The sequence below is a fragment of the Liquorilactobacillus nagelii DSM 13675 genome, from assembly GCF_019444005.1.
Lineage (GTDB): Bacteria > Bacillota > Bacilli > Lactobacillales > Lactobacillaceae > Liquorilactobacillus > Liquorilactobacillus nagelii.
On the sequence record NZ_CP049304.1, the window covers coordinates 2,363,866 to 2,421,536 of the forward strand.

At 36.1% G+C, this 57,671-nt stretch carries 49 protein-coding genes, 1 pseudogene and 1 riboswitch (2 of these 51 only partly in view); of the genes and pseudogenes, 37 read left to right on the forward strand and 13 right to left on the reverse strand.

Translation table 11 applies throughout. The features are described 5' to 3' along the window. Together G6O73_RS11755 and gatA are read left to right on the forward strand one after the other, a co-directional pair. Nucleotides 1–174: the 3' portion of a hypothetical protein gene (locus tag G6O73_RS11755; RefSeq protein ID WP_057885279.1), read on the forward strand. It extends 96 nt beyond the left edge of the window; the window shows 174 of its 270 coding nt (coding positions 97–270); its start codon lies beyond the left edge, outside the window; the stop codon is at nt 172–174. Nucleotides 175–212: 38 nt separating this feature from the next. Beyond that, nucleotides 213–1,673: an Asp-tRNA(Asn)/Glu-tRNA(Gln) amidotransferase subunit GatA gene (gatA, locus tag G6O73_RS11760; RefSeq protein ID WP_057885280.1), complete on the forward strand. Its 1,461-nt coding sequence runs from the start codon at nt 213–215 to the stop codon at nt 1,671–1,673. 74 nt (nt 1,674–1,747) lie between these two features. On the opposite strand, the gene G6O73_RS11765 is transcribed toward gatA, so the two are convergent. The 6 genes and pseudogenes from G6O73_RS11765 to G6O73_RS11790 form a co-directional block, all read right to left on the reverse strand. After that, on the reverse strand, nt 1,748–2,593 hold the full coding sequence (locus G6O73_RS11765) for an NAD(P)H-dependent flavin oxidoreductase (RefSeq protein ID WP_057885281.1): 846 nt from the start codon (nt 2,591–2,593) through the stop codon (nt 1,748–1,750). A gap of 14 nt (nt 2,594–2,607) precedes the next feature. Beyond that, nucleotides 2,608–3,294, reverse strand: a pseudogene (locus G6O73_RS11770) (SDR family NAD(P)-dependent oxidoreductase); the annotation flags it as partial. A gap of 59 nt (nt 3,295–3,353) precedes the next feature. Beyond that, nucleotides 3,354–3,647, reverse strand: a complete 294-nt coding sequence (locus tag G6O73_RS11775; protein ID WP_057885282.1) for a hypothetical protein — start codon at nt 3,645–3,647, stop codon at nt 3,354–3,356. Next, the gene (locus G6O73_RS11780) at nt 3,644–4,825 is read right to left on the reverse strand and encodes an acetyl-CoA C-acyltransferase (RefSeq protein WP_057885283.1); all 1,182 of its coding nucleotides are present in this window, start codon (nt 4,823–4,825) and stop codon (nt 3,644–3,646) included. Before G6O73_RS11780 ends, G6O73_RS11775 begins: the two co-directional genes overlap by 4 nt. Further along, nucleotides 4,815–5,144 carry an AMP-binding enzyme gene (locus G6O73_RS11785; protein ID WP_219935184.1) on the reverse strand — a complete coding sequence of 110 codons (330 nt, stop codon included), beginning with the start codon at nt 5,142–5,144 and terminating at the stop codon, nt 4,815–4,817. Before G6O73_RS11785 ends, G6O73_RS11780 begins: the two co-directional genes overlap by 11 nt. 70 nt (nt 5,145–5,214) lie before the next feature. After that, complete coding sequence (locus G6O73_RS11790) at nt 5,215–6,072, reverse strand: AMP-binding protein (protein ID WP_057885285.1); 858 nt, start codon at nt 6,070–6,072, stop codon at nt 5,215–5,217. 231 nt (nt 6,073–6,303) lie between these two features. Here G6O73_RS11790 and G6O73_RS11795 point away from each other — a divergent pair, with 231 nt between their 5' ends. From G6O73_RS11795 to G6O73_RS11840, 10 genes are all read left to right on the forward strand, one after another. Then, nucleotides 6,304–6,585, forward strand: coding sequence for a hypothetical protein (locus tag G6O73_RS11795; protein WP_057885286.1), 282 nt, complete (start codon nt 6,304–6,306; stop codon nt 6,583–6,585). A 530-nt stretch (nt 6,586–7,115) separates the two neighbouring features. After that, nucleotides 7,116–8,312 (forward strand): MFS transporter, encoded by a 1,197-nt coding sequence (locus G6O73_RS11800; RefSeq protein WP_057885287.1) that lies wholly within the window; start codon nt 7,116–7,118, stop codon nt 8,310–8,312. A gap of 68 nt (nt 8,313–8,380) precedes the next feature. Then, nucleotides 8,381–9,709, forward strand: coding sequence for an Nramp family divalent metal transporter (locus tag G6O73_RS11805; protein WP_057885374.1), 1,329 nt, complete (start codon nt 8,381–8,383; stop codon nt 9,707–9,709). Nucleotides 9,710–9,871: 162 nt separating this feature from the next. Further along, nucleotides 9,872–10,558, forward strand: a complete 687-nt coding sequence (locus G6O73_RS11810) for a hypothetical protein (protein ID WP_057885288.1) — start codon at nt 9,872–9,874, stop codon at nt 10,556–10,558. A 9-nt stretch (nt 10,559–10,567) separates the two neighbouring features. After that, entirely contained in the window at nt 10,568–11,215 is a 648-nt protein-coding gene (locus tag G6O73_RS11815) for a histidine phosphatase family protein (protein ID WP_057885289.1), read from the forward strand. A 416-nt stretch (nt 11,216–11,631) separates the two neighbouring features. Further along, entirely contained in the window at nt 11,632–13,059 is a 1,428-nt protein-coding gene (locus G6O73_RS11820; protein ID WP_057885290.1) for an MFS transporter, read from the forward strand. 32 nt (nt 13,060–13,091) lie between these two features. Further along, a complete protein-coding gene (locus G6O73_RS11825; protein WP_057885291.1) occupies nt 13,092–15,359 on the forward strand; it encodes a glycoside hydrolase family 3 C-terminal domain-containing protein in 2,268 nt (755 codons plus the stop codon). 24 nt (nt 15,360–15,383) lie between these two features. Continuing rightward, nucleotides 15,384–18,140: an alpha-L-rhamnosidase gene (locus G6O73_RS11830; RefSeq protein WP_057885292.1), complete on the forward strand. Its 2,757-nt coding sequence runs from the start codon at nt 15,384–15,386 to the stop codon at nt 18,138–18,140. Between the two features lie 58 nt (nt 18,141–18,198). Further along, nucleotides 18,199–20,151: an alpha-L-arabinofuranosidase C-terminal domain-containing protein gene (locus G6O73_RS11835; protein WP_057885293.1), complete on the forward strand. Its 1,953-nt coding sequence runs from the start codon at nt 18,199–18,201 to the stop codon at nt 20,149–20,151. Between the two features lie 41 nt (nt 20,152–20,192). After that, the gene (locus G6O73_RS11840) at nt 20,193–20,453 is read left to right on the forward strand and encodes a hypothetical protein (RefSeq protein WP_057885294.1); all 261 of its coding nucleotides are present in this window, start codon (nt 20,193–20,195) and stop codon (nt 20,451–20,453) included. A gap of 90 nt (nt 20,454–20,543) precedes the next feature. Here G6O73_RS11840 and G6O73_RS11845 read toward each other — a convergent pair whose 3' ends face one another. Then, complete coding sequence (locus tag G6O73_RS11845) at nt 20,544–21,749, reverse strand: helix-turn-helix domain-containing protein (RefSeq protein WP_057885295.1); 1,206 nt, start codon at nt 21,747–21,749, stop codon at nt 20,544–20,546. Nucleotides 21,750–21,886: 137 nt separating this feature from the next. On the opposite strand from G6O73_RS11845, the gene G6O73_RS11850 reads away from it, so the two are divergent. The 3 genes from G6O73_RS11850 to G6O73_RS11860 are packed head-to-tail and all read left to right on the forward strand — an operon-like array spanning nt 21,887 to nt 26,896. After that, nucleotides 21,887–22,864, forward strand: coding sequence for an alpha/beta hydrolase (locus G6O73_RS11850; RefSeq protein WP_083478461.1), 978 nt, complete (start codon nt 21,887–21,889; stop codon nt 22,862–22,864). Nucleotides 22,865–22,886: 22 nt separating this feature from the next. Further along, complete coding sequence (locus tag G6O73_RS11855; RefSeq protein ID WP_057885296.1) at nt 22,887–25,376, forward strand: beta-glucosidase; 2,490 nt, start codon at nt 22,887–22,889, stop codon at nt 25,374–25,376. A 5-nt stretch (nt 25,377–25,381) separates the two neighbouring features. Next, entirely contained in the window at nt 25,382–26,896 is a 1,515-nt protein-coding gene (locus G6O73_RS11860) for an NAD-dependent epimerase/dehydratase family protein (RefSeq protein WP_057885297.1), read from the forward strand. Between the two features lie 42 nt (nt 26,897–26,938). On the opposite strand, the gene G6O73_RS11865 is transcribed toward G6O73_RS11860, so the two are convergent. Both G6O73_RS11865 and G6O73_RS11870 read right to left on the reverse strand, forming a co-directional pair. Continuing rightward, on the reverse strand, nt 26,939–27,403 hold the full coding sequence (locus tag G6O73_RS11865; protein WP_057885298.1) for a YbaK/EbsC family protein: 465 nt from the start codon (nt 27,401–27,403) through the stop codon (nt 26,939–26,941). Nucleotides 27,404–27,540: 137 nt separating this feature from the next. Continuing rightward, a complete protein-coding gene (locus G6O73_RS11870) occupies nt 27,541–29,154 on the reverse strand; it encodes a peptide ABC transporter substrate-binding protein (protein WP_057885299.1) in 1,614 nt (537 codons plus the stop codon). A gap of 455 nt (nt 29,155–29,609) precedes the next feature. Here G6O73_RS11870 and G6O73_RS11875 point away from each other — a divergent pair, with 455 nt between their 5' ends. The 15 genes from G6O73_RS11875 (at nt 29,610) to G6O73_RS11945 (ending at nt 45,449) form a co-directional block, all read left to right on the forward strand. Further along, on the forward strand, nt 29,610–30,335 hold the full coding sequence (locus G6O73_RS11875) for a gamma-glutamyl-gamma-aminobutyrate hydrolase family protein (protein WP_057885300.1): 726 nt from the start codon (nt 29,610–29,612) through the stop codon (nt 30,333–30,335). Nucleotides 30,336–30,567: 232 nt separating this feature from the next. After that, nucleotides 30,568–31,644 (forward strand): hypothetical protein, encoded by a 1,077-nt coding sequence (locus G6O73_RS11880; RefSeq protein WP_057885301.1) that lies wholly within the window; start codon nt 30,568–30,570, stop codon nt 31,642–31,644. A 2-nt stretch (nt 31,645–31,646) separates the two neighbouring features. After that, entirely contained in the window at nt 31,647–32,198 is a 552-nt protein-coding gene (locus G6O73_RS11885; RefSeq protein ID WP_057885302.1) for a phosphoribosyltransferase family protein, read from the forward strand. Nucleotides 32,199–32,372: 174 nt separating this feature from the next. Then, the gene (locus tag G6O73_RS11890) at nt 32,373–33,242 is read left to right on the forward strand and encodes an AraC family transcriptional regulator (RefSeq protein ID WP_057885303.1); all 870 of its coding nucleotides are present in this window, start codon (nt 32,373–32,375) and stop codon (nt 33,240–33,242) included. An 86-nt stretch (nt 33,243–33,328) separates the two neighbouring features. After that, nucleotides 33,329–34,219, forward strand: coding sequence for an alpha/beta hydrolase (locus G6O73_RS11895; protein WP_057885304.1), 891 nt, complete (start codon nt 33,329–33,331; stop codon nt 34,217–34,219). A 25-nt stretch (nt 34,220–34,244) separates the two neighbouring features. After that, entirely contained in the window at nt 34,245–35,441 is a 1,197-nt protein-coding gene (locus G6O73_RS11900) for an MFS transporter (protein ID WP_057885305.1), read from the forward strand. Nucleotides 35,442–35,661: 220 nt separating this feature from the next. Beyond that, entirely contained in the window at nt 35,662–36,657 is a 996-nt protein-coding gene (locus tag G6O73_RS11905) for an AraC family transcriptional regulator (protein ID WP_083478475.1), read from the forward strand. Nucleotides 36,658–36,814: 157 nt separating this feature from the next. Further along, nucleotides 36,815–37,873: an AraC family transcriptional regulator gene (locus G6O73_RS11910; protein WP_336512529.1), complete on the forward strand. Its 1,059-nt coding sequence runs from the start codon at nt 36,815–36,817 to the stop codon at nt 37,871–37,873. A 166-nt stretch (nt 37,874–38,039) separates the two neighbouring features. Continuing rightward, complete coding sequence (locus tag G6O73_RS11915) at nt 38,040–39,302, forward strand: MFS transporter (protein WP_057885307.1); 1,263 nt, start codon at nt 38,040–38,042, stop codon at nt 39,300–39,302. Between the two features lie 23 nt (nt 39,303–39,325). Continuing rightward, a complete protein-coding gene (gene rhaB, locus G6O73_RS11920) occupies nt 39,326–40,777 on the forward strand; it encodes a rhamnulokinase (protein ID WP_057885308.1) in 1,452 nt (483 codons plus the stop codon). 18 nt (nt 40,778–40,795) lie between these two features. Continuing rightward, nucleotides 40,796–41,113, forward strand: coding sequence for an L-rhamnose mutarotase (gene rhaM, locus G6O73_RS11925; RefSeq protein WP_057885309.1), 318 nt, complete (start codon nt 40,796–40,798; stop codon nt 41,111–41,113). A 14-nt stretch (nt 41,114–41,127) separates the two neighbouring features. Then, nucleotides 41,128–42,393 (forward strand): L-rhamnose isomerase, encoded by a 1,266-nt coding sequence (locus tag G6O73_RS11930; RefSeq protein ID WP_057885310.1) that lies wholly within the window; start codon nt 41,128–41,130, stop codon nt 42,391–42,393. 31 nt (nt 42,394–42,424) lie between these two features. Continuing rightward, a complete protein-coding gene (gene rhaD / locus G6O73_RS11935) occupies nt 42,425–43,240 on the forward strand; it encodes a rhamnulose-1-phosphate aldolase (protein WP_057885311.1) in 816 nt (271 codons plus the stop codon). Nucleotides 43,241–43,339: 99 nt separating this feature from the next. After that, on the forward strand, nt 43,340–44,215 hold the full coding sequence (locus tag G6O73_RS11940) for an AEC family transporter (protein ID WP_245002974.1): 876 nt from the start codon (nt 43,340–43,342) through the stop codon (nt 44,213–44,215). A 115-nt stretch (nt 44,216–44,330) separates the two neighbouring features. Further along, entirely contained in the window at nt 44,331–45,449 is a 1,119-nt protein-coding gene (locus G6O73_RS11945) for an NAD(P)-dependent alcohol dehydrogenase (protein ID WP_057885313.1), read from the forward strand. Between the two features lie 118 nt (nt 45,450–45,567). Here the strand turns inward: G6O73_RS11945 and G6O73_RS12855 are convergent, their stop codons facing one another. Continuing rightward, entirely contained in the window at nt 45,568–46,695 is a 1,128-nt protein-coding gene (locus G6O73_RS12855) for an AraC family transcriptional regulator (protein WP_235805058.1), read from the reverse strand. Between the two features lie 128 nt (nt 46,696–46,823). Here G6O73_RS12855 and G6O73_RS11955 point away from each other — a divergent pair, with 128 nt between their 5' ends. The 5 genes from G6O73_RS11955 to G6O73_RS11975 all read left to right on the forward strand — a co-directional run bounded on the left by G6O73_RS11955 (nt 46,824) and on the right by G6O73_RS11975 (nt 53,786). Next, entirely contained in the window at nt 46,824–48,041 is a 1,218-nt protein-coding gene (locus G6O73_RS11955) for an MFS transporter (RefSeq protein ID WP_083478462.1), read from the forward strand. A 25-nt stretch (nt 48,042–48,066) separates the two neighbouring features. Beyond that, nucleotides 48,067–49,653, forward strand: coding sequence for an alpha-L-rhamnosidase-related protein (locus tag G6O73_RS11960; protein ID WP_057885314.1), 1,587 nt, complete (start codon nt 48,067–48,069; stop codon nt 49,651–49,653). 30 nt (nt 49,654–49,683) lie between these two features. Next, on the forward strand, nt 49,684–50,601 hold the full coding sequence (locus tag G6O73_RS11965) for an ROK family protein (protein ID WP_057885315.1): 918 nt from the start codon (nt 49,684–49,686) through the stop codon (nt 50,599–50,601). Nucleotides 50,602–50,616: 15 nt separating this feature from the next. After that, nucleotides 50,617–52,080 (forward strand): glycoside hydrolase family 1 protein, encoded by a 1,464-nt coding sequence (locus G6O73_RS11970; RefSeq protein WP_057885316.1) that lies wholly within the window; start codon nt 50,617–50,619, stop codon nt 52,078–52,080. 182 nt (nt 52,081–52,262) lie between these two features. Continuing rightward, nucleotides 52,263–53,786 carry a ClC family H(+)/Cl(-) exchange transporter gene (locus G6O73_RS11975; RefSeq protein ID WP_057885378.1) on the forward strand — a complete coding sequence of 508 codons (1,524 nt, stop codon included), beginning with the start codon at nt 52,263–52,265 and terminating at the stop codon, nt 53,784–53,786. 71 nt (nt 53,787–53,857) lie between these two features. Here the strand turns inward: G6O73_RS11975 and G6O73_RS11980 are convergent, their stop codons facing one another. From G6O73_RS11980 to G6O73_RS11990, 3 genes are read right to left on the reverse strand one after another with little or no spacing between them, the layout of a single operon-like run. Next, complete coding sequence (locus tag G6O73_RS11980) at nt 53,858–54,538, reverse strand: energy-coupling factor transporter transmembrane component T (RefSeq protein ID WP_336512530.1); 681 nt, start codon at nt 54,536–54,538, stop codon at nt 53,858–53,860. After that, complete coding sequence (locus tag G6O73_RS11985; protein ID WP_057885317.1) at nt 54,531–55,955, reverse strand: ABC transporter ATP-binding protein; 1,425 nt, start codon at nt 55,953–55,955, stop codon at nt 54,531–54,533. The genes G6O73_RS11980 and G6O73_RS11985 overlap by 8 nt, the downstream gene beginning before the upstream one ends. After that, nucleotides 55,956–56,513, reverse strand: coding sequence for an ECF transporter S component (locus G6O73_RS11990; protein ID WP_057885318.1), 558 nt, complete (start codon nt 56,511–56,513; stop codon nt 55,956–55,958). Nucleotides 56,514–56,607: 94 nt separating this feature from the next. Beyond that, nucleotides 56,608–56,695, reverse strand: a riboswitch (TPP riboswitch). A gap of 297 nt (nt 56,696–56,992) precedes the next feature. Between G6O73_RS11990 and G6O73_RS11995 the strand changes: the two genes are divergently transcribed. After that, on the forward strand, nt 56,993–57,244 hold the full coding sequence (locus G6O73_RS11995; RefSeq protein ID WP_057885319.1) for a hypothetical protein: 252 nt from the start codon (nt 56,993–56,995) through the stop codon (nt 57,242–57,244). A gap of 24 nt (nt 57,245–57,268) precedes the next feature. After that, nucleotides 57,269–57,671, forward strand: partial view of a TrkH family potassium uptake protein gene (locus G6O73_RS12000; RefSeq protein WP_083478464.1) — the beginning only. Its footprint extends 980 nt past the window's final position; 403 of the gene's 1,383 nt are visible here — the first part of the coding sequence; its start codon is at nt 57,269–57,271; its stop codon lies beyond the right edge, outside the window.

Genomic DNA, 57,671 nt, shown 5'->3' on the forward strand with positions numbered 1-57,671 from the left:
AAGCTTTTGGAAGTTAAGCGTAATTATTATGATGAGCTGGAAGTTATTTCTTTTGAAGCAGCTGTAGCTAATTTGATTACCGGATTAGCAAGGTGGGGGAAAAAACTACCGGCGCATCGACAACCCTTTAGATATCTTAATCTGCAGGAATATGCTCAAACTTGTCTTAGTTAACTGTAAAAAGCAAAATTATTTTTGAAATGAGGCATTTTATGAATTACTTTAATCAAGACTTAACTCAGATTCACGCTGATTTAGTGGACAGAAAATATAGTGTTCAAGAATTAATTAAGGCAACTTATCAAAATATTGAACTTACTGACAAAAAAATTCATGCCTTTTTAACGCTAAATAAACAAAAGGCAATGTTTCAAGCTCAAAAGGTTGATCAATCAGGAGCAGTTTTACAAAACTTATTGGCAGGAATTCCAATTGCGATTAAAGATAATATTGTGACTAAGTCATTAAAGACAACAGCGGCTTCGAAAATGCTAGCCAATTTTGTGCCAATTTATGATGCAACCGTGGTTGAAAGATTGGCTGCTGAACAAATGATTAATATTGGCAAAACAAATTTGGATGAGTTTGCGATGGGCGGTTCTACTGAAAATTCGGCTTTTCAAACAACTAGAAATCCTTGGAATCTAGCTTATGTTCCTGGCGGTTCATCGGGTGGCTCAGCAGCAGCAATTGCTTCAGGCCAGATTCCCGTTGCTTTAGGTTCTGATACTGGCGGATCTATTCGCCAGCCAGCTGCTTTCAATGGTATTGTCGGTATGAAGCCGACTTATGGTCGAGTTTCACGTTGGGGCTTAATTGCATTCAGTTCAAGCTTAGATGAGATTGGGGTTTTGTCAAAAACGGTCAAAGATAACGCAGTGATTTTATCAGTAATTGCGGGAAAAGATCAACGTGATGCGACATCTGTCAACCGAAATGTTCCAGATTTTACTAAGGAGTTAACATCTTTGGCTGACATTCATGGTTTAAAAATTGGAATTCCAAAAGAGTTTATTGGACCGGGGATCGATGACTGTATTAAGCAGACGGTTAACGAGACAGCAAAGAGGTTTGAAGAATTAGGTGCTAAAGTGCGGGAAATTTCTTTACCACACAATAAATACTGCGTGGCTGCCTATTATATTATTTCTTCATCGGAAGCATCTTCTAATCTGCAACGCTTTGATGGAGTGCGTTATGGCTACCATGCCGAAAATACTAAAAATTTGGATGAACTGTATGTTAAATCAAGGGCAGAAGGCTTTGGTGATGAAGTAAAGCGGCGGATTATGTTGGGGACGTTTTCTTTATCAGCTGGATATTATGATGCTTATTACAAGAAAGCAGCCCAAGTTAGGACATTAATTATTAGAGATTTTCGAAAGGCTTTTGAACAAGTTGATTTGATTTTAGGACCAGTAGCGCCAACGACGGCCTATAAAATTGGTCAAAATGTTACCGATCCTTTAAAAATGTATCTAAGTGATATTTTAACGATTCCGGTTAATATGGCAGGGCTTCCTGGGATGACGTTTCCTGCTGGTTTTAGCCAGGGGTTACCAATTGGTTTACAATTAATTGGCAAGTGGTTTGATGAACAGACAATTTATCGAGCTGGATATGTTTTTGAACGAAATACAGACTTTCATCGACGGCATCCAATGTTGAAATAAGTCCGACTAAAATTTTGATATCAAAAAGACTGTCACTAAAATTAACTTGAGCAGCTAACTTTAGTGAACAGCCTTTATTTATTTATTATTCGCTGAATGATCTTTTCGGCGGGTTCGATGTGGGTAATTCGATCAGCTACTTGACCAGCCATAAAAGCACCATTTTTTAAATCACCATCCTGAACGGCTGCTTTTAATGAGGCATTGGTCGAGGATTGACCGGGATGTTTGAGAACGCGTGCCCAATAACCACTGGAGGTTTTCGCCAACATCGTGCCAGGGTTACTACTTTGACACAACAAATTCCGATATTCGGAAGCTATTTGGCATTCCTCTGCGGCTAAAAAAGCTGTTCCAGCCTGGACACCAGCTGCACCGAGAATTTTCACGGCTTGGAAGTCAGGGTAATCATATATTCCTCCGGCAGCCAAAACAGGTAGATCGCTAATAGCAGTAACTTGAGGGATTAAAGTAAAGGTTGTTTCAGTTCCAACATGACCGCCAGCTTCAATTCCCTCAGCAATTAATCCATTGATTGGAAGCTGTAGCATCTTTTGTGCAATTTTTATATTAGGAATTACTGGAAAAACCTTAATTCCAGCCAGATTTAATTGTGAGAGATATTTAGCTGGGTTACCAGCACCGGTTGTAACAATAGCAATCTTTTCTTGACAAACGATTTTGACTAACTCTTGAATATTCGGTTCCAATAACATCAAATTAACGCCAAATGGTTGCTGCGTTAGTTGACGAGTTTTTTGAATCATGTCTTGAAGTTGTTGAGCTGATCGACCACCACTACCAATAATTCCTAAAGCACCAGCATTTGATACCGCGGCGACTAGTTCCGGATTACTTGCCCAAGCCATACCACCTTGAAATAACGGATATTTTAAGCCAAGCGCTTGATACCATTCCATTAGTTACATCCCCTTTAAATTAATTCATGAAAAATTGGTTCTTCCCAATACCCTAGTTTATCCCCATTAACAGAATAAATCATGCCAGTTTTTTTTGTTTTTAATAAACGATTAATTATAAATTCGGCGACTTGTTTACTTGAACCGAGTTCCCATTCAGCAGGCAACTTTCCAGTAAAATGCTTTTTTATTTTTTCAATAGCCGGTAAAGTCATATTCGTTTTAGCTGCTGGGGCCACACAGTTGACCCTTAAATCAAAACGCTTTAACTCTAAAGCAAGTGTTTTGGTCAAACCGATAATTCCAGCTTTTGCAGCCGAATAATTGGCCTGACCCGGATTACCAAATAAAGCCGATTTTGAAGTTAACATCACAATTTGACCACTAGGATTTATTTGATTAGTAAAATAATGGGTAACGTTAAACGTCCCAGTGAGGTTAGTAGTTATGACTTGATCCCAATTTTGGGTTGACAATTTAATCCACCAATTATCGGCAATGTTTCCTGCATTATTAATTAAAAAATCAATTTTCCCGCTAGTTAGCGCAGCCTGTCTAACAGCCAAACGATCGCAAACATCAAAAACGGCAATTTGAACAGTAGCCGTAGGAAAGTAATTCAAAAGTTCGTTTCTTCTAGTCTGTAGTTTAGTTGAATCACGGCCGGCTAAAATTAGCTTATAATTTTGTTTTGCAGCTTGTTGTGCTAATGCTCAACCAATACCTCGGGTTGCTCCGGTAATTAAAATTGTTTGCTTGTTCATTTTGCCCAACTTCCTTTAGCAATTACTGATTGCTGAATATTTTTGATTTGGAAAAAGTTGATTGAGGTTTCAAATAATAGATAGTCATTAAGATAGGCCGGATGACAAAATTTGATGGTGGCGTTGGTGGGGATTTTTTTGAAATATTGTTGATATTTGCTTTCGAGAGTGAGCAATAATAAATTTCCAGGAATCACGATCAATTTTTGCTGATGAAGTGGATTTTCATCTTGGGTTAGTCGTAAAAAAGAAGTTACTTCTTGGTGGCTAAACTTTTTAAAAAAATTCATTCCATGATTCCTCCGCTAATAAAATTAATTGCATTTTTCCACCACTTATTTCCAATTAAAAGACTAATTCCCATTCCACCGGCGACACATAAAGTAGCAATTCCTAAGCAGGGGCGATTAATTAAGTTCAGGCGATTTAATAATCTGGCAATTAAGATTTCCCCAGTTGCACCGTAAGGGTGACCAAAGGCTAATGCACCTCCAAAAGCGTTTAGTTTGGCGTCAGTTAAATTAAAATGGTTTTTAAAAAGAAGCGCTTGAACCGCAAAAGCTTCGTTCAATTCAATTGCAGTTATTTCTGATACTTGAAGTGAGAATTTTTTTAAAAGCTTTTCAGTTGCCTTAATCGGGCCGAATAAAAATGCTTCTGGATCAAGGGCTACAGTAATTTGGCCGAGATAAAGCCCTTGAAATTCAAGCGGTAAAGTTGGCTGAGCAAGAATCACTGATGCAGCTCCATCGTTAATTGGACAGCTATTACCAGCTGTGGCCGTTCCATTGGCTGAAAACGCTGGTTTTAATTTTGCTAGTTTTTCAAGTGAAGTATCAAAACGGACAGTTTGATCTAAACAAATATTTTTAGTTGTTGATTGATAAGGAATGATTTCTGGTTGTAATTTACCAGAAATAATTGCTTGCATAGCCTTCCGATGACTGCTTAGCGCGTATTGATTCTGAGCTAAGCGAGAGATTTTCTTTTTCTTGGCAGTTAAATCGGCAATTATTCCCATATCTAAATCACTAAAGCCGTCAGGTGTCATTCTAAATCTTTTAATGGGTCGCTTTGAATTAGCATCAAGTACAATGTTGGCTGTTGAAGTACTCTCAACACCGCCAGTACAGATCAAGCTGGCATCTTTTACTTTAATTAGATTAGCGGCAGTAATGATAGCTGCTAGACTGGAACCGCATTGACAATCAATCGTTTGTGCGGGTATAGTACTTACAAATCCAGCTTGTAAGGCACAGCGACGTGCTAAATTGCCCCCTTGATTAGTGACATTTCCCAAAATAACTTGATTTATTTCAGCTTGTTTAATTTGAGGAATCGCTGCAAATTGTTGGATGATCAAGTTTTGATAGAGCTGTTCTGGCATAATTTCTTGATAAACGCCATTAATTTTACCAATTGGTAAACGTGTTGCGGCAACAATGCCAACTGGAGAGTTAAATTTCATCGTATTCACCATTCCTATAAGCCTGAGCTAATTGAGATCTTGAAATTTTTAGATTGCTCGTTAGTGGAATTTCATTAGTTACTAAATAAATATTGGGACATTTGAATTTTTCCAATCGCTGGGCTAATTTTTTTTGGAGCTGCTTTTTAGTAATTGGCTTGATCATTAAAAGAGCAATTTTTTGCCCATAAACTTGGTACTCTACTCCAAAAGCAAAGCACTTCTGGCAAAGATCACTGGCGGCAGTTTCAATTTCCAGTGGGTCAACTTTATTTCCGCCATGATCAATCAAATCAGCTTTTCTTCCTAGTAAAAACAAGTGATTTTTTTTCAAAAAGCCTAAATCATCTGTAACCCAATTTTTTGGAGGAGTTTGAGCTAAATAACCGCTAAATTAGGTAAGGGCTGGTAACGATAATTTCTTGCTGTAAGCCAATTGAAACTTGAGTATTTGGAAATAATTGACCTGCGGAAGATTTAAATTTTCCATTAGTTATATCTTGCCAACTAATAAAGCTTGTCTCAGAACTACCATAAAATTCAAATAACTTCACTTGGGGAAATTGCTGTTTAATTTTTTTAATGCCTTGAGATGTCAAAGTTCCACCACCTAAGAAGATAGTTCTTAAATTGTTAGGCGGAATGTTATGGTTGTTTGAGCTCTGTAATAAAAAAGTTGGTACTGAAAATAAACAGGCATCTCCGCTTAAGCTGTTTAACTGGTGAATGTTATCAATTAAATAGAACTTTTTTCCTAAGTAAATAGCTAACATTAATGTATGTAAACCGAGAGAAGTTGTTAGTGGACTGCTGGTGGCGATACTTTGAACAGCGTCTAGGTTAAACAATTTGCGACAGCAATCAAAGCCCTTCTTCCATGAGAGCCAATTGCGCCGATAAACTTTAGGTTGACCGGTCGTGCCAGAAGTCAGTCCGAAGAAGAAAGGTTCCGTTGCTAAATCCTTAATTTTTAAATCGAATTGGTCAGTTACAAAAGATCCTATCAGAGGATAATTTCCTGTCTGGACAATGGCTAAAAAATCCGTAATAAACTTAAGCGGATCATTTTCGGTTAATTTGATGATTTTCTCTGAGTTGTTGTCAAAACGTTTAGTTGCCTTTTGAACTAGTTTGAATAATTGCCAGTAAGTATAATCTTTTCCGGCTGAGCTAATCACTGGTTGTGAACCGAATTTGGTTAGTAAATCTTTTAGTGGAAATTGATTTTTAGATTCCGTTTTTATCAAGTCCTTATAGCATAAATTAGAATCATTTTACGAAAATTCGCTAGTTTTGTAAACCTATTTATAAAATTAAGTTTACCGTAAATGGATGTGATTAAAAAGTTTTCCTGACGATTTTTTGAGAAAGACAAATTTTTAACAGCTTCTTAACAGTAGCAGCCGAATCTTAACACTGTTTTAACAACTAAGAGAGTAGGATACGAATAGTAGTAAATAAAGCTGGAGGTGAAAGTTATGCTAGAAGAATATGTATTTAATGATATCTTAGAGAGGTTGAATCGCCAAAGAACAGTTGAAGAGTTAAAAACAAAAATTAAACAAAAAGAAGCTGGAGTGATCCAAAGTGTCTCAGGCGATTTAATTTTGCCAGATATTGAACTTGTATATTATTTTGATCAACAACACCTTTTGCAGATTGATTATTCTTTTTCAGATAACGTTTCGAGTGAAACCCGAAAGTTTTGGGAGTCAATAATAGTAGCTTTGATCAAAAGTAATAAAAATTTAAATGAATGAGTTTGTAAGTAAAAAATAGCAGAGTTAATTTAAATTAAGCTGATTTGGTTGACATTTTTTCTTGAAGTGAGATAATTAATTTCCTCATGAGGCAATGAAACTGCCCATGAGCAGAATCAACAAAGTAGATTATTTAATAAAAGTTAAGGCAAAATTTCCTAATTTTAGTTAGGTAGTGAATGCCCCAAATTTTTTACACGCTACTTTGACAAGCTTTACCAAAAACTAAGATCTGGTTGTGGAGCAGTATAGCTTCGCTGTAAAGATTTAATTCGTGGGCAACATTACGACTTTAAAGGCTTTGGTAATTAGCATGTAAGACCTGCTTGCAGGCAATCGCGTTGTGGTTGCGCTGTTAGGTACAGTTTTCACAAACTTCTGGCTTTAGTTGGAAGTGGTTAACAAGCGATGACGTTCGCCAAATATTAATGACGTCTGAAAAACTCTTTTTTCTGAAAAGTTAAAAGATTGTTTTTCAGACGTCTTTTTTTGTGTCAACGATGGCGATGTGGTAAAAGGGGGATGATTAAATGGAACATCAGCGAAAAAAGCGCGAAATAATTATTGGTTTTGTATTATTTATGGGTTTAGTTAATTTTTTTGCGGACATGACTCATGAAGGAGCAAGGAGTATTTACGGATCTTATTTGGGATTATTAGGCATGAATGCTGCCAAAATTGGCTTTATTACTGGCTTTGGCGAATTTGTTGGCTATGCTTTACGTTTTTGGTCAGGAAGATATACTGATCGGTCAAAAAAGTATTGGTTGATAGCATTGGTTGGTTTTTCAATTAATATGGCAGCGATTCCAGCACTGGTATTGGTCAATAAAAATGGTTGGTTATTAGCTAGTTTTTTCATCGTAGCTGAGCGAATGGGACGAGCTTTACGTTTGCCGGCCAACAATACAATGCTGTCTTTTGCCGGGATGGAGGTTGGTGAAGGAAAGGCCTTTGCGATTGAGGAGTTTCTCGATTCAGTTGGCGCGTTTATCGGACCGGTTTATCTATATTTAATTATGTTATTCAAGCCGGTAGTGTCAGTCAATGATTATCGGTTATTGTTTGGAGCATTGGCTTTGCCAGCAATAATTACTTTGATTGTTTTAGGCAAAGCTTATAAAAAGTTTCCGCAACCAGAGAAGTTTGCAAGTAAACCACAATTTAAATCTTTGAATCAGCCAAACAAAGCACTTTTGGTCTATGCATTTGGAATTTCGATGTTTGCCCTGGGCTTTATTGATTTTCCAATAATCACAATGCATATTGCTCAACTAGGATTAGTTAGTACTGCTGATTTGCCGTTACTCTATGCCTATTCAATGCTGATTGGCGCCTTTTCAACCTTAATTTTTGGCTATCTGTATGATTGGTTAGGATTAAAGACACTTGTTATCCCGGCACTATTGTCTGCGGGTTTTAGCTATTTCGTATTCGGTAACCGAAGTTTGGGGTTGATTATGCTTGGAATTACACTTTGGGGAATTGGGATGGGAGCTCAGGAGTCATTGATGGAATCGGTTATTGGGACAATAGTTCCTTCAGAAAATCGAGCTTTTGGTTTCGGAATATTTGACATGATTTTTGGAATTTCTTGGTTCTTAGGTAGCTGGATTTCAGGAATTTTGTATGATCATTCGACTACTTTAATGATTGTTTTTTCTATTGGAACACAGTTGTTAGCAATACCATGCTATTTATTTGTCGCTTGGAAAAATAAAATTTAATAAACAAAACTATTTTTAGGCAATTGGAGATGAGAATTTTGAAACAAGAAAAAGTATTAACAAAAGGGATGAAATTTAAAAAGATTTCAACTGCTAAAAGTTTGAGTGAAGTAAATGGAACAATTCGGGTTCCACGAAATGCTAGTTTTTTCAAGACACTATTAGCGTATACAGGACCTGGGATCTTGATTGCGGTCGGATATATGGATCCAGGAAACTGGATTACTTCTATTTCTAGTGGTTCACAGTACAAATATCGTCTGCTATCGGTGATCTTAATTTCAAGTTTGATTGCGATGTTGCTGCAAGAAATGTGTGCTCGCTTGGGAATTGTAACCGGAAAAGATTTAGCTCAACTGACACGAGAACATACTTCTAAATGGGGGGGATTTTTTCTTTGGATTATCGCTGAACTGGCAATTATGGCAACCGATATTGCTGAAGTAATCGGCTCCGGAATTGCGCTTAAGCTACTATTTAAAATACCATTAATTGCAGGTATTTTAATTACAACAGCGGATGTTTTACTGTTGCTATTCTTATTGAAACTTGGTTTTCGTAAAATTGAAGCAATTATTGCTGCTTTGGTCATTACGATTTTAGGTGTTTTTTCCTATGAAGTGTTGTTGGCTGGACCAAATGTGGCTGAAATTTTTAAGGGCTATGTTCCAAGCAAACAAATTGTTCTTAATAACTCAATGCTTTATTTAACTTTAGGAATTGTGGGGGCCACTGTCATGCCACATGATTTGTACTTAGGCTCATCGATTTCACAAACACGATCAGTTGATCGGCATGATCCACAAATGGTAGCGAAAGCTTTACGTTTTAGTAAGTTGGATTCAAATATTCAATTAATAGTCGCTTTTGTTGTTAATAGTTTATTGTTGATTCTTGGCGCTGCTTTATTTTATGGGACAACTAGTAAAACGGGACAATTTGCTGATTTGTTTTATTCACTTGATAATTCAAAAATTATCGGGGGGATTGCTAGTCCTTTATTAAGCATTTTGTTTGCCGTTGCTTTACTAGCCTCGGGTCAAAGTTCAACTATTACAGGGACTTTGGCTGGACAAGTTGTAATGGAAGGCTTTATCCACTTGAAGGTTTCGCCTTGGATTCAGCGCTTGGTGACACGTTTGTTTTCGGTGACTCCGGTATTAATCTTTGCAATTTACTATCAAGGAAATGAAGTGGAGTTAGAAAAACTACTAACCTTTTCACAGGTCTTTTTAAGTATTGCTTTGCCATTTGCAGCAATCCCACTAGTTATTTTTACGAGCAGTACAAAAATTATGGGAAGGTTTGCTAATCGAAAATTGACGAATATTCTAGCTTGGCTGGCAACACTGGTTTTGGTTATTTTAAATGTCTATTTGATTTTTAACACGCTTTGATTGAAGCTTGTGCCGCTTGACTTGATTTGGTATACTGAAAAAAATTAATAAGCGATGACGTTCGCTAATGGAGTTCCTGATGACGTCTACAATGACTTTCTGGTAAAAGAAGGTTTTTGTAGACTTTTTTTATGAGAAAAAATTTTATACGAGGTGATTAATATGAAACCAGCAAGAAAAATAGTTCCAGCGTTGAATTCTGAATTAAGGACAGAAATTGTTAAAGCTCCAGAAATTATTAAAAATGCAACGGGAATTAATTTATATGGTAAGCGAATCAAAAGCATTATTTATACAATGGATGTGGCCGTAATCGCTAATTGTAATGCCGATGCTGTTCTAGCGGTTTATCCGTGGACACCAAATACTAAGATTATTGATGCAATTGCTACAATTTCACATGTACCTATTCTTGCTGGGATCGGCGGCGGCTTAACTAAAGGGTTACGATCGGCAACAATTGGCCTTTTTGCTGAAGAACATGGTGTTCAAGCAGTTGTGCTAAATGCCCCAACAACCATTGAAACAATAAAATCTGTTCATAAAGTTGTTGATGTCCCGCTGATCTATACAGTTGTTAATCAAAATGTTGATCTACGTGAGCGGATTCAGGCTGGAGTTAAGGCTTTTAATATCGCCGGTGGTAAAAAAACAGCTGAATTAGTTGCTTGGGTGCGCCATCAAATTGCAGTGGAAGCACCAAATTTTCCATTAATAGCATCAGGCGGCAGGACTACAGCTGAAATTCAAGCAACGATCGATGCTGGAGCAAATGCAATTAGCTTTACTGCCTATGGAATGACAGAAGCAATTTTTCAACACAAAATGGAACAGTATCGAGAAAGGTAAGGTTGTAATATGAAAAAAATTTATTTTGTGAGACATGGAGAAACTTACTTTAACAGGTTAAATCGCATGCAGGGGTGGTCGGATACACCGTTGACAGCTTTAGGAAAAACAACTGCTGTGAATTTTGGCAAAAAATTAATTGAAACAGCACCAAATATTTCTAAAAACATTTATTGCAGTGATACAGGACGGGCTAGTAAAACAGCTGCTAAAATCATTGAAGGTTTAAAAAATCAAAACAATCATAAATTTCAAATTGTATCTTTGAGTAATTTAAGAGAACAGTTTTATGGTAGCTATGAGGGTGTCTTGAAAACAAAAGTTTATCAAGATCTGGGATATCAAAATCTAGCTAAGCTTCTGGATGCACTGACACCCGATCAATTTCAAGATCAGTTAGCTCAAAAAGATCCATTAGGGTTAGCTGAAACCAGTGCGCAGTTTTGGCAAAGATTTTTATTAGGAATTGAACAAATTATCGAGTGGGAAAATCAACCAGTAGTAGTTATTTGTCATAGCGCTATTTTATTAACCTTGATGGCGCGATTTGGAACAGCAACAGAATCCATAGTAGAACCAGCTAATCTTTCACTAACAACTGTCGATTTTGAAAATGTTTATCATCCTCAAATTTTGACATATAACAAAATACTATAAACGATGAATTTAAAAATGAAAAGCGTGGGCTTAAGCAAAGCTGAAGCTCATTTTTTTATGGTTTGAAGAATAGCTAAATCAAACATTTTTAATTTTATCTGAGTTAGTGCTTGCCATTAAGTTGAATTAGTTTGAGTCTATTCTCGATTAATTTGCTAATTTCAGGAAGCTTTACATGATAGAAGTTTTCTTGTGATGAAAGCCTTAAATAAATGATTTGAACTCGCAAATTTTGAAAGCGTATTATTTAAAAGCGACAATTACAAAATATAGTTTGTTTTTACAAGAATGTTAACCGCTTACAGGATATCCTTAACTTGTGAGAACGTTTTCTAAAGTTTAAGAGGATTGGCCAGTTCGCTTAAATAATAATTTTGTTTTTTGCAAAAGCTTTTATTGAGCAGGAGGGAAACACTATGAAAGAAACAGCTAAAGCAGGATTTTTTCATAAAAAAGATCTTGGTGTTGATAGTCAAGGAATTCAAAAAACAATGCGATTTAGTGACTATTTTGCTGATGGTAGTGGACAATTAGTTTTAAATATTATTTCAGGTTTAGTTGGACAAATAACTTATTTTTATACGGATAAAATTGGTGTGGCTGCTGGAGCAGTTGCAACCGTGTTATTTATTGCCAAGATTGTCGATGCTTTTGCCCAGTTAGTCATGGGTCATATTATGGACAAAGGTAAGTCTAAAAAAGGAATTTGTCGTCCTTGGTTTTTAAGAATGGCCATTCCAGCTATGTTTGTGACAATACTTTTATTCTATGTACCGCAATCTTTTAATGAAACGGGAAAATTAGGTTATATGTTGCTTACCAATATTTTGTTAACAGCAGTAATTTATACAGCGATTGCAATTCCATATACTTCAATTATGTTTTTACGGACAAAAAGCCAAGAAGAACGTTCTATCATGGGAACTTGGCGGGCAGCTTTAGGATATATTGCTGGATCTTTTATATCAATGTTAGTTATTCCAATTACTAACTTACTGGGCGGTACTGCAGCTGCTTGGTTGAAATTAGCAATTATTCTTGGTGTTATTGAATTTCTATGTTTAATCTTTTTATATCGTCATTCTCGTGAAAATAGTGATGTTAATTCAACTGTTGTAGCTGCGAAAAATGTTGATGAGCATGTTTCGTTAGGTGAAGGTGCAAAAATCTTATTTAAAAATAAATATTGGATTATCATGTTAATTGTTCAGTTTTGTTTCCAGACAACTTATGGAATCAGCGGTGCTAGTGGAGCCTATTATGCAAAATGGGTGCTAGGCAGTGATAACTATGTTGCATTGATGGGATTAGCAGGCTTAATCCCCACTATATTAGGCTTTTTTATCATTTCGCCGATGGTAAAAAAATTCGGTGTCACCAAAACAATGAAAATTTCAGCCTGGGTTGTTTTAATTAGTAATGCAATTCGTGTGTTTATGCCATCAAGTTTAATTGCTACTTTGGTTTTTGGTGCAACAGCAACTTTAGGAACGGTTCCCCCAATGGCTTTAATCTCAGTTATGACTAACAATTGTGTTGATTATAATGAGTGGAAAACGGGCAAACGTTTATTAGGGATGACAAATAGTGCAACTGGTTTTGGTGGTCAGGTTGGTTCTGGTTTAGGAGCATCAGTTATTGGATGGTTGTTAGCTTTAGGAGCATATAATGATGCTGCCGCAACTCAACCGACAAGTGCGATTTATGCAATTTACAGTTTTTCAATCTATATTCCAATCATTATTCAGGTAATTATTTTACTTTGCCTCAGCCGTTATGATTTGGAAAGTAAAATGGGTGTGATTGTTAAAGACTTAAAAGAAAGAAAGAATAAAGCAAAATAGGCAATTATGAGATTAAGTCAGGAGAGAGAGAAATGGATTCAAAAAAAATAACTGAAATTATTGATAAAATGTCAGTGGAAGAAAAAGCGAGTTTTTGTTCAGGGGAAAATTTCTGGTTTTTAAAGAAAAATGAAAAATTTGGCATTCCACAAGTTATGGTTTCTGATGGACCACATGGACTACGTAAACAAGAGTCTAAAGCAGATCATTTAGGAATTGAAAAAAGTGTAGCAGCAGTTTGTTTTCCGGCAGGCTGTTTGAGCGCAGCTAGTTTCGATCCCGAAATAACTGAAATGTTAGGTGATAGTCTTGGACAAGAATGCCAACATTTTGATGTTGCAACCATCTTAGGCCCCTCGGTTAACATCAAACGTTCTCCATTAGGTGGAAGAAATTTTGAATATTATTCAGAAGATCCGCTAGTTGCTAGCAAAATGGCTACTGGTTTTATTAAGGGTGTACAAAGACATCATGTTGGAACCAGTATTAAACATTTTTTAGCTAACAACCAAGAAACTCGCCGAATGACCAGTTCTTCTAATATTGATGAACGGACTTTACGAGAACTTTATCTATCAGCTTTTGAGGGTGCAATTAAGAAAGCTAAACCTTGGACTGTCATGAGTTCTTATAATAGGGTAAATGGCGAGTATGTTGGTGATAGCAAGCACTTTTTAACAGATATTTTACGTAAAGAGTGGGGCTTTGACGGTATGGTCATGAGCGATTGGGGCGGAGTTAATGACCGTGTCAAGTCATTAAAAGCTGGTCTTGACTTAGAGATGCCAGGAACCGGTGAGGAAACAACCCAACAAATTATTGCTGCGGTTGAGAATGGTAGCTTAAGCAATAAAGAGTTAGATCAAGCTGTTAAACGGATTTTGACTTTTATTTTTAAATATGTCGATCAGCATAATTCAAAAGATCCACTTGACCTAGAACATGATCATCGCGTCGCTCAAACAGTAGCTGAGGAATCAATTATTTTATTAAAGAATGCAGATCAGGTGCTACCATTGAATTCAACTCAAAAAGTTGCGTTAATTGGTGAATATGCGGTAACCCCCCGTTATCAAGGTGGTGGTAGTTCCCACATTAACAGCTTTAAGGTTGTTTCAGCAGTTGCAGCAGCCGAGAAAATGGGACTTGATTTTGATTATGCGGCTGGTTTTAATGATCAAGATCAATCAGAAGGCGAAAAACTATTACAACAAGCGGTCGCAGTGGCTAAAAAAAGTCAAGTTGCAGTTGTTTTTGCCGGGTTACCTGATAGTTTTGAATCTGAGGGATACGATCGGACTAAAATGCAGTTACCAGAATATCAAAATAAATTGATTACTGCAGTAGCTGAAGTACAACCAAATACAATTGTTATTTTGCATAACGGTTCACCAGTAGAAATGCCATGGATTAATGAAGTTAAAGGTGTGATTGAAACATATTTGGGCGGTCAAGCTGTAGGCCAAGCTGTGGTTAATATTTTAACAGGAAAAGTTAATCCATCGGGAAAACTAGCTGAGACATTTCCAGTTCATTTAGAAGATAATCCATCATATTTATTCTATGGTGGTCAAGGTGATCAGGTTGATTATCGGGAAGGGGTGTTTGTTGGATATCGCTATTACACCTCTAAAAAACAACCGGTTCTTTTCCCATTTGGTCATGGTTTGTCTTATACAAGTTTTGCCTATAGCAATTTAATTTTAGATCAAGAACAAATTGATGATACTGACCGCTTAACTGTAAATGTGGACATCACTAATACCGGTAAAGTTGCTGGAAAAGAAGTTGTTGAATTATATGTTGCCTCAGAAAAAGGAAAGATAATTCGTCCAGTTATTGAATTAAAAGCTTTCCAAAAAATATTGTTGCAACCTGGCGAAACACAGACAGTATCATTTGAACTAGATAAGAAGGCATTTGCCTATTGGGAAACTAAATTACATGATTGGCATGTTGAAACTGGAAAATATACAATAAAAATTGGTAGTTCAGTGAATGATATTCGTTTAGAAAAACAAGTTAAGGTTTTAACAACAACGAGAATTCCAGTTGAGTATAATTTGAACTCGACAATGGGAGATATTCTTGCAGATCCAGTAGCAGGGCCTAAGTTACAAGCGATGATGCAACAGTCTGCACCAACTGATGTTAAACAAGATGATCCTGATGCTGCAGTTTCACAGGAAATGATGGTAGCAATGGTGCAATCAATGCCGTTAAGACAGTTATTGAGTTTTGTTCCTGGAGTAACACTAACTCAACTAAATCAAATGCTAACCGTTTTGAATCAAAAATAGCATTATATTAGGAGGAAATATACGATGGAGATTATTGAAATTTTAGTTGATTCTTTAATAAAACCAATCGGAATTGATACACAACAACCAACTTTTTCATGGAAGTTAGCTTCAGAGCAACAAAACACTGTGCAGACGGCTTTTGAGCTAAAGGTTTTTTCAGATAAGACTTTAATTTGGGACAGTAAAAAAGAAGTAAGTAGTCAATCAACATTTAATGTATATCAAGGGCCAAAATTGCAAGCACAGACTAAATATTTAGTTGAAGTGACTGTTTGGGATAATCATCATCAACAAGCACAGGCAGAAACAGAATTTGAAACGGGGTTATTTGGTGGCGATCATTTCAAAGCTGATTGGATAAGTACAAGTAAAGAAAGTCGAATAACAGGGTGCCCCGTGTTTTTTACCAATTTCTCAATTAAAGAAGAATTAGTAAGAGCTAGACTTTATGTTTCATCATTAGGAATTTATCAAGCTGAAATAAATCAGCAAAAAGTAGGAGATGCCTATTTTACTCCTGGTTGGACAAATTATAATCAGCGAATTCAGTATCAAACTTATGACGTAACAGAACAATTGAAAACAAACAACATATTGGCAATTACAGTGGCAAATGGTTGGTATAAGGGAACATTAGGCTTTATGCCTCAAGCAGAACGTTATGGAAAAAAAGTGGCAGTTATAGCGCAAGTCAAATTAGATTATGAAGATGGCACATCACAAATAATTGCAACAGATGAAACTGATTGGCAAGTTACTGAAGGTGCACTTAGAATGGCTGAATTTTATAACGGTGAAAACTATGATAGCACTTATAGCAAAGCCGTTGTTGAACCAGTTAAAGTTATTGATAAAGATAAGTCTTTGTTGGTTGCACAGGAAGATGAATTTGTTAAGGTTATAAAGCATTTTTCAGCTAAAAAGCTAATTCAAACACCTGCGGGAGAAACAGTAATTGATTTTGGACAAAATATTGCTGGCTTCGTGAATTTCAAAATTCAAGGAAAAACAGGTCAAAAAATAACATTGCGACATGCGGAAGCGTTAGATCAAGATGGTAATTTTTATACTGGAAATCTGAGTTTTGCTAAAGCAGAGGATACTTATATTTGTGATGGGAGTAAACAAGAATTTCATCCAAACTTTACGTATCATGGATTCAGATATATATCTTTAATAGGTTTTGAAGCTGATCAAATCGAGTTAGTGAATTTTACTGCATGGGCATTGTCTAGTGAATTAGCTAAGACTGGTTTATTTACAACTTCAAATAAATTAATTAATCAACTACAAAACAATATTGTATGGGGCCAATTGGATAATTTTGTGGATATTCCTACAGATTGTCCGCAACGGTCTGAGAGATTAGGTTGGACAGGAGATGTGAGTGCCTTTTGTCATACAGCTGTTTTTAATCGTAAAGCAGATAGTTTTTTCAAAAAATGGTTACGTGATTTGGCTAGCGAGCAAAGTGTAAAGCATGGAGTACCTCAAGTTGTTCCCGATATTGTTAATCAAGAAGGAACGGCTTTTTGGGGGGATGTTGCAACAATTCTTCCTTGGCGCCTTTATCAGACATATGGTAATCTAACCCAATTACGGGAAAATTATCCAATTATGCAACAATGGATTGAGTATATACAGAAACATACCAATGAAAAAGGACTTTGGCAAAGTGGCTATCAGTATGGTGATTGGTTGGCACTGGATGCTGAGCTACAAGGCCTGACTGATGAACGTGTTGGTGCAACTGATCGTTATTTAATTGCTAATATATTCTATGCTAATTCACTTAATTTAACTGCCAAGGCAGCTAATGAACTAGGGGAAGCTGAAGCAGCCGCCGCTTATCATGCGCGCTATCAAGACTTAATGACGGCCATACGTCAAGAGTACGTTACAGCGAATGGACGTTTGGTTAGCGAGACGCAAACAGCATGTGTTTTAGCGCTACATTTTAATTTAGTTCCAGAAAAAAATCGATCGCAGGTACTAGAAAGATTGATTAACAATTTAGCAGAACATAAAAATCATTTGACGACAGGTTTTGTTGGGACACCATTTGTTTGTCACGTGCTATCTGAAAATGGTGCACACGATTTAGCGCGTAAAATTTTACTAGCTGAGGATTGTCCGTCATGGTTATATGAAATCAGTATGGGAGCAACCACAATTTGGGAACGTTGGGATTCGATTTTACCTGATGGCAGTTTTAATCCTAAGAATATGAATAGTTTAAATCATTATGCGTACGGGTCAATTGGAGATTGGATGTATCGTGAAATTGGTGGTTTGAAGGAATTAGCTCCGGGTTATCGGAAATTTATGTTAAGACCACGGTTAACTAAGGGATTTACAGATGTTAATTTGAAATTCGAATCTGTTTACGGTGCAATTATTTGCAACTGGGAATGTAAAAATCAGCAAATTAAAGTAGTAATTGAAATTCCAGCAAATACCACAGCAGAAGTTTGGTTGCCAGAAAAAGATGAAAAAATAGAATTAGGATCGGGAAAATATAGTTATCAATATGCAACACAAACAAAGCTGGAAATTCCTAAATATTCAATGGAAACGCCCCTCCACGTGGTGCTGGAAAATGATGCAGCACGTGAGTTTTTAAATCAAGCAGTTCCTGGAATGCTGGATAACCAAATGTTGCAATACGTTCAAAATGAACCGGTAAATACAGTTGCTTCGTATTCTGCAGAAGCAAGACCACTTTTTGAAAAAGTTATTGAGGTTATGAACCAAGATTTTCAAGCTCACAATAATTAAACTTAAAAACTTCAGCAATAAAGCTATGATAAAGTTTAAGAGAAAGGGGGGAGCAAAATTGAAGGAGCTACTGATTGATACTGCCAAAGAAGCTCATGATGTTAGTCAAAAATTATATGGAATTTTTATTGAAGATATAAATTTTGCATGTGATGGCGGATTAAATGCTAATAAAATAAATAATTATAGCTTTGATGGCTATTATTTTGATCGACAGACAAAAAAAGGAATTACAGATTACTTAAGATACTGGAATTTAAGTACCGGTAAAATAACTAGCGAAAGCAGTTCACCATTGAATAAGAATAGCAGGTATGCGCGAATTAATGTTTCAAACAGTGCTACTTTGGAGAACCTAGGCTATAACGGTGGTAAAAAATGGTCAGCTTATGGTGCTTATGCAATTGACGTCAATAAAACTTATCAATTTTCTGGTTATTTTCGCAGTAAGAATTTTCAAGGAGATGTATTTGTTGAAATAGTTGATCAAAAGGGGAAGGCATTAACAACTAGGCAAAAATTGCTGCCATTTAAAGAAAACTGGCAGTTTCAAAAAATTGAATTAAATGGAATTGGTAGACAATACGGAAAATTGAAAATTTATTTTATTGGTAATGGTGTACTAGATTTAGATTGTTTGTCTTTTTTTGATTTGGATTATTGGAATAATCAAGATCCTAAATGGCGTTACGGTCGATTACGCAAAGACTTAGTTATGGCTTTGCAGGCATTAAAGCCGAAATTTGTACGTTTCCCCGGTGGATGCATTGTTGAAGGTAATGCACAGGGAAATGAATATAATTGGAAAAACACAGTAGGCCCACTTTATTCACGCAAAGCAGATTATAGTCTGTGGGGCGAAAAGATACCAGATGGTGGTTATAATCAATCCTTCCAAATTGGTTTTTATGAATATTTTTGTCTTTGTGAGGATTTAAAGGCTCAGCCGTTACCTACATTATATGCAGGTCTTAATTGTCAATTGCGTAGCAAAAATAGCTTAGCAATCGACAGCAATGAATTCAAAGAAAATGTAATTCAAAATTATTTGGATTTAATTGAATTTGCTAATGGAAATCCTGAGCTTAATAAATGGGCGGCTTTAAGGGCCAGAATGGGGCATCCAGCTGCATTTGGACTAAAAATGATTGGGATTGGGAACGAAAACTATGGCAAGGACTATCTAGAGAAGTTTGAGAGGATAAAGCAGGCAATTCAATTACATTACCCACAAATGGTTTGTATACTATCGGCTGGCTTTTTGCCTTTTAAGCATACAATGCGACCAGCTTGGAAATTAGCACGTAACAAATATCCAGATTTGATTGTTGATGAACATAGTTATCATTCACCGGGTTGGTTTCAAAGACAAGCACACCGTTTTGATAAATATCAACGAAATAGTGCTAAGGCTTATTTTGGAGAATATGCAGCAAATGGATTAATGGCTGGAAGAAAGCAGACACCACAGCGAGCTAATACATTTTGGTCTGCTTTATCGGAAGCTGCTTTTTTGACAGGAATTGAACGTAACAGCGATGTAGTTGAAATGGCATCCTATGCTCCATTGTTCAATCTCGTAAGTAGTGAACAATGGAATCATAATTTGATTGATTTTAATCCGCAATGTTATTGCCCTACAGCCAATTATTTAGTTCAAAAACTATTTTCAAATAATTTAGGAACTAAAACTGTTATTACAAAGGGGAAAGTTCCACTTAAGATTTACTATTCAGTAACGAGAGATGACAAAAAACTATTTATTAAATTGGTAAATTGTTCTTGTATTTCAAAAAAAATTAAATTAGTTATCAAAAATATAGGTGATACAAAAATTAAACAAGAATTTTTAGGTGACACTGTCAGACAAGCAAAAAATGGATTGAATTTCTTTGGTCAAGCAAATGAAAATTTGCGGATTAGGCGAAAAGAGATCCCAATAACTGATGGCAATTTGGTAATTATCTTGCCAGCCAGCTCGTTACAGGTTCTAACAGTGAAACTTAATTAGAAAATGTTAGCATATTAAGACGTAACTTAAGGAGAATTTTTATGGATGAAAAAGTAAAAATTAATGAGGATGTTTTCGCAGCAGCAGTCGTTGAAAAGCACCAATTGACTCAGTCAGATGATTTAAAAAAATTTTCTAAGGAGTGTTTGCGTGTTTACTTGGAAGCTTTTATTTTAGCGCAGGATTTTAATGAATATGAAGATTTTAACTATAAGAAGAGTGATAAAAGTCTATTTGAATCATTTATGGAATCAATGACTTCAGCCCAAAAAAGTTTAAACAATAATTTTGATAAACATTGAATAAGCGTTTCCTAGAATGGTCAAGTGCAGTACTTCATAATTGTTAGACCAAAAGTCTAACGGTTGTGAAGTGCTTTTTGTTTAAAAGAATTACGCGTGAGGCTCGGTTTTGCCTTGTTGTCGGAAGTGATATGGTGTAATCTCAAATTCCTTTTTAAAAACATTTTGAAAGTAGCTTTGAGTTGAGAAATTCAGGAAAGTACTGATTTCGTTAATTGATTTGTCGGTAAATAGCAACAAGTCTTGTGCTTCTTGCAGTCGTTGCTTTTGAATATATTGATGCAACGGAATTCCAACCTCTTTTTTAAAAGTTAATGATAAGTAAGAATGACTGTAACCAAGTTTTTGAGCTAAATAATCAATCGTCAAAGGTTCGTCGGTATGAGTGGTAATATAGTTTAGTGCTTGTTTAACCATTCTTGAAACGACATGAGGAATCTTTTGAGCTCTAACACGCTCAGCAAATTGTAAGATAGTATTTAGCTCTAATCTTGAGATGGATTCACGCGAAGAAAGCCGCTCCATTTCCATAATAGCTGTATCACTTAATTGATAGGCAGTTTCTGTGTTTAAGCCACCTTCAATCGCTGCTCGAGTTGCTAAGGTAATTGATGAAATAAAAAGATTTTTTTCTTGACGAATATTATTTTCAGCTACGTAACCAATTCGCAAATCGGCCGCGGCAAAAATGAAGTTACGCAGTTTTTCAACCGCACCAGCTTTAACATAGTTTAAATAACGTTTTTCAAATTCATAAGTATTATGTAAATCCTGATTTTCCTTAGAATTATAGGCGGCTTCGGTTTGCAACTGTTTTAACGCCAAATCTTTTTCATGATCATCAACAACTGTAATCAGTGAACTAGGTTTAATGTTCGTTTGATTAAGGCTGTAATTAATTAGACACAAAATATCGACAAATTGGTTGAAAGAATAAATTTTTAAGCGTTTAAAGTAATCATTAAAGGCGGCTAAATAGTTTCTGGGGATTGACAGGTCGTGAGCAATGCGCCGAATGCTTTCATCTGAACAAGGGGTATTTGAAATCGGGCCAATAATTATTTTTTGAGCGTTATTTTTGAGTGAAATGATACCAAAGTCTAAAAATTCCTTAGTGACAACAAAATCAACGGCTCTTTTCTGAGTTAATAATTCACTTTTGTAACGTCCAAAAGGGTCAAAAGTAGTATTTTTCGGCAAACTTAAGGCAGTTTGTAATCCGTCAGTCGATATTAAGTGTAGGGGGATATTCAATGTACGGTAAAGATAGGTTAAATAAGCAACTGGATCAATCATTTCTGTATTCCTTTCATCAAAACGTTTTAGATGATTCTACAATATAGTAATAAAAATTACAAGACACAATCAGACGTTAAGGATAAAATGAAATTAGTTTAAAATACATTTTAATGTAAGCGCTAACTGGAGGAAAAATGCAAATACTAAGGTACAAATTGACTAAAAAATCAGTGGCTGAATTAACGGTGTATTTATTGGATCAGAGTGTAGAAATGCAAAGTGCTACTGAGCGGCCTGGAGTCTTAATTTTTCCAGGTGGGGCATATCAAACTTGTAGTGATCGAGAAGCTGAACCAATTGCGACAGCTTTTCTAGCTGAGGGCTATCAAGCATTTGTATTACGATACACGGTAGGCACCGGGACTGATTTTTCTCAAGCATTAAATGATGCACAAGAGGCATTGAAGTTAATCAAGGATCACTCAAAACAATGGCATTTGTTAGCTGACAAAATAGTTGCTTGTGGTTTTTCTGCTGGAGGACATTTAGCTGCGATGTTGGCAACGACTGGAGAGCTTCGACCTAATGCACTGGTCTTAGGATATCCGTGTGTTTTAGCAGAGATGGGGGAAACTTTAAATTATCCAATTCCAAGTGTTGAGCAAGCGGTTGATCAGAAGACACCGCCAACTTTTATTTTTGCTTCACGCGATGATGAAATTGTGCCAATCAAAAATAGCTTAGCGTTAGTTCATGCTTTAGAAAGAGCTCAAGTTGCTTTTGAGTTGCATATTTATGCTCATGGACGGCACGGTTTGTCATTGGCTAAACCAATGACGGCTAATGGCTTACGATACTATGTTAATCCGCGAGTTGCAACTTGGTTTCAACAGACTATTTCATGGTTGAATCAATTATGGCAGCCGTTCCCAGCCGAAAATGACTACCAACTAATTCCTAACGGTACGGTTTTAGATCAACCGTTAGGATATTTGTGGCAAATTAGCTCTAATCAGTCAGAATTATTGCATTTTTTGCCGTTTATGGCAGACAAAAACCAACGAACTAAAGTTGCTAATGTATCATTAAACATCATGGCTGCTTATGCTAAAGAATTATTGCCAGCAGAGACACTAAGCAAATTAAAAGAAAAATTAATCCAAGATAACTAGAGATTGAATGGCGGTGAAATAATTGAGTAATAGTTTAAATCAGACCATTGAACATATTATGCAACAGTTAACTTTAACAGAAAAAGTCGCTTTGATTAGTGGCACTGAGTTTTGGAAAACAAATCCGATACCGCGTTTAAATTTAAAATCACTCTACCTAACTGATGGACCGAATGGTTTACGCAAGCAGGGGGAAGAAACTGACCATTTAGGATTGAACGAAAGCATTCCAGCAACTTGTTTTCCCACTGGAAGTGCACTAGGCTCCAGCTGGGATCCTGAATTGCTCAAGAAAATCGGCGTTGCACTGGCACAAGAAGCTCGAATGGCTGGGGTTGATTTACTTTTAGGACCGGCGATTAATATCAAAAGAAATCCGAAATGTGGACGTAATTTTGAATATTTTACAGAAGACCCATTCCTCGCTGGAGTTTTAGGAACGGAATATGTTAAAGGAGTACAATCTCAGGGTGTTGGTGCTGTTGTAAAGCATTTTGCAGCTAATAACAATGAGAATTACCGATTTATGGGTAATTCAGTAATTGATTTGCGTGCTTTAAATGAAATCTATCTGCGAGCATTTAAAATGGTGGTTAAGAATGCGCATCCTCGTGGAATAATGAGTGCTTATAATCGTCTTAATGGAGAATTTTGTTCTGAAAATCAATACTTATTGAAGCAGTTGTTACGAAATAAATGGAGCTTTAAGGGAATTGTTGTTAGCGATTGGGGCGGGATTGATGATCGAGTTCGCAGTTTAGCTGCTGGATGTGACTTAGAAATGCCTGGTGATTGTGATTACTTTCGAGCACAAGTGACCAAATCAATCAAAAATGGTCAATTATCAAAAAAAGTATTAGACAAATCAGTTAAACGAATTCTAGAAACAATCTTTTGGTCAGAAAATCAGCTAACTTTAACAGACAATCAAAAAAATTTAGTAGATAAACATCTAAAATTGGCAATTGAAGCTGCAGTAGATGGGGCTGTTTTATTAAAAAACGCAGATAAAGTTTTACCACTACAAAAAAATGCTCATTTAATAGTTGTTGGAGACTTGTTTCAGCAGATGCGGTATCAAGGAGCTGGCAGTTCTCTGGTCAATCCAACTGAATTAGTCACACCAGCTCATGCTTTTGCCGAACGACAAATAGATTTTGATTATCTACAGGGATATCGCCAGTTTGACCAGACACCAGATGATTACCTTGAGCAGCAAACACTCGAAAAATGTCAGTCTGGAGCGACGGTACTCTTTTTTGGAGGCCAAACGGATTTAACTGAATCTGAAGGCTATGACCGTGATACTTTGAAATTACCATCAAATCAGCAATCATTATTGCGGAAACTAATCAAAAATGGTTGCCAAGTGATTTTAGTCTTATTCGGTGGCTCAGCGGTAGTTATTCCTGAACTAGATAAAATAAAAGCTGTTTTGAACATGAATCTTCCCGGACAAGGCGGTGGCGAAGCGACGGCCCAATTGCTTTTTGGTGAAGTCAACCCCAGCGGGAAATTAGCTGAAACTTGGTTGAACTCATACGATACAGTTCCTTTTGGTGCAGAGTATACGACTGGTGAAAATGAACTGTATACTGAATCTGTGTTTGTCGGTTATCGGTATTATGATAATTTGTCTGCAAATAAGATTGAGTTTCCGTTTGGATTTGGTCTGAGTTATACCAGTTTTGATTATCATAATTTTCATTTTACGCAAGATTCAAAAAAAATTACGGCAACTTTTGAATTATCTAATGAGGGTGAGATGGCTGGTGCAGAAATTGCGCAATTGTATGTGGGGGGACCAAATTCACAGGTCTTTAAACCTGTCAAAGAGTTACGGGCTTTTAAGAAGATCTTTTTAAAAAAAGGTCAATCCCAATTAGTTGAAATGTCCGTTAAACTGCAAGATTTAGCATACTTTAATCCCCAAACGTCTACCTGGATAGTTGAAAACGGTAAATACCATTTTTATTTAGCTTCCTCAAGCCGCACAATTGAAGCAACAAAAACATTGAAAATTGAGAACCAAACAAACTTTCCATCTCCTTATCAGAAAGAAAGATTGCCACATTATTTTGATGCTGTTAATTTAATGGATGTTAATTCAACTGAATTCGGTCAGCTATTTACGGGACCAATACCATTGATGAAAAATGAAACAAAGATTACACTGAATACTCGACTTGATCAGATTCAACATTCATTTTTAGGGAAGATGTTCTACAAAGCAGTTATCAACGTTGGAAAAAAAGAATATCAGCAGGCTCTAAAAAAGCCACAGGGAAAAGATCGCGAAACATCATTGAAAAACGGAATGTTCTTAGTCAAAATGTTGCCAAATAATAGTTTGCGTTCAATGTCAGTTAGCAGTGCTGGACAGTTTAAGTTACATTTGGCCCAAGGACTAGTCTTAATGATGAATCATCACTATTTGGCTGGATTAAGAAAAATTGTTTTTGCTCCGCGAGTAGCATCTTTACCAAAAAAGCAAAATCCAGGAGGAATTTAAAAGCCATGAAAAAAGTCTTAATTACCGGGGCCTCAGGAGCAATGGGGCAAGAGTGTTTAAAGCAAATGGTTGTTGATCTGGCTTCATATGAGTTAACTATTTTTTGTTTAGATAATCAAAAAGATCGAGCTGCTGTTGCACCATATGAAAAAAATACTCAAATTAATATCATCTATGGTGATTTGCTAGATTATCAGTTAGTTAAAAGAATACTTAAAGGAATTGACTTGGTTATCCATATTGCTGCTTTTGTATCTCCAGCTGCCGATTATTATCCTAAAAAGGCAATGCAAGTTAATTATGGTTCAATGCGGAATATTATTTGGGCTCTAAGGGAGTTAAAACAGGATCAGGCTACAAAGGTTGTATCAATTGGAACTGTCGCTGAAACTGGCGATCGGATGCCTCCACTTCATTGGGGGCGGATTGGTGATCCAATTAAGCCTAGCATGTTTGATTATTATGCAGTTTCTAAAGTGGCAGCAGAAAGATTGTTAATAGAGTCAGGTTTGAAGTATTGGGTTAGTTTGCGTCAAACAGGTATTATGGGACCGAATATGGCTAAAATTCACGATGCAATCATGTTTCATAATTGTTTGAATAATGTTTTGGAATATGTGTCAGATCGTGACTCTGGTCGCTTGATTAGTCATCTCTGTCGTTTTGAAACACAAGACTCATTGCCAAAAATGTTTTGGAATCATGTTTACAATATCGGTGGTGGACCTGGTTGTCGGGTTAGTACGCTTGAAATGTATCGTGTACTTTATAGTCGCTTAGGAATCAAGAATTTAAGTACAATGATTGATCCACGGATGTATGCCACCCGCAATTTTCATGGTCAATACTATTTGGATTCTGATAAATTAGAAAATTATTTACATTTTCAACATGACACAATGGAATATTTTTACCAAGCATTTATCGTTGAGATGGGCAGCAAAGCAACAGCTGCGAAGATTCTTACTAAAATTCCTGGTGGTGAAAAATTATTGGGAATTATCAGTAAAAAACAATTTCAAAAATTGGCTCGCAGCCAGCACGGAACGGTGCATTTTATCGAGGACCATGTTGATGATCATATTGCTGCTTTTTGGGGCAGTCAATCAGCTTGGAAAAAAATTCCCAAAAGAATTCAGAATTTCAAAGAATTCAAAGATTGGAATCAAGTAATTAAGATTGATCATGGTTATGATGAAAGCAAACCTGTCGAAAATTTGAATCTGACAGATTTACAGCAAGCTGCTATGTTCCGTGGTGGGGAATGTCTTTCAAATCAGTCAAAACAAGGAGACTGGACAGAAAAATTGATTTTCCGCTGTGCATTTGGACATGAATTTAAGGCGAGCCCTAAATTAGTTCTTGAAGGTGGGCATTGGTGCCCAGTCTGTGAACGTACAAGTTGGAATTATAGCAAACGTGCTCAAGTTGATCCATTTTTTGCACAAGTTTGGCAGCCACTACATGCTGATTCAGAAGTACGAGAATATCCTAAAGTTGTTAGTGAATTGGACGTTTAACAAAATTTGTTGATTAAATTGTTTTTTGAGTCACGTCTTAAATTATTCTTTCACAACATCGATCCAAGCAGTCGGGTGAGTGTATTTTTCCAATTCATTAACTGTTAATTTGACAGCAGTATTAGCGGTTCCAGCTGCTGGATAAATAATTTCGTGATTTTTTAATGATTCATCTAAATAAACGGCAACATTTGGTTTCAAGGCAAAAGGGCAGATGCCACCTAATGGATGACCGATTAATTCTTCTAACTCAGTTGGTTTGACCATTCGAGCACGTTGGTTAAAAAGGGCCTTGAATTTAGGATTGGAGACTTTAGCCGTTCCCTCAATAACGATGATAATAGGTTGCTCTTTTAATGAGAAGGCCAAGGATTTAGCAATTTGTGCTGGCTTAACGCCCAGAACAGCAGCTGCTTCAGCGACAGTGGCAGTTGATTTGTCAAAGGTATGAATTCGATTTTCTAAATGAAATTTAGCCAAATAGTTTTGAACATTTGCAAGTGACATGATGATTCCCCCTATGAATGAAAATTAAATTAATTATCAGCTATTTTTAATCAGAAGTAAATAGTAAATCAAAAAGAACAGTTAGTGACAAAATTGTCGTTAACTGTTCTTTAATTAATTTGGAAGCAAAAATTCAATTATTTAATGCTGGCATTTCGATAGAATAAAACAGTTCCATAAGGTGAGATTTGTAATCCCTTAACCTTACTCTTCAATAGATAAGACATGCCGCCTTGATAAACAGGTGCAGTAAAGGCATCTTTTTGAATTAATTGTTTTTCAGCTTGAATCAAAACATTCCAACGTTTGATGGGGTTAGTTGCATAGGTTGTGGCAGCTTCATTCAGCAGATTACGGAAATTACTGTTATTATAGTCATCATCTAAATGATACTGACCACCATCACTGATAAAGTTAACCGGGTCAGCAAAGTCAGGTTGCCACGTGCCATAAACAATATCAAAATTATATGCACTAGTAGCAGCTAAACGTGATTTCAGAGGAATTGAACTCAAATTAACCGTCAATCCAGGTAGGTTAGTTTCTAACTGGCTTTGGAGGTATTCGCCGATTTGTTTGGAGTCGGTAGTATCTGAAGTCAGCAACTGGATAGTAATTTTATCTTTACCTAGTTCTTTCTTAGCTTCAGCCCATTCTTGACGAGCTTTCTTTAGATTATAAGTTAACATGTTGCCAGCATCTTGACGATAATCATCACCAGTCTTAGAGTTGTAAGCAAAATTCTTTGGTACAATTCCATTCAAGGGTGAGCCGACATGTAAGATATTGTTAACCAATGATTTCTTATTGAAAGCCATCGCAATTGCTTTGCGAAAATGCACATTTCCAGTTGCCTTTCGATGAACATTGAAAGCCATATAACCAATCAATGGGATGGCTTTTGAATGATAGCCAGCGGTATTCTCATATTGCTTAATATAATCAGTTGTTAGCATTGCATAGTCAAGTTTGTTCGTCTTATAAAGATTACCAGCAGTTGCGGCATCCTTAACTACTTGAACATTAACTTTTTGCAGTTTAACAGTTTTTTTATCCCAGTAATGACTATTCTTGACGTAATTCCATTTTAAATTAGTCCCTGTCCAATTTTTGACGACAAATGGGCCATTGTAAACAGTTTTTGCCGAAGATGTTCCATAACTGTTACCATATTTTTCGACGGCTTTTTGATCTTGCGGATAAAATGGTGCGCCAGTCATCAATTCAGAGAAATAACTAATTGGTGATTCTAAAGTAACTTGCAATTTGTATTTTCCGAGCGCTTTAATTCCGAGATCTTTAACAGGCAGCTTACCAGCTGCAATTTGGGTACCATTTTTAATTGGTTGAAATTGCTGGGAATTTGGGGATGCTTGTTTTGGATCAACCATTTTTTGCCAGGCGTAAACATAGTTTTCAGCTGTGACAGCATCACCGTTTGACCATTTAGCGTTTTTTCGCAGATTAAAAGTATAGGTTTTTTGATCTTTGCTGATTGTCACACTTGAAGCTCCAGCTAAAACTGGTTTGTTTTTGGCATTAATCCGATACAAACCTTCAAACGTATTTTCTAAGGCTTCCAAACTAGTTGTATCGCTGTACTTGGTACTATTAAGTGTTGCCATTTCAGCATTAGTTGCGACTGTTAAAATTTGTTTGGAATTACTTGATGAATTGCTTTTGCCACAAGCTGCCAAGATTAATACGCTGGCTAGAGCTACCCCCGCTAATGTTAACAACTTTTTTCTCATACAAATGCCCCCTCTAAAAATTAGCTTTTTCTCATCAAAAGAAATGAAAAAAAGAGCCTCCAGTCCGTTCGTGACTGGAGGCTCTTCATTCGCTAAAAAATTCGTAGCGAATCGAGTTGCGGCTGCTTCACGATCGGCATCTCAAAAAGCATGCTGTAGTTGATACAACATGGACAGGTTGAGCACATTAATGATTGTGAATTGCCGAACATAAGCGAACTCCTCTCGCACACTTTGATGATACTTAAAGAATAAGGGTTTGAAAGACAACTGTCAACTAATAATATTTTTCTTTGTAAACAAAACTAACATCCTGATAAAAAGTTGATTAATTTAACAAAACAGTTGAAAAACTTTTGAAAACTTTTACTTAGTGACTTGTTTAAGGAGCAAAAGCTTGTTATTATCAACTTTAATTGAAATTAAATTTTGTAAAGAACGGATGATGACTTTTAATGAGTAAAAAAATGATTGTAGGGATACCCGGAGGCATAACGACGGCCAATGGGGCTCGTCGCTATTATGTCAATGAAGCAGATGTGCGTGGAATTGTTAAGGCTGGGGCAACACCCATCATGATTCCAAGCGAATCAGTTATTGATTTGGATTATTATGTTACTATTTGCGACGGTTTCTTTTTTACAGGCGGTCCGGATGTTTTACCAATTTTTTATGGTGAAGAGCCACACGTTAAAATGGGCTACAGTGAGATTCAGCGGGATCAGTTGGAGATTGCTTTGGTAAAAAAAGCTTTGGCGGCGGGAAAGAAAATTTTTGGTATTTGTCGGGGAATGCAAGTGATCAATGTTGCGTTAGGTGGGGATCTCTACCAAGATCTTGAAAGTGAATATCCAGTGGCAGAAAAGCAATCATTGATTAGACACTTTCAAGCAGCACCTCGGACTGAAGCAACGCACTATGTGAAGATTGCTGCCGATAATCGTTTACATGATTTATATGGTGACCAATGGTTGGTTAACAGCCATCATCATCAGGCAGTGCGTAAAATTGCACCATCACTAAAAGTTACGGCAGTGGCTAGTGATGGTGTGATCGAAGGTTTAGAGAGTAAAAATAATCATCAGGTATTTGCTGTTCAATGGCATCCGGAAGTTCTGGTGGCAACGGATGAAAAAATGCAACTGATCTTTAATGATTTTGTCAATAGACTGGCAGAGTAATTCAATATGATAAAAATGAAAAGAGCTCTTTAAATGCTAAGCTAAATTTGCTTATGTTTGAAGAACTTTTTTGTTTGCCTAAATTTTAAAGAAAATGAAAACGCTACTAAAAAATAAAGTACGTTTTTAATGAAAAAGTTATGGAAATTATAAAGCTAATAGACTATTATTGTTATTATTAATGAACGTTAACTAATTATAATAATAAATAATTCGTTTTTTTGGAGGACTTATGCATTGGTTGGCAGACTTTTTAGCAGCAGTTGGAGTAGTTTTAAATGGCATTCCACAAGGAATTATGGCAATGACTTTGGGCTTTGCAGTTTTTCCGACAATGTTTTCATTTATTTTTGCAGCAGGCGTTAATGGTTTGTTTGGTTCCGTAGCGCCGATTTCTTTTCAGGCAGAGTCATTGGCTTTAACTGGAAATTTGGGGAAGAATCCTCGAGAACGAACTTCAATTATCTTTGGTGGTTCCTTAATTATGGCTTTCATTGGGGTCAGCGGAATGCTGACGAAAATTGTTGCCATTTTAGGGAATAGTATCATGGCGGCAATGATGGCTGGAGTTGGGATCATGCTTGCTAAAATTGCGCTTGGTATGTATCAGGATGAAAAGACTGTTGGAGCTTCATCAATAGCCATAGCAATTCTAGTTTATTTATTTACTAAAGATTTAGTTTGGACGATTACTTTGTCGGTGATTGGTTCAAGTTTGGTTGCGGCTTTTGGAATTCATTATCGGGCTGAATTACCAGCAAATGTTGTTGAACGAAAGTTTCATTTTTTAAAACCAGTTTTCAGTTGGCGTGTAGTTCGGGGTGCTTTAAGTCTGGCTTGTTTGAATGTGGGAGCTAACATTTCTTATGGTTTAATTACCGGACAAATGACTGGCATTAAACCCAACCCGGTCAATTTGAATCTTTTGACCAGTACGCAAGCGTTTGCCGATATGGGGACGAGTTTATTAGGTGGCGCCCCAGTCGAAACAATTATTTCCGCTACGGCAAGCGCCCCAGAACCAGTAGTTGCTGGCATAATAATGATGTTATTAATGGCTGTGATTTTGCTAGTTGGTTGGTTACCTAAGATTGGCAAATACGTTCCGACTGCCTCAATTGCTGGTTTCTTACTGATTTTAGGAGCAGTTGTAATTTTCCCAGAAAATGCGGCAGCAGCGATGGCTGGCAAAAATAGTGTGATTCCAGCGCTAACTTTAGTTGTTACAGCAATAATTGATCCATTCGCTGGTTTGCTGACAGGAGCTGTTTTGAAATTTATTTTGCCATTAATTGGTTTGGGGGTCTGAAAATGCAACAAAATTATGAATTGCAAATTGGAAAGCTTAAACGCAATCTGCCAATTATGCCAATTAGTGAAACAACAGCAATTGCTTCGTTTGTACTATTAGGTGACTCTGAGTTGGCACATTATGCTGCGAGTGAATTGGCTGCCAAGCTGCTTGAACCATTTGATTATTTTGTAACGTTGGAAAGTAAAGGAATTCCATTAGCTGAAGAGTTAAGCCAGATCAGCCAGCATCCAGAGTTTATTGTTTTACGCAAAAGCGTTAAAGCTTATATGGATGAGCCAATCAAAGTCCCGGTTAACTCAATTACGACAACTAAGCAACAACAATTAGTTTTGGATGGAAAAGATGCTGCCAAATTGTCTGGTAAACGAGTTGTTTTAGTTGATGATGTTATTTCAACTGGCGGATCACTAGCAGCAGCTGAAAAATTATTAGAACAAGCAGGAGCAACTGTGATTAATAAGTGTGCTATCTTAGCTGAAGGAGCAGCAGCTAAACGTAAAGATATTTTGTATCTGGCAGAATTACCATTATTTCCAATCCAGCATTAATTTTTTAAAAGCGATTTTTTAAGCTGAGTTAAAATTGATATTTTACTCAGCTTTTTTGTGGTCAATTATCAAAATATTATAGTGAATATATGTTATATTATTTGATATAAGTTGTTAAAATCTGCAAGATGAATGTTAATTTCAAACAAGAGACTGATTGGAGGGCTTAAGAAAATGGCTGAGGATCAATATTTACATGAGATTGTTACACCAACGGAACCGTTATCTGCTTGGATTTATTTACATCATGAAAAGGGGGTAACTTATATTGCTCCTCACTGGCACCAAGGAATTGAACTTTCCTTTACCATAGCCGGTTCAATTGATGACTTTGTCATTAATGAACATCATTATCGAACTCAATCAGGGACAATTCTAGTGGTTAATTCACAAGTTGTTCATAGTGTACGATCAGTATTAAAGGTAGCCGATGAGGCAATTTCTATTATTTATCCTTACGACTATGTTAATCGCTTATACCCAGAGATTCAAAATGAAGTAATTGACTTAAATCAACCAGCAAAGTTTAATCGATTTCAAAAAGAAATTTATATAGAGGTTCAAACAACGTTATTTAAAATTTATAAAAGCTTACAAAACCAAAATAAATTTAGCAATCTTAAATTAGAAACGCTAGCAGATCAAACATTACAACTGCTATTAGAGTATTTTACTAAACCTAAAACTGAATATGATATTATTTATGGTACCAAAGAATTTGAAGTAGCCAGAATTCAAGCAATTACAAAGTATATAAGTGAGCACTATGCTAACAAAATAAAATTAGTAGATATTGCCACGCAAGTTAACTTGTCTAAAGAATACTTAGCAAAATTTTTCAAAAATCATATGGAATTGACTATTGGTAGCTATATCAACAATGTTCGTGCTCAAAAAGCGTACTATGATCTTTTAGGTGGTAAATATAATTTAACAGAAATTGCAGTTAAAAATGGGTTTTCTAGTATTCGGGCAATGAATAAGGTTTTTCAATCAATTTATGGCAAAACAGCATCAAACATTTATCGAAATCAAAAAAGTTAATATTTGACAATAAATAAGCTGATTAAATTATATTAATCAGTTTATTTTTTAGTTAAAGTGTAAGCGTAACCAAAGGAGGACTTCAAATGATTGATGAAAAAACAAAACAAGCAATTCAACAAATTCGTACTGAATGGAAAAAAGGTGATGATCAACGTGATGCAGGATTGCCATTAGAAGTTCCTGAAGTAACTCGGATAAATGATATTGCATATGGACCGGATCCTAAATGGAACTTATTGGATATTTATTTGCCACAAAAGTTAGAAGGAAAAATACCAATTATTATTAACATTCATGGTGGTGGTTGGTGTTATGGAACTAAAGAAACTTATCAATTTTACGGATTAGGGTTGGCTAGACGCGGTTTTGCATTTATCAATGCTAATTATCGTTTGGCGCCGGAAGTTGTTTTTCCAGCGGAGTTAGATGATGTTAATCGCTATATTCACTGGGTTGCTGAACATGCAGCTGAATATCATTTAGACACTAACAACGTATTTTTAGTTGGAGATAGCGCCGGTGGACAAATGGCAGAACAGTATACTGCAATTTTGAAAAACTCAAGTTATCGCAAGAAGTTTGGTTATAAAATGCCACAACTTGAGTTTCGGGCGGTAGCTTTAAATAGTGCTGCTGTTTTCTTATTAGATCCGGGAATGATTGGTGATGCGGTAAAAGGTTATTTTACAGATGAAATTTTAGCTAATAAACGTGAACTGTTGGATACAGAAAAATATATTACCACAGATTATTTGCCAACTTTTATTTCTACAGCGACAGAAGATTTTATTCGTGATAGCTCAATCAAGTTTGATGGATTTTTGACCGGTAAAGGAATTCAGCATATTTTCAAGGAGTATGGTGATCAGGAACATCCACGACCACACGTTTTTTTAATAAATCAAAAAGATACGATTGCTGATCAGGCAAATGATGATGAGATCGCCTTTTTCAAGCAATTTATTGTTAAATGATAAAAAATTGAACGGAGGAAGTATTATGAAGGAAACTAAGGATAAGCTGATTTTCAAAGTTTCATTATTGTCAATTTCGTTATTTTTAATGATGGCTCCCCAAATTTCTTCAGCTTTACCGTTAATGTATCGTGCTTTTCCAGGGGTTGATAAAGCAGGGGTGGAAACTTTATCTACTGTTCCAAATTTTGGAATTGTAATTGGACTTTTAGTTAGTCCATTTTTAGTTAGATGGTTTGGTCAAAAACCGACAATTATTTTAGGATTATTAGTGACGTTGGTAACAGGGACTTTTCCAATGTATTCAAGTGCCTATGTGCCAATTCTAATTTCGCGTTTCTTGATTGGTTTAGGGATTGGCCTATTCAATTCTTTAGCTGTAAGCTTAATTCCGCAATTCTATAAGAGTGATGAGCAAAAATTAGCATCAATGATCGGTTATCAAAATGTTATGGGCAGCGTCGGGGCTGCTTTAGCATCATTTCTATTGAGTTATTTAGTTACCATTAGTTGGCATGCAGCTTTTGCAATCTATTTTTTGGTTATTCCAGCTTTGCTCTTATTTGCAATCTTTGTGCCGTTATCGAAGGAAAAAGTTAATGAACAAGCCAATTCAGCGCCGGTAAAAAAAGAGACAATAAATGGCAAGGTAGTTTTGATTTCAATTTTAATGTTTTTTATTTTTATGTTTTATATGCCGGTTGCATTTTCTTTACCTAGTTTGATTGTTAATGAAGGAATTGGGACTACCAGTACAGCAGCTTTAGTTGCCGGTTTGTCGACCTTAGTTGGAATTCCAATTGGTGCTAGTTTTGGCTTTTTCTTTAAACATTTGCATGATAAGGTGTTTCCATTAGGATTTGCCTTTGTAGCATTGGGCTTTATACTACTGGCAATAGCTAATAATATTATCTTTTTGTTTATTTCGGTAGTGGTATTAGGTTTTGGTTTTGGAATTGGTGTGCCATATATGTACAATTGGTTAGATTGGGCAGCACCACAGGACTCAATTAACTTAGGAACAACAATTGTTTTAGTATTAGTTAATATTGGCTGTTTTATATCGCCAACCGTCATTAATTTAATTGGTAGTTTGGTTGGGAATACTTCACCGCGAGGAATTATGATTTTGAGCGCAGCAGCTTTTGCGATAATCTTTGTTTTTGCACTGGTCCACTATTTAAAGGTGCATAAAGATCAAGTGAACATTAACAAAGTTTAGATCAAGAGGTGATGCAATTTATCTTTTACTACAGCGATTGATACTTTGGCATAGTTGTAGTTTTTACTATATTTAAACAATGGGATATCAATGAGGTTGATATCTCATCTTTGTTTATTTTTTAGATTATTTGATTAATTTTTTCTAAAATAATGATATTTTTTGCTAAATTTTCATGGACCTTATGTTATTTTAGAAAAATTGAGGGGATGATTTGTCAGTGCTGAATAAAAGAGTTTTAAATATGCTGGATACTTTGAATTCACTTGAACTACAGCAAAAGGAAAGTGATCAATATTTGGAGGAAATGCCAGCCAAAGCAATTAATCATGAATTGTCAAAGAAAACAAGAGTCAAGGTACTTAATAATTATTTTTTTAAAAATAAAGATATTTATATCAGCAAACATAATCGTTTTGCTCCTTATCCAACGCATTCACATACTTTTTTAGAAATTAATTATATGTTGAAAGGACGAGCTGAACAGGTCGTAAATGGGAAAGCACTCACTTTGAATAAAGGCGATTTATTGTTGTTGGATGTTGGTGCAGAGCATTCAATCAAATCTCTGGGCAAAAATGATCTCTTAGTCAATATTTTATTTCGCAATAGTAATATTAATATAGATTTGTTGAAAGATTTGCGTCGTAGTCGGAGTGTCTTATATGATTTCTTGTTGCGCAGTTCAGTAAAATCAAGTCAGCAACAAAATTTTTTGATTTTTCGAACAGCAAAAAATAAAAAAATCGCTCAAATTATGAATGAAATTATTGATGAATATTTTTTGAAGCGAGAATTTTCAGATACAGTGATTAAAGCCTATCTGCAAGTCTTAATTACTAATTTAGTCCGAGATTATCGTGTTTTAGATAATCAACCACAAAGTAAATCACGCAAATTAATTATCGAAATTTTGGATGAGATTGATAAGCAGTATATGGACATTAATTTAGACAAATTGGCCGCAAAGCATAATTATAATAAAAACTACCTCAGCAATTTATTTAAAAAAGAAGTTGGAGAACCGTTTTCAGCTGTTGTTTTAAAGAAAAGATTGACGCAAGCCAATATTTTGATTACTTCAACAGAGTTGCCAATTAGCCAAATTATTCAGGCAGTAGGGATTTCTAATTACAGCTATTTCTATAAAAAATATTATAATTTTTATCACAAATTACCATTAGAACAGCGCAAGGCAAATAATCAATTATATTAATCGTAGTAATACAAAGTAACCGTTAACTCTAATTTTATTTGGGTCACGGTTTTTTATTTTTAAATTGAGTAGTATGTAATCTTTTCGATAATGTCAGTAATTGGAAACAGTTACTGCTGGCCACCTATGATATTTAGTAAAGTGATCATTAGCTGAAGTGGAAAAAAATAAGCTAATTTATGTTATATTACATTTGAAAGCACTTACTTTTGGAGGCGAGCTTATGAATCAAAGAGTTTTGAATATGCTGTATACTTTAAATTCGCTCGAAAAGAAGCAGCAAAAAGATGCATGCTATTTAGAGGAGTTACCATTAAAAGCTATTAATAAAAACATTTCTAAAAAAAACAAAATAAAAGTAGTTAATAATTATTTTTTCCGAAACAAAGATATTTATGTTAGTAAGCATAACCGTTTTGCACCATATCCGTTGCATTCACATACTTTTCTAGAAATTAACTATATGCTTGAAGGAAGTGCTAAACAAATCGTAAATGGGAAGTCAATTACTTTACATCGTGGCGATTTGTTGCTGTTAGATGTGGGGGCAGAGCATTCAATTAGCACATTAGGGGAAAAAGACTTATTAATTAATATCTTATTTCGGAATAGCAATATAAATATTGACTTTTTAAAAGATTTACGACGCAGCAGAAGTGTTCTATATGACTTTTTGTTAAAGAGCCCAATTAAAGCTAATGAAAAACAAAATTTTTTAATTTTTCGAACGGGAAAAAGTAAAAAAATAGCTCGAATTATGGATGAGATTATTGAAGAATATTTCTTAAAGAAAGAGTTTTCTGACACAATTATAAAATCCTATCTGCATATTTTGGTTACAAATCTTGTACGTGACTATCAATTTGTAGAGCAGGAACCACAGAGTAAAACAAGAAAAATAGTTATTGAGATATTGGATGAAATTGACAAGGAATTCAATACAATAACCTTACAAAAAATTGCTAGTAAGTATGGCTATAACAAAAATTATTTGAGTAATTTGTTTAAAAAAGAGGTTGGAAAGCCGTTTTCAGAAGTAGTTATTCAAAAGAAAATGACGCAAGCTCATACCTTGATAATGTCAACCTCACTTCCAATTAGTAAGATAATCGAGGCAGTCGGAATTTCTAACAAGAGTTTCTTTTATAAGAAATATTATGATTTTTATAAAGAAAAGCCATTGGCTGATCGTCACCGAAATTTAATTAATATTTGACAAAGAAGCTTACTGTAATTAGTTGATTACAGTAAGCTTTTTTGAGATCTATATGTAGATATGTTAATAAAATTCTGTTTTTTTGCCATTGAAAGCGGATACATAAAATGGTGTAATCTTAATGTATACAAAAAGGATATCCGCAAAATTATTAAGGAGTGGCGAAATGACAGAAAAGAGTTCAAATGGCTCGACTTGGGCAGTATCATTAACCAACTTTTTAGATTCTGGTTCTATTGTTGCTGGAGCATCAGGATTAACGTTATGGCAGAAATCTTTTGGATTATCGACTTTTGAAGTGGGGTTATTAGGAGCTTTAAGTGCAAATGCTTTTGGATCAGCGTTAGGAGCAATTATTGGTGGACGTCTTTCAGATAAATTTGGCCGCAAAATGATTTATACGTACGATATGTTAATTTATATGCTTGGAACTTTAATAGTCGTTTTTTCAGTGAATTTTGCAATGCTACTTTTAGGCTTTTTAGTTACCGGAATTGCAGTTGGGGCTGGGGTGCCTGCATCTTGGACGTATATTGGAGAAACTTCTGGTGATACTAATCGAGCACATAATATTGGAATTTCGCAATTTGCTTGGTCGATGGGACCAGTTATCATTTTTGTCGCTGGGACACTTTTGGCACCAATTGGTTTATTAGGTAGTCGAATCTTGTTTGCCTTTTTGACCGTGGTAGCTTTCATTGCCTGGAACTTACAAAGAAAGTTGCCGGAGTCAAAAGATTGGCTTGAACAAAAACAAAAGGAAAAAGACTCAACAGTTGAAACACATCCATATCGTGAGTTGTTCTCTAATCTTATTTCGATAAAAAGTATTTTATTTCTCTGTGGAGTTTATGTATTTTGGAATTTAGTTGCTGGAGCAATGGGCTTTTTCATGCCATTTGTTTATGAAACAGTTGGTGGACTTAATAACACTCAAGCTAATATGTTACAAGCAGTTTTGTGGGTATTTACAGCATTGGCCGGTTATTTTGGCTTTGCATTATTGGGCGACAAATTAAATCATCGAACCTTTTTCTTTGTTGGAGCTGCCATGGCAGTTATTTCATGGTTGATTCTAACTTACATCGGTTTTGGTTGGGCAGCCTTATGGGCATTTGTAATTATTTGGGGCATTTCAGCTGGAATTGGTGCGCAAGCATGGTATGCACTATGGGCAGTTGAATTGTTTCCAACTAAGTATCGTGCGGGTTCACAAGGATTTATGTTTTTCATTGTCCGTGGAACAGCTGGAATTTGGTCGATTATTTTCCCGATGATTTTATCAAGCTTAGGATTTAAGATTGCTGGAACAGCAATGATAATCTTACTAATTGTATCACTATTAGTTGGAACAATCTGGACACCTAAGACTCGTGGCAAGACACTATCGCAGATTACTAAGGAACGCTACGGCGATCAACAAGATTGAAAATGAAGGGATTTGAGTGATTTATGGCTAAGACATATGTTGCAGTTGATATTGGAGCTTCTAGTGGACGACTGATGTTGGCTAAATTAGTTGATTCTAAATTAGTAATGAAAGAAGTTCATCGCTTTAAAAATGGATTTGTTCATGAGAAAGGGCATGATCGCTGGAATATTGACGCTTTAATCAAAGAAATCTTGCTTGGTTTGAGCAAAATTAAAAAAGCTGGTTATCAAAATGTTGTTCTTGGGATTGATACTTGGGCAGTTGATTATGTCTTAGTCGATAATCACGGTGAAAAATTACAGGATCCAATATCATATCGTGATACAAGAACTCAAGGCAGTATTGAACGGTTAACTACTGATCTTTCTAAGGAATACATTTATCAGAAAACTGGTATTCAATTCTTGGATTTTAACACTTTATATCAGCTCTTTGAAGAAGATAAAGAACTATTAGCAAAAACAGCTAAAATTATGATGATTCCAGATTATATTGGTTATGCGCTGACTGGTAAGGCAGTCACCGAAGTAACCAATGCATCTACGACACAAATGCTTAGTTTACGTGAGGGATTGTTTGATGATCACTTGTTGGAAAAAGTTAATGTTAAGCAAACCCAATTTCCTAAATTAGTAGAGGCTGGAACAATTTTGGGTGAGATTAAGGCTGATTTGGCAGAAAAGTATGATTTACCCCAAACTGAAGTAATAACCGTGGCAACTCATGACACGGCTTCTGCAGTTATCGGAGCGCCAGGAATTGGTCAAAAATGGGCCTACTTAAGTTCCGGTACTTGGTCATTAATTGGAGCAGAACTCAATACACCGGAAAATGGTGAAGAGGCGTTTGAACAAAACTATACCAATGAATGGGGAGCATATGGAACTTATCGCTTTTTGAAAAACATCATGGGTCTTTGGATTATTCAAAACATTAAACATGAACTTGGAGATCGTTACAGTTTTGTGGAACTGGCAAAATTAGCCGAAAAAGAACCACCATTTCAACAGTTGATTGATGTCAATGCAGAAAGATTTCAAAATCCCGCAAATATGATTGCGGAAATTCAAAAATATTGTCAGGAGACAAAACAAAAGGTTCCTCAAACTCCAGGCGAATTAGCAATGGCGGTTTATTCAAATCTTTCGCTATATTATGCTAATGAGTTATCAATTTTAGACCATATTTTAGGATATCACATTGACAGTTTGAATATTGTTGGTGGTGGATCGAATGTTGGTTTGATGAATCAGCTGACAGCTACGATTAGCGGTATTAATGTTTACGCTGGTCCAAGTGAGGCAACAGCAATTGGTAATATTATGGTTCAAATGATTACGAAAGGCGACATTTTAAATGTTTATCTTGCTAGAAGAATAATAGCTAACTCATTTAAAATCAAAGAGTTTAAGCCAGAGAATGATAAATATCCAGAAATTTTACAAGCGTATCAAAGATTTTTAAAAAGATAGTTTTGAAAGGAGAAAAAAATGACAGTTCGAATGGGACAATTAATGCATGTTTATCCGGATCAGTATGATGAATATGAGCGGCGTCATAATAATCTTTTTCCCGAAATGAGGAAAGCTTTGAAAGAAGCCGGGGCACACAATTATTCGATTTTTCTTGATAAAAAGACTGGTAACTTATTTGCCTATCTAGAAGTTGATAATATTGAAAAATATAATGCCATCGCAGGTTCAGCGGCCTGTAAAAAATGGTGGGCTTATATGGAACCAATTATGGATACGAATGCTGATCAAAGCCCAGTAACATTAGACTTACACGAAGTATTTCATTTAGATTAAAGGAGGAATTTAAAATGGTTAAATCAGAAAATGTTGAAAAAGCCTATGCAGTAGCTAAAGAAAGATATGCGGAGTTAGGTGTCGATACTGATGCTGTTATGGAGCAGTTAAAGAAAGTTAAACTTTCAATGCATTGCTGGCAAGGCGATGACATTCATGGCTTTTTGAATCCAGAGCAGGAATTAACTGGTGGAATTGGGGTTAGTGGCAACTATCCTGGAATTGCTAGAACACCGGATGAATTAACCGCCGACTTGCATGAAGCCTTAACCTTGATTCCGGGTCAACACAAAGTCCAATTGCATACATTATATGCTGTGACTGATCAGAAAAAAGATTTTAATGAGGTTGGACCAGAAGACTTTAAATATTGGGTTGATTGGGCCAAAAAAGAAGGCGTTGGTCTCGATATGAACCCAACTTTCTTCTCACATCCTAAAGTAAAACATAATTTCACTTTAGCTAGCCCAGAAAAGGAAATCCGTGATTACTGGATTGAAGTTGGCAAGAAATCACGTGAAATTTCTAATTACTTTGGTAAAGAGCTTGGTCAAAAATCAGTTAATAATTTCTGGATTCCTGATGGTTTTAAAGATAACCCAATTGACAAGCAAAGCCCGCGGGAACGTTTAATTGCCTCCCTAGATGAAATCTTTGCTAAGAAATATGATGAAAAGAACACAATTGAAGCAGTTGAAGGGAAATTGTTTGGAACAGGGATCGAATCATATACGGTTGGTTCACATTTATTCTATAACAATTATGCAATCAGTCGTGGCAAGCTTTGGACAATTGATGCTGGTCATTGGCATCCAACTGAAGATGTATCAGATAAGTTTTCTGCATTCATGCCATTTGGTAAAGGTTTGATGTTGCATGTATCACGTCCGGTACGTTGGGATAGTGATCATGTTGTAATTATGGATGATGCTTTGTTACGAATTACTCGTTCCTTAGTTCGTGATAACCAATTAGATCGCACTAATATTGGTTTGGACTTCTTTGACGCAACCATTGATCGAGTAGCAGCATGGGTAGTTGGTGCGCGGGCAACACAAAAGGCTTTATTACAGGCAATGTTAGCCCCAATTGATCAACTGAAAAAAGCTGAGTTGAACTATGACTTTACAACCCGTTTGGCAGTTACTGAGGAATTGAAATCCTATCCATTTGGTGCTGTTTGGGATGAATTTTGTTTGCAAAATAATACACCAGTTGGAGCGGATTGGTTAAACAGTATTCACCAGTATGAAAAAGACGTTTTGTTCAAACGCAATTAATTAATGAAATAGGTACTCGGGAGGAAATATAATGACAGAATTTGTCGATTCAAAATTTGTAAAAAAGATTAGTGAAATCACGCATGAATCCTATGCGCACGGATGGGATGAACGTAACGGTGGCAATGTTTCATTAAGAATTGATGCTGCAGATTTAAAAGATTTTGAAGATGTTAAGGAAGTTAAAAAGACACTGGAACTTGGTTTTGATGCTGCCTCATTAGCTGGTGAATACTTTTTAGTAACTGGGACAGGTCGTTATTTTCGCAATGTAATTAATCAACCAAAATTGGACTTAGGTTTGGTTCAGATTACTCCAGACGGCCAAAAGGCAGACTTACTGTGGGGGTTTGAAGATGGCGGTTTACCAACATCTGAATTTCCTAGTCATTTAATGACACATATTGAACGTTTGAAGATCGATTCAACACAGCGAGTAGTCATGCATTGTCATCCGACTAATACGATTGCTTTGTCATTTACCCAAGATTTGGATGAAGCGCATATTTCTCGTTTACTTTGGAAAATGCAGGCTGAATCATTGGTTGTTTTCCCTGAAGGAATTGGTGTTATTCCGTATATGACACCCGGCACTAATGAAATTGGTCGCGCAACTGCGGCTAAAATGCAGAATTTCCGTGTAGTTATGTGGCCACACCATGGTATTTTTGGAGTAGGTGCAGATTTAGATGAAACTTTTGGTTTAATTGAGACGGTTGAAAAAGCAGCTACTATTTATTCACAAATTGGAGCACAAGGCGGCAAGATGAAACAATCGATTACCGATGATCAATTACGTGAACTAGCTGCAGCTTTTAAAGTAACTGCTAATCCAAAGTTCCTTTAACTAAATGTATAAATAGTATAAAAAATAAAGTCAATTGTCAAAGTTGGCTTTATTTTTTTTAATAGTGAGATGATAAAAGTGAGTATTTTTGAGCATGTTATGCTACCAGTTCTTTTAATCTTTTTCTGCGGGTTTATTTTCCAAAAAATTTTCAAATTAGATATAAAGCCACTTTCGACGGTTGCAATTTATCTTCTGTTGCCATTTCTGGTGTTTCAAACTTTTTATAAGGAAGCGATTGATAGTAACTTTTTTTATGTAATTTTGACATCAAGTTTACTTTTGTTAATGTTGATCTTACTGGGAATAATCATTAGTAAAGTCGGCAAATTTGGACGCAATCAATTAGATGCGCTATTATTGTCAATTGTTTTTCCTAACAGTGGGAATTATGGTATTCCAATTGTAATGTTTGCTTTCGGCAACAAGGGACTTTTGTATGGAATGCCGATTATGGTTTTTCACAATATTTTGATGGGAACTATTGGTGTATATATTGCTGCAGATAATCAAGGAGGAATAAAAACAGCGGGTAAAATGATTTTCAAGCAACCAATGAATTATGTTATTCTTCCAGCTATATTATTAGCTAAATATCATATTAAAATTCCGAGTAATTTTATGAAAAGCATCAACTTAGTAGGAAATACAACAATTCCAGTTATTATGCTGATTTTAGGAATGCAACTGGCAGAAGTTCATTTAAGCCAAGTCAATTGGTATCAGGTGAATTTAGCTTGGTTGTTAAGATTGGTAGTGTCTCCGTTATTAGCTTATTTATTATGCTTATTATTGCCAATTGATCCAATTATGAAAATGGTAATAATAACCATGGCAGCTATGCCAAGTGCCACGAATACTACTTTATATGCCATTCAATTTAATGCTGAGCCACAATTTGTTTCAACCTGTACTTTAGTTAGTACGATAACTAGTGTTATAACTTTAACAGTTATTCTTAACTTGCTTATTTAATAAGGTGTACATTTGTTACTTTCTAAATGTAATTATGATATTGAAAACGGTTGCTTAATTACAGATAATATAAACGGATAGTTAATTAATTCACAATTACTAGGAGGAAATTGATATGAAAATTAGTGCAGCGGTAGTTGAAAAAATGGGTGATCCATTTGTTATTGAAAATGATATTGAATTAGCAGATATGGGACCAACAGATTTGCAAATTAAGATGGTTGCCAGTGGTATTTGTCATTCCGATGAAGCAATCCGTAAAGGTGATGCGTCACTTGGCTACCCAGTAATTCTAGGCCATGAAGGTTCAGGAATTGTAGAAAAAATCGGACCACAAGTTACAGATTTCACAGTTGGTGATCATGTTGTTTTATCATTCTATGCTGACGGAACTTGTGACAATTGTTTAAAGGGTGTTCCGACCCAGTGCCGCAGCTATGCAAAATATAATTTGAGTGGTGTTCGGGCAAATGGAACTGACCATTTTACCGAGGACGGCAAGCATATTAGCGATATGTTTAATCAATCATCGTTTACAACCCATACAGTTGTTAATCAACGCAATGCAGTAAAAGTTGATAAGTCACTGGACTTACGGAAATTAGGGCCTTTAGGTTGTGGCTATGTTACTGGTAGTGGAACCGTTTTTAATACTTTACAGCCAAAACCAGGTCAAACAATTGCTGTCTTTGGTACCGGAGCAGTTGGTTTGGCAGCAATGATGGCTGGTAAGATTTCAGGCTGTACAAAAGTTATTGCTATTGATGTTGTTCCTGAAAGATTGGCTTTAGCCAAAGAACTTGGGGCAACGCAAACAATTAATAGTAAGGAAGAAGATCCGGTCGCAGCTATTCAAAAATTAACGAATGGTTATGGAGTTGATTTCACAGTTGATACAACCGGAATTGAACCAGTAATGCTGCAAGCGATCAATGCCTTAGCTCAGGGTGGAACGGCAGCTTTAATTGCTGTTACTGCTCAAAATATTACTATGAGTTCTTGGAATGACCTTTGCACCTCTGACCGGAAAGTTGTCGGAGTTAATATGGGCGATGCTATTCCACAGATTGATGTGCCTCGATTGATTGAATTTTATAAATTAGGTATGTTTGATTTTGATAAAACTGAAAAGTTCTACAAGTTTGCTGATATTAATCAAGCTAACCAAGACTCAGTCAGTGGTAAAACGATTAAACCGGTTTTGGTAATCGACGAAGATTATCAACCAGAATAAGTTAATTGATTTTAATATGTTGAAAAGGATAGTTCTGAATCGCCTTTCAAAAGTTAGACCAAGAATCTAACTTTTGAGAGGCGATTCGTTTTTTCGCAAAAAATGCGACTGCCCGTTTTTAGAGATGATATTTTTTTCGAAATTGGGTAGGGGTTGTGTTTAAGTATTTTTTAAAAAGTTTAGTTAGATAACTTTGATCGTAAAAACCTAACATGTTAGCTATTTCGGTAACTGTTTTATTTGAAAAAACTAATTGGCTCTGAATTTCACGAATTTTTTGTTCGTTGGCATATTCAACGATTGTTTGTTTAGTTGCTTGTTTAAATGATCGACAAAGATAATTTTTGGAATAACCAAGCTGGTTTGCCATTAAGGTTAAATTAACTGGTTCAGTTAGATGCTTAAAAATGTAATCTTGAATTAAAAAAATCAAACTTGAATTAGAAAAGTTTTGCGTAGCACGAACCCGTTTCACAAATATTTCACCAATTTCTTGAGTTAAGTCAACGATACTGTCAATTTTTCGTAATCGTTCAATCCGTTGAACACAGCGATCACTTAGTTGATATGCAGATTCTGGGTGCATTCCACCCTTGATTGCTGCCCGCGTAAAAAGCGTTGTTGCTGCAATTAGTAAATTTTTACTGTTTCTTAATTCATTGCCAATAGCCATTTTGCCAAAGTTTCCACTGTTAATAAAATCAGCTAATCGGGGACGAAACTCCACTAGAATGCCCTTTTCTAAAGCTTGGAGCATTAATTTTTCTTTATAATAACTATTATGATAAAGGTTAATGTCATCATCGTTTAGTTTTTCTGCTTTTTCTTCGGCTGTAAAAGATAAATCACTAATAAAATCAGGTTGTTTAATTACTGGTAATTTTTGAAAAAGACTAAAATACAAAATTTTTGTGTACGAAACCAGTCTTTCAAGACTGATACTTGGAAAACTATCACGAAAATAACCTAAGGCAGCGATGGTTTGAATATTACACCAAAGAATAATGGTTTTAGGGGAATTCTTAGTAATAGTGATAACACTAAAACATTCATTATGGCTGGTATTAAATATTTTTACAACGCCCTCGGGTAAGGAAAAATCAATCTTAGCGAGAAACTTTTCTGGGAAATTCGGTGAAACGGTTTGCTTGAATTGATTAACTAATTTTTTGTGTTGATCATAAATAAAAACGGAGATATTCGAAGCTAAGTGAAATTCCTTTAGTAATATAGCTAGTTTGCCCATCCCAGTAAGCCCTTTCGAAATAGATAATATAGAACTAATTTAAATAATATTATACAATTAAAAGCGCTTTATTCAAGTAAAATGGGATTATAGATGATCATCTTAAAAAATAAAAGGAGAATGAAATTATGACAACTTCTAATCATTCATTCAAAAATGCGTTAATTATTATTGCTTTGCTATCATTAAACATTGTTGAACAAGCTGCAAGTGTAATTACAGGAACAATTCCCGGGATGGCCAAAACATTCTCAAGTGAATCGTTAGTTAATATTGAATTAATTACCACCGTTGTTTCAGTTTTTGTAACCGTTTTTGTTTTAGTCAGTGGCTTTGTAGTTCGAAAAATTGGTCAGAAACAAACGGCAGTTTTAGGATTAGCAATTGCAACTGTCAGTTCAATTGTTCCAGCTTTTTCCACTAATTTTACAGTGATTTTAGTATCACGAGCAATTTTAGGGGTAGGGATTGGCTTGGCAAATCCGTTAGCAATTAGTTTAATCGGTGTATTCTTTTTTGGAGATGAAAGAGCAAAATTAATGGGATGGCGTTCAGCAATTGCTGGTGTCGGAACATCTTTAATGACATATTTTGCTGGCCAACTTCTCAATATTAGTTGGCACGCAGCTTATTGGGTATATTTACTATTTGTTCCGACATTGTTATTATTCATCTTTTTTGTTCCAGATCCAGAAAAAACTGGGGCTGTTGAACGCCAAGAAGCGGAACAACAAAAGGAATTGGCTCAAGCCCAAGATAAGGGTGAAAGTGTTCAAAAAGACTCTAAGACGCTGATTGCAACGTTAGCAATTTTAACATTCTTGATTTTAATTGCAATTATGGTTTTGGCAATCAAGTTGCCGACATTCTTCGTGGAAGATAAAATTGGAACCGCTACCCAAGCAAGTAATGCTTGGAGCATTTACAATTTTGCTAGTGTTGCTGGAGGAATTTTGTTTGGTTATTGCTATAAACTATTGCGTAAATATTTATTACCATCAGGTTTGATTTTATCAGGAATTGGTATGGCATTAATCAGTATGGCCCACAGCGTTGAAATGATATATGTTTTATGTGTAGTAATGGGAATTGTTAGTGCAATGATTATTCCTTATATCTTCAACCGCATTAGTGAAACTTCTTCACCAAAAAAAGCACCATTATATACCTCGATTGCCTTAGTTGGTTCCAACTTAGGAGCATTTCTTTCGCCATATGCTGGTAAGATATTAGGAACTTCGAGTAAAATTGCGATTTTGAATGCGGGATTCTTAATGATGGTATTAGCCGTTGTATCACTAATTGTAATTATTAAAATTAATTCAAATAAGAGAAATGCTGCATAATTAAAGAAAGGATTGGTGGCAAATCATGGAATTCCAAATGAATTCGACGGTAAAATTCAAGCACGATACTAAGTTGCTTAAAAAAGCTCAACAAGCTAAACCACAATTGTTATCCCAACAAATTGCTCCAAAAAGGTTAGTTAAGATAATTTCTGATCAGCATGAATTATTCGGTTATCGAGCAGTTCCCCAATCGCAAGAAGTTGCAGAACTGGATCAATTGTCATTTGGCAAAGGCGACCAGATTGTGTTGGATTTGGGGGATCATCAAGTAGGACATTTCCAAGTGAAAATTAATTCACAAGGTTCCCCAATGGATGCACCACTTTGGTTGCATATTGTGTTTGCTGAATCACCAGCGGAATTAGGCACAATTCATGAAGAATATCATGGTTTGCTAAGTAGCTCTTGGTTAGCCGAAGAATATTTGCATTTGGATGTCTTGCCTTCAGTATTAAAACTGCCACGTCGTTATGCTTGCCGGTACATTATGCTTGAAGTAATGGATACCTCACCAAAATGGAAAGCCGTTTTCAGTGAGCCTTTGTTTATAGCGGAAAGTGCGGTTGCTTTAAAACAAGTCACTAGTTTGAACTCCGGCGACGTGTTATTGGATAGAATTGATCAGGTTAGCTGTAAGACTTTGCATGATTGCATGCAAGATGTATTTGAGGATGGTCCAAAACGTGATCGTCGCTTGTGGTTGGGTGATTTGAGATTACAAGCTTTGGCAAATTACGCTACTTTCGATAACCAACAATTAGTTAAACGCTGCTTATATTTATTTGGGGGTTTAACTACAGAAGATGGTCGAATTTCTGCGAATATATTTACTCAAACTGATCCAATTCCTGATGATACTTTTTTATATGATTATAGTTTGTTTTTCATTTCGACCTTAGCTGACTATTTTGCTCATTATCATGATAATGAAACGTTACAAGATTTATTTCCAATTGCGCAGCAACAGATTGATCAGGCTTTAAGATTGGTAAATCAACAAGGGCAGGTAGTTTTAGATTCTAAATGGCCGATCTTTATTGATTGGTCACAAGAGTTTGACAAAACAACATGTGCGCAGGCAGTTACTATCTATGCCTTAAAGCAGTTCATTGAATTAGCCAAGAAAATGGGGCTTACTACAGCATCTTATCAAACAATTCTGGTTAAACTAACTAAATTTGCAATTGAAAAATTATATAATCAACAGCGAGGGTTATTTGTCAGCGGAGATAAGCAAGAAATTAATATTGCCAGCCAGGTTTGGATGGCACTTGCCCATGTATTGCCAACAACAGAAAATCATGCATTAATGGAAACAACAATAAATGATTTATTTCCGGTAACGGGAATTGCCACTCCATACATGTATCATCATATATGTGCAGCATTATTTGAAACTCAGCATGAAACAGCAGCAATTAAGCTAATTAAAAGTTATTGGGGCAAGATGCTTGAGTATGGTGCAGATACATTTTGGGAAGCATTTCAACCAGAAAAACCAGCTTTTTCACCATACAATAGTATGGCGATTAACAGTTATTGTCATGCTTGGAGCTGTACACCCGCCTATCTGCTTAGAAAATATTTGTCAATTGAAAAAGATAACTAAAGGTTGTAAGAGGCTCAGAGGAGAGATTTTATGCGTAATTACTTGAGTATTGATATTGGTGGAACCAATTTGAAATACGGTTTGATTGACCATTCTGGTAATTTATTATTTAAACGACAAGTTACCACCCCTAATGAAAAGACAGCGTTTCTGGCTGAATTAAGAAAAATAATTCTAGCCTATCGTTCGAAAATATTTGGAGTAGCAATCAGTGTTCCTGGTCAAGTGGACTCACAAACAGGAATTGTCTATCACGGTGGGTCATTGCCTTTTCTTGATCGATTGAATTTTCAGCAGTTGATTCAGTCAGAGTTTGGTGAGCTGCCGGTTGGAGTTGAAAATGATGGCAAAGCTGGGGCCTTAGCCGAATTGTGGCTCGGAGTCTTACAAGATCATCCGAATTCGGCTGCAATTATCCTTGGTACGGGAGTTGGCGGGGGAATTATCCTGAATAATCAGTTACTGCCAGGAAGTCATTTTCAGGCTGGAGAGTTAAGCTTTATGGTCAATAACTATCAAGCAGCTGGTTATGATAAATTAGTTGGGATGAGCTGTTCAGCGGTTGAAATGATTGAAAAGATTGCGACAGAACTGAATTTACCTGACAAAAAGGATGGATTAGCAGTTTTTGAAAAGTTAAGTCAACAGAATTCAATTGCTTGGAAAACTTTTCGTGCTTATTGTCAACGACTGGCTTATTTGATTTTAAATGTTCAAAGTGTTGTTGATTTAACAACTTATGCAATTGGTGGTGGCATCAGTAGTCAACCGCTGTTGGTCAAAACAATCAATGAAGAATATGATAAAATGTTACTAGAATTACCATTAGTTAAAGAAACTTTAACACGACCACAGATTAAAAAAGCTAAATTTGAAAATAGTGCCAATCTTTACGGCGCACTTTATGGCTTATTGCAAAAGTTAGATCAGAATACACTTGTTGATTAAGGGAGGAGAGCTTTAATGTTTGACTTTGAATCGTTAACAACAGCAGGATTTTCAAAAGATTTCTTGTGGGGCGGAGCAACTGCAGCCAACCAATTAGAGGGAGCTTGGAATCAAGCTGGCAAGGGACCATCAATTGCGGATGCTTTACCAGGCGGTAAGCAACGTTTTGCTATTGCTAGCCAAGCGGATTTTGCTTGGCAGATTGACGAAAATAAATATCGTTATCCCAATCATCGCGGAATTGAACATTACCAACACTATAAAGAAGATATCAAACTCTTTGCAGAGATGGGGTTTAAGTGTTATCGCTTTTCAATCGCTTGGTCGCGAATTTTCCCACAGGGTGATGAAACTGAACCGAATGAAGCTGGATTGGAATTTTATGATCACTTAATTGATGAATGTTTGAAATATCAAATTAAGCCAGTGATTACCATTTCGCATTATGAACTACCATTAAATTTAGCCAAAAAATATGGTGGTTGGAAGAATCGCCAATTAATTAAATTTTATGAACGTTTCGCTCAAGTTGTGTTGGAACGTTATTATCAAAAAGTTCATTATTGGATGACTTTTAATGAGATTAATTCAGCCTTTCATTTTCCAGTCATGAGTCAAGGATTGGTCCCAAGTAACGGTGCCCAAGACTTCACTAATATTGTTCAAGCTTGGCACAATCAATTTGTTGCCAGTGCGTTGGCAGTTAAAATTGGGCATCAATTGGATCCAGATTTGCAAATTGGTTGTATGATTTTATATGCGACGAGTTATGCCTATGATGCAGATCCTAAGAATCAATTAGCTAATTTGCAACAAATGCAAGATTTCAACTTTTTCTGTGCTGATGTCCAAGTTAGAGGTGAGTATCCGGCATCAACCGGTAGGATGTTGCGTGATCATCAGGTTGATCCACAAAAGTTGGAGATTACAGCAGAGGATTTGCAATTATTGAAAAAATATCCGGTTGATTATATTGGCTTTAGCTACTATATGTCGACAGTAACGGATATTACACATCAAGATGCAGCTAAGTCGGCTGGTAACTTGATTGGTGGTGTTAGCAATCCGTTCCTGCAAACCAGTGATTGGGGTTGGCAAATTGATCCGACTGGTCTGCGAATTGCTTTAAATCAATTATATGATCGCTACCAAAAACCATTATTTGTAGTTGAAAATGGTTTAGGAGCGGTTGATCAATTAACAGCTGATGGTCAGATTCATGATGATTATCGAATAGATTATTTGCGGCAACATATTCAGGCGATGACTGGTGCAGTGGATGATGGAGTTGATTTATTGGGCTATACCCCTTGGGGCTGTATTGATTTGGTTAGTGCTTCAACCGGTCAAATGAGTAAACGTTATGGCTTTATTTATGTTGATCTTGACGACCAAGGTAATGGTAGCTTGAAACGGATCCCTAAGGATTCATTTTACTGGTATCAAAAAGTTATTCAAAGTAACGGAAGCAAATTATAAATAAATTCCACTAGTGCTGATTTTAACCAAGTACTGGTGGTTTTTTAATTGATTAGCTGGGTAGAATTGATTCTTTTGAAAAAGCCAAAAAAATTTTCTTTTTAACAGTTATCTCTTTGTGCTAAATTATAAATACCAGGCTTATTTGGGGGATATTAATTCAAAGGTGGTCTATGGCAGGTATGAAAAACATTGATTCACACAAGTTAAAAACAATTGGTTGGAGCGCATTAATCGGTTTAATTGTCGGTTTAATCGTTAGTTGCTTTAGATGGTTGATTGAACATGCTCTAATTGGTTGGAAGCAGCTTTATCATCTAGCTGGCAGTTCATGGAGCTGGTTGTTACTGGTTTTAGTTATTTTTGGAATTATGACTTGGTTGATAGGTTGGATTATTGGTCCAGAACCACATGTTAAAGGATCAGGGATTCCAGAAGTTGAACTGCAACTAGCGGATGAATTGGAATTAAAACATCCTTTTTCAATTATTTGGCGTAAATTTACAGCGGGAGTTATGGCGATTGGTTCAGGGGGGTTACTTGGTCGAGAGGGTCCTTCTGTTCAATTAGGTGCAGCGGTTGGTCAGTCTTTGGCCGAAAAACTAAAATTAGATCTGCCAGACTGGCGCATGTTTGTTGCAGCAGGAGCTGCTTCCGGATTATCGGCTGCTTTTAGTGCACCTTTGGCAGGGACAATGTTTATTCTAGAAGAGGTTTCACACAGCTTTTCGCCCCTTTTATGGCTAGGATCATTAAGTGGAGCATTAATGGCAGATATAGTTACAGAACGAGTTTTTGGCTTGAATCCAGTTTTACATATTACTTACACTCAAAGCATGCCATTAAAGTACTATTGGATTTTATTGTTTTTAGGCTTAATTTTGGGCCTACTTGGCTTTCTTTATCAAGAAGCAACTTTAAAAAGTGGCTTGCTTTACATTCCTTTTAGCAAAATACCAACGAAATATCATGCTTTAGTCATGTTTGTGTGTGTGTTACCATTTGGCATTTGGTTTCCAGAAATAATTGGTGGGGGAAATTCATTAATTATTTTATTGACACATGTTCAGTGGGGAGTGGGCATGTTGTTATTGGTGTTAATTATTCGCTTTGTTTTATCAGCACTTTCCTTTGGTTCAGGTGTTCCAGGAGGAATCTTCTTGCCGATTTTGACTTTAGGTGCAGTAATTGGGGCTTTATATGGCATGGTCTTGCATGTTTGCGGTTTATTACCGTTAGTTTATATTCCAAATTTAATTATTTTTGCCATGGCAGGTTATTTTGCTGGAATTAGTAAAGCACCTTTTACCGCAATCATTTTAATCACTGAAATGGTTGGTTCACTGTCGCATTTAATGCCCTTAGCAGTTGTATCATTACTAGCCTATTTGGTAATTGACTTATTAGGTGGTGCTCCAATTTACGAATCATTAGCAGCTCGAATTCGTTTGGGACAACAGCTTTCAAATTTAACTGGTCACTTGGATCAATTTACATTTATGGTTTCACCAATCAGTGATTTAACTGGAAAAGAGGTTCGGGCAGTTAATTGGCCAGCTGAAGCTATTTTGACACGGGTAACCCGTGATCGACGGCAAACGATTGCTAAAGGGGACTTCATTATTCAGCCGGGAGATCAATTGACAATTTTGGTTGACAGCTGTCGGATGGGTGAAGTTAAGGAGTTTTTGTTGAAGCAAAATTAGTTTTATAATTAAAAAAATGAACTGGATATAAAAACTGGCTGCAGACAATTTTTTTCCTGCAGCCATTTTTTTTACCAAGGTCGAATAAAAAAAGCAGTCCAAAAATAACTTAAAATTAAAATTCCAGCAATAATCCACTGCCAAGATGGTAATGGCTCATGGTGCATTCTTGTTCGTTGCTCGCCTTCTGAAAAGCCTTGTGAGGTCATTGCTTCTGCTAAGTCGCCTGACCAGTTGAGTGCTGTTAAAATGATTCGCAAGTATATTCCCGGCTGCCATAAATGGTAAACTTGTCCACGAATTAAGGCTGAATATTGAATTTGCCGATATGCTTGTTTAATTCGACTAAGTAAGTTGAAGGCCGCTAACAAGCCGTAAACAAAAGTCGTTGATAGATGCAAGTGTTCTTCTAAGCTAAGCAAGAGCTCTTTTACACTAGTTGTCATAGTGACAGTCATTCCTAATAGCAGGTAGGCGTAAACACGTGTGCCATAGATCCAAGCGGTGTGCCAGCGGTCACCCGTACCAAAAACTAAGAATGACCACCAACTACCCAAAGCTAATGGAAAGGCTGCTAATAAGACGATGATGGCCGTTTTCAAAGAGACTCGGCAGCCAGCCAAATATAGGATAGCGATCAAGCAGATTAAAAGATTGAGTTTAACGCTAAGCGAAAAAGATAATGGCAGGCCAATTCCAAGCATGGTGACAGTCATTACCGCAGGATTTAATAACGAGTGCTTTTTAATCACTAGCTGTTACACCACCTTTGCCCAATAAAGTTAACCGCTGTTGTTCCAGACGCAATTCATAGTCAATTGAACCGATGACTCCCAATCGTTGATGTGAAATGAGCAAAACGCTTAGTTGCAATGACTGGACTGTTTCTTTGATTAAAGCTAAAGCAGCAGCTAATGAGTCAGCATCTAGGCCAGCAAAAGGTTCGTCCAAGAGTAAAACGGAAGGTGACATGATTAACATACTTAGTAACTGCAACTTTTTTTGTTGACCACCAGATAGTTGATAACAGACTTGGTCTAAAACGTTTGTTAAGTTCAAACTTGCGATGGCTTGTTTAACTTTTACCGCTGTCCAATATTCAGGATGTTGGGAGAATTTGGCTGATAACGCAATTTCATCAGCTGCTTTGAGCGTAATAAATTGATCACTGCTATTTTGAAATACAATTCCAACTATCTTAGCCCATTTTTTTAGTTTGAACTTTTCAGCATCTTTTTTTTGGAAAGTAAGTGTTCCTTGAGAGGGATGTTGGCGACATAAAGCGGCAAATAAGGTTGATTTGCCAGTTCCGTTTGCGCCTGAAAGTAATCCTAATTGACCGATTGGCAAATCAAAGTCGCTGTTAGCTAACAACTTTCGAGAATTGACAGCTACCTCAAGTTGGTGCCAAGTTAATTTTCCAAGATTTAATGACTTTGGTTTGACGGCAGTCATTGAAATGTTTTTTAGTGGTAACTTGGTTAAAGAAAGTTCCTCAACTTGATGAGCATGAGGCTCTAAGTGATAGAGTCGATCAGCAATTTTGGCATAGCCTGACGGATCATGATCAGCAATTAAAATTGTTTTTTGATGATACTGCTGCAGTCGTTTTAAATCAAGCAGTAATTGCTGCCTGCCAGCTGGATCAACGTTGGCAAAGGGTTCATCTAATAAAATAATGTCACTATCCATCGCTAAAACGGTGGCTAGAGCAATTCGCTGTTGTTCACCGCCAGATAATGTTGATAAATTTCTTGAACGAAAATTTTCCAGTCCAAGTTCAACTAAGGTAGCAGTAATTCGTTGCTTTATTTCTAGTGGATTAAGTTGCAAGTTTTCGAGAGCAAACTGCAATTGTTCTTGAACAGTGCGCATCGCAAATTGACGACTAGGATTTTGAAACAGCATAGCAACTTTACGAGCTCGAGCAAACGGAACAATTTCTGCAATGTTTTGGTCATTAAGTGTAACTTGCCCGGATAACAGTTGCCCACCATACTGTGGATAGAGTCCAGCAAGCAGTTTGAATAAGGTTGATTTACCGCATCCTGAAGCACCAGTTAATAATCCAAAAGTTCCATTTTCAATTTTAAAATCAAGTTTTTCAAAAACAGCCGGCTTTTGGTCATCATAACTAAAAGTCAGCTGTTGTGCATTTAGTACAGTCATTTATTTGATCAATCCTGTCTTAGCTGTTAGTTGTTGAATCCAATAAACTAAAACGCCCGCAAAAAAGCCAATTGAAATTAAACGAATAATAAAGAGGGTTATCAGTAATCCTAAGCTATACTGGCTATAGCCGCTTTGAAAAAGGTCCCAAATGAAAGTAATTATGGTAGCACCAATGGTAGAAAAAGTTAGGCCAACTTTTTCCCAGTTACGATAGCCAGTACAAGCAAAGCCGAGTTCGTTGCCAATTCCTTGAATGAACCCAGAGATTAAGGTTGAGGCGCCCCAACTTGAAAACAATAACATCTCGACAGCAGCCGCCAGCATTTCGCCAACGACTGATGATCCAGCTTTTCGTAAGAGAACTCCTGCTAATGGCCCGGCCATAATCCAAACTCCTAAAGTTAAATCATTGGCGTACGGTTTCAATGGTGTAGCAGCTAGTGCATAATAAGCATAACTCCATAGTTGATAAATAATTCCAAAGAAAATTGCGATAATTGCTAGAAAAATAACATCTCTTAGTGACCAACGTTTAGTGTTTTTAACAGTTTGCATAAAAAAACTCTCCCTTTGATTGAACAAACCGAGAGTCTAGCAATAAAAAATGGCATACTCTAAAAAGAGTATACCAGTAGATTGCTTTACGGTTGTAATGAAAATTAAAGCTCCCTCCGCTGGCATTATCCAGATCAGGTTCATGGGTATTTCTCAGCCCGCAGGCACCCCAGCTTGTTCATATGATGATTAAAGTCTATCAAAAAAAATGCTTAAAGTAAATCATTAAGTTTCTGAGATTTCATCAGGCACTCATTCAAAGGTAAAATGCGGTATAATAAATAGTAGTTTCTAAAAATAATAATTTGCAACACTTCTTTTATAATTATTATTTAGTATAGAATTTATTTTTAAGGTTTGTTAAGTGGAACAGAAAAAGGACTAAACAAAGCATCTGGTTTATCACAGCTTTTTTAGTCGGAGATGTTTTAGCAGACTGTCGTTGAGATAATTTGCTACTGCTAGAAGGAGGTATTAGCATGGGTGATGCAGCTAAGAAGAGTAATGGCAAAAATAGTATCATTGAAGTAAGCAAGCTGGGGGAACCTTTTAAAAAGAACTGTCATGTATCTTTTGTTTTCCATCGACATCATTTTCAAGGAGTCATTGAAAAGCAACTAAAAAATTCCGCTATCATTGATTTTGATTCTGAGTTTAGTCAATCAAGTACAGCTCAGGAACTAAAGCAAAAAGTTGTTATCAGCTACGCTAAGTTAAAACTGATCAATTAGACATGTAGAAGGTGAGTAGTGATCATGAATTATTTAAGCAGATTGAAGACTAAGGTAAGGACGGAAGCAACACCAATTCAACTAGTCGTCAGTGCTTATCTAATTTTGATTCTATTGACCTTTTTTTTACTCAATTTACCAATTTTTTTAAAGCCTGGAGTACATGTTAGTTTGCTCAATTCTTTTTTTATGGCGGTTTCAACCATTAGTGTCACGGGATTAACAACTTTTCCATTGAGTCAGGTTTACAATCATGCTGGAATAATTTTGCTGGAGTTTTTATTTCAAATTGGTGGATTTGGAGTAACGATGTTGGCAACAGTCGTGATGGTTCTTAGCGGTCGAAAAATTACTTTGCAGCAACGTCAGCTAATTCAGGTTGATATGAATCAACCGCGATTAAGCGGAACAGTTCGACTATCTTATT

What these genes read in the sequence shown, in the direction of transcription:
- gatA (WP_057885280.1), top strand. Translation starts at nt 213, where the DNA reads ATGAATTACTTTAATCAAGACTTAACTCAGATTCACGCTGATTTAGTG.
- G6O73_RS11765 (WP_057885281.1), bottom strand. Translation starts at nt 2,593, where the DNA reads ATGGAATGGTATCAAGCGCTTGGCTTAAAATATCCGTTATTTCAAGGT.
- G6O73_RS11775 (WP_057885282.1), bottom strand. Translation starts at nt 3,647, where the DNA reads ATGAATTTTTTTAAAAAGTTTAGCCACCAAGAAGTAACTTCTTTTTTA.
- G6O73_RS11780 (WP_057885283.1), bottom strand. Translation starts at nt 4,825, where the DNA reads ATGAAATTTAACTCTCCAGTTGGCATTGTTGCCGCAACACGTTTACCA.
- G6O73_RS11795 (WP_057885286.1), top strand. Translation starts at nt 6,304, where the DNA reads ATGCTAGAAGAATATGTATTTAATGATATCTTAGAGAGGTTGAATCGC.
- G6O73_RS11800 (WP_057885287.1), top strand. Translation starts at nt 7,116, where the DNA reads ATGGAACATCAGCGAAAAAAGCGCGAAATAATTATTGGTTTTGTATTA.
- G6O73_RS11805 (WP_057885374.1), top strand. Translation starts at nt 8,381, where the DNA reads ATGAAATTTAAAAAGATTTCAACTGCTAAAAGTTTGAGTGAAGTAAAT.
- G6O73_RS11810 (WP_057885288.1), top strand. Translation starts at nt 9,872, where the DNA reads ATGAAACCAGCAAGAAAAATAGTTCCAGCGTTGAATTCTGAATTAAGG.
- G6O73_RS11815 (WP_057885289.1), top strand. Translation starts at nt 10,568, where the DNA reads ATGAAAAAAATTTATTTTGTGAGACATGGAGAAACTTACTTTAACAGG.
- G6O73_RS11820 (WP_057885290.1), top strand. Translation starts at nt 11,632, where the DNA reads ATGAAAGAAACAGCTAAAGCAGGATTTTTTCATAAAAAAGATCTTGGT.
- G6O73_RS11825 (WP_057885291.1), top strand. Translation starts at nt 13,092, where the DNA reads ATGGATTCAAAAAAAATAACTGAAATTATTGATAAAATGTCAGTGGAA.
- G6O73_RS11830 (WP_057885292.1), top strand. Translation starts at nt 15,384, where the DNA reads ATGGAGATTATTGAAATTTTAGTTGATTCTTTAATAAAACCAATCGGA.
- G6O73_RS11840 (WP_057885294.1), top strand. Translation starts at nt 20,193, where the DNA reads ATGGATGAAAAAGTAAAAATTAATGAGGATGTTTTCGCAGCAGCAGTC.
- G6O73_RS11845 (WP_057885295.1), bottom strand. Translation starts at nt 21,749, where the DNA reads ATGATTGATCCAGTTGCTTATTTAACCTATCTTTACCGTACATTGAAT.
- G6O73_RS11850 (WP_083478461.1), top strand. Translation starts at nt 21,887, where the DNA reads ATGCAAATACTAAGGTACAAATTGACTAAAAAATCAGTGGCTGAATTA.
- G6O73_RS11860 (WP_057885297.1), top strand. Translation starts at nt 25,382, where the DNA reads ATGAAAAAAGTCTTAATTACCGGGGCCTCAGGAGCAATGGGGCAAGAG.
- G6O73_RS11865 (WP_057885298.1), bottom strand. Translation starts at nt 27,403, where the DNA reads ATGTCACTTGCAAATGTTCAAAACTATTTGGCTAAATTTCATTTAGAA.
- G6O73_RS11870 (WP_057885299.1), bottom strand. Translation starts at nt 29,154, where the DNA reads ATGAGAAAAAAGTTGTTAACATTAGCGGGGGTAGCTCTAGCCAGCGTA.
- G6O73_RS11875 (WP_057885300.1), top strand. Translation starts at nt 29,610, where the DNA reads ATGAGTAAAAAAATGATTGTAGGGATACCCGGAGGCATAACGACGGCC.
- G6O73_RS11880 (WP_057885301.1), top strand. Translation starts at nt 30,568, where the DNA reads ATGCATTGGTTGGCAGACTTTTTAGCAGCAGTTGGAGTAGTTTTAAAT.
- G6O73_RS11885 (WP_057885302.1), top strand. Translation starts at nt 31,647, where the DNA reads ATGCAACAAAATTATGAATTGCAAATTGGAAAGCTTAAACGCAATCTG.
- G6O73_RS11890 (WP_057885303.1), top strand. Translation starts at nt 32,373, where the DNA reads ATGGCTGAGGATCAATATTTACATGAGATTGTTACACCAACGGAACCG.
- G6O73_RS11895 (WP_057885304.1), top strand. Translation starts at nt 33,329, where the DNA reads ATGATTGATGAAAAAACAAAACAAGCAATTCAACAAATTCGTACTGAA.
- G6O73_RS11900 (WP_057885305.1), top strand. Translation starts at nt 34,245, where the DNA reads ATGAAGGAAACTAAGGATAAGCTGATTTTCAAAGTTTCATTATTGTCA.
- G6O73_RS11915 (WP_057885307.1), top strand. Translation starts at nt 38,040, where the DNA reads ATGACAGAAAAGAGTTCAAATGGCTCGACTTGGGCAGTATCATTAACC.
- rhaB (WP_057885308.1), top strand. Translation starts at nt 39,326, where the DNA reads ATGGCTAAGACATATGTTGCAGTTGATATTGGAGCTTCTAGTGGACGA.
- rhaM (WP_057885309.1), top strand. Translation starts at nt 40,796, where the DNA reads ATGACAGTTCGAATGGGACAATTAATGCATGTTTATCCGGATCAGTAT.
- G6O73_RS11930 (WP_057885310.1), top strand. Translation starts at nt 41,128, where the DNA reads ATGGTTAAATCAGAAAATGTTGAAAAAGCCTATGCAGTAGCTAAAGAA.
- rhaD (WP_057885311.1), top strand. Translation starts at nt 42,425, where the DNA reads ATGACAGAATTTGTCGATTCAAAATTTGTAAAAAAGATTAGTGAAATC.
- G6O73_RS11940 (WP_245002974.1), top strand. Translation starts at nt 43,340, where the DNA reads ATGCTACCAGTTCTTTTAATCTTTTTCTGCGGGTTTATTTTCCAAAAA.
- G6O73_RS11945 (WP_057885313.1), top strand. Translation starts at nt 44,331, where the DNA reads ATGAAAATTAGTGCAGCGGTAGTTGAAAAAATGGGTGATCCATTTGTT.
- G6O73_RS12855 (WP_235805058.1), bottom strand. Translation starts at nt 46,695, where the DNA reads ATGGGCAAACTAGCTATATTACTAAAGGAATTTCACTTAGCTTCGAAT.
- G6O73_RS11955 (WP_083478462.1), top strand. Translation starts at nt 46,824, where the DNA reads ATGACAACTTCTAATCATTCATTCAAAAATGCGTTAATTATTATTGCT.
- G6O73_RS11960 (WP_057885314.1), top strand. Translation starts at nt 48,067, where the DNA reads ATGGAATTCCAAATGAATTCGACGGTAAAATTCAAGCACGATACTAAG.
- G6O73_RS11965 (WP_057885315.1), top strand. Translation starts at nt 49,684, where the DNA reads ATGCGTAATTACTTGAGTATTGATATTGGTGGAACCAATTTGAAATAC.
- G6O73_RS11970 (WP_057885316.1), top strand. Translation starts at nt 50,617, where the DNA reads ATGTTTGACTTTGAATCGTTAACAACAGCAGGATTTTCAAAAGATTTC.
- G6O73_RS11975 (WP_057885378.1), top strand. Translation starts at nt 52,263, where the DNA reads ATGAAAAACATTGATTCACACAAGTTAAAAACAATTGGTTGGAGCGCA.
- G6O73_RS11985 (WP_057885317.1), bottom strand. Translation starts at nt 55,955, where the DNA reads ATGACTGTACTAAATGCACAACAGCTGACTTTTAGTTATGATGACCAA.
- G6O73_RS11990 (WP_057885318.1), bottom strand. Translation starts at nt 56,513, where the DNA reads ATGCAAACTGTTAAAAACACTAAACGTTGGTCACTAAGAGATGTTATT.
- G6O73_RS11995 (WP_057885319.1), top strand. Translation starts at nt 56,993, where the DNA reads ATGGGTGATGCAGCTAAGAAGAGTAATGGCAAAAATAGTATCATTGAA.